Source organism: Vibrio sp. T9 (assembly GCF_003123985.1).
GTDB classification, from domain to species: Bacteria; Pseudomonadota; Gammaproteobacteria; order Enterobacterales; family Vibrionaceae; genus Vibrio; species Vibrio diabolicus.
This window is the reverse complement of record NZ_NIGY01000001.1, coordinates 343155-400825: the sequence shown is the minus strand read 5'-3', so window position 1 is coordinate 400825 and position 57671 is coordinate 343155. Positions and strand designations below refer to the sequence as shown.

Below are 57671 nucleotides of genomic sequence, written 5' to 3'. Positions count from 1 at the left end.
CTTTTTCGCCCTCACAATCGAATCTAGAGTACGAAAGCCAGCATAATCAAGGTGAATCACTTCCTCAGGCACACCGGCTTTAAGTAAGTCGCGTTTCATCGTCCACGGTTCGTTGTAGGAGCGATGGGCGTTATCGCCACTCAATAAAAACTGTTTTACTTTGCCTTGGTTGTAAAGCTCAATCGCCGCATTAATGCGATGAGTGTAGTAAGTGTTGAGGATCTTACCGATGTATTTACTGGTACCGAGAACCACAGCAACCTCATGTTGAGGTATTTGTTCGTATTCAGTGAAAATGCTTTCTTTGGCTTGTAAAACCACCCACCGGTCGATGGCAATAACAGAAACAAGCAGACTAAGTACAGAGATCGACAAAATCAAAGCAAGTCGCTTCCAGGAAAATTTCAGCTTCCACTTTGATCTTATGCGAGAAAACAACAAAACGTTTTATATCCTTAACTAAAAATGTAGTTCTCATCATATCTGATAGAAACAAAAAGAGAGAAGCCCATTTATGCCAAAATCTGGTTAGGATGATAAAAAATTAAAAGCCCCTACATGGTAGGGGCTAATTATTAAACGAAATGTCTCAAGCTTAAAACGCAGTGCGTTTGTAGCGACGGTAAACCGGCTGCCAGAACGATTGCTCAATCGCTACGTTTAATGCTTCATCAGTAATTTCTAATGCCACACCTTGTTCGATTGCCTTCTTACCAACAGCAAACGCGATTTTTTTCGATACCGAGTGAATCTCTTCCAACGGTGGAAGTAGTGCACCACGACCGTTGATTGCTAGAGGAGAGCATGTTGCGAGCGCACGGCTCGATTCCATTAGCATTTCGTCGGTGACACGTTTTGCGTTTACAGCAAGTACACCAAGGCCAATGCCTGGGAAGATGTAGCTGTTGTTACATTGTGCAATCGGGTAAGTGCGACCTTCATGAACCACAGGCTCAAATGGGCTACCTGTTGCAACCAGTGCTTCACCATTTGTCCAGCGAATGATGTCGTTAGGTGTTGCTTCTACGCGGCTTGTTGGGTTCGATAGTGGGAAGACAATCGGACGCTTACAGTGTTTATGCATTTCTTCGATGACTTCTTGGCTAAATAGGCCAGGAGCACCAGAAACACCAATCAGTACCGTTGGTTTGGCGTTACGCATAACGTCGAGGAGTGAGAAGCCATTTCCTTCATTTTCCCACTCTTTCGTATTGGTATGTTTCTGCACCAGGCGTTGTTGGAAATCAAGAAGGTTAGGCATACCTTCTTGTAACAGACCCCAACGGTCAACCATGTAAACTTGTGAGCGAGCTTGCTCGTCAGAAATCCCTTCCGATACCATTTGTGCGATGATCGCTTCTGCGATACCGCAACCAGCAGAGCCAGCGCCCAAGAAGGTGATACGCTGTTTAGACAGCTGAGTACCTGCTGCTTTACAGGCGGCAAGTAGAGAGCCCACAGTAACGGCCGCCGTGCCTTGAATATCATCATTGAAGCAGCACACGCGATCTTTGTAACGCTCAAGAAGAGGCATCGCATTTTTCTGAGCAAAGTCTTCGAACTGGATCAAGGCATCAGGCCAACGGCGCTGTACTGCTTGAATAAACTCTTCTACAAATGCATCGTATTCTGCACCCGTAATACGAGGGTGACGCCAACCCATGTACATCGGATCAGCTAAACGTTGCGGGTTATTGGTACCCACATCAAGCACGATTGGTAGCGTGTAAGCAGGGCTGATACCACCACACGCGGTATAAAGTGACAGTTTACCAATAGGAATACCCATGCCGCCGATACCTTGGTCACCCAAGCCAAGGATACGTTCACCATCTGTCACAACAATCACTTTAACGTTGTGGTTTGCTGCATTATTCAGCAAGTCGTCAATACGGTCACGGTTCGGATATGAAATGAATAGACCACGACCACGGCGGTAAATGTTAGAGAAGTTTTCACATGCTGCGCCGACAGTTGGCGTGTAGATGATAGGCATCATCTCAGAAATGTGGTTTTGCACTAGGCGGTAATACAGTGTTTCGTTGGTGTCTTGGATATTACGCAGATAAATGTGCTTATCCATATCGCTTTCGAAACTCTTGTATTGCTGGTAGGCACGTTCCACCTGCTCTTGGATTGTTTCGGTAGACTCTGGAAGCAAGCCTTCTAAGTTGAATGAACTACGTTCTTCAGCAGAGAATGCACTGCCTTTGTTCAAAAGAGGGGTTGCTAAAAGAGCCGGACCCGCATATGGAATATATAGTGGGCGTTTATCGTTGTTCATTGGGTGCCTTATGTAGGGTTGAAGGATGCGCACCAAATTTTAACGGGTTCACCATTTAGTTGTAAACATGCGTTGATGCACATCAATGTAATGTCGCAAAAAAACTCAGATACCGCCGAAAATATCGGCAATATTGGTTGTTTAGAGATACCTAAAGCAGGATTTTTTTACTTGGGTATAATGTTCTGCATCATCAAATCAAATCCAATTTCTATGTTTCAACTACCTATCGACAGCCTGCAAGCTGAGTTTGACCAACATGTGAACCAAAACCATCTCGTGGTGGAAGCCGAAACCGGGTCAGGTAAATCTACCCGTTTGCCTATGTGGGCGGCAAAACACGGACGCGTGCTGGTTATTGAACCACGTCGAATTGCTTGTACCTCGTTGGCTGAATATCTTGCGGAGCAATCTGGTGAGCCAATAGGTCGCAAAGTCGGTTACGCGATCAAGCTTCATGCCTACTTTGATGAAAAAACCGAAGTTGTATTTGTGACTCCGGGAGTCGCACTGCGTTGGTTTGCGGAAAACAAGCTAGCAGGCTTCGATATCGTGATAGTGGACGAATTTCACGAGCGACGCTGGGATATTGATCTATTAACCGCAATTTTGAAGCAAGAAAATCAACATCGGTTGATCGTCACTTCCGCTACGCTGGAGGGCGAAAAGCTAGCGCGTTACCTGAATGCGAAGCGTCTGCGATCTGAAGGGCGTTGCTTTCCAGTCACGGTGACACATCGTTCTTTAGACAGCCGTTATTTACCGAATAAGAAGGGATGTGAACAAGAGGTTTTCAGAGCGGTAAAAGAAGCATTGGAAGATGAAGATGGCGATATTCTTGTTTTCCTGCCTGGACGCAAAGAGATCACCCAATGTGCTCAGATGCTACAAAGTTGCGGCGAAGTCATGGTGGTCAAACTTCATGCCTCGGTTAGTGATGAAGAACGGCACCGCGCGTTAACTACGCAAAAACAACGAAAAGTCGTATTGGCAACCAATGTTGCGGAAACCTCCTTAACGATACCTAACATCCGAGTTGTCATTGATAGCGGCTTAGAGCGCAGAACTGTACAACGAAATGGACGTACAGCACTGACGCTAACCAACATTTCTAAGGCCAGTGCCGCGCAGCGAATGGGGCGAGCAGGTCGCGTTGCCGAAGGGGCTTGTATTCGTCTATATGGTGAGCACGCGCCTTTAGAGTTGGTGACACCTCCAGAATTACACAGAGAAGAGCTCGTCGAGCCCATGCTGGCAGCAGCTTGTTGTGGGTATCGTCTCTCAACACTCGATTTTCTCGACTCAATTCCCCCAAAGTCGCTAGAGGCATCTCATTCGACGTTGTTATCTATGGAAGCGATTGATGAGGATGGCAATGTCACGCAGCACGGGAGAAAAGTATATCCACTACCCATTGATGCACTGTTTGCCGATCTTGTTACCAGAATTCAAGCGAAGCCAGAGAAGGAAGCAATGATTGATTTGGCTGCCGCCTTATCTGTGCCTGCGCAGCTCTATCAGCGACAAAGTGGTGAAGTTGCTGAGCTTCTATCTCAAGAGGAACCATACGGATGTGATGCCTCTTTGCTTATCCGTTTGGTTCGGGGGGAACGACTTCCGGGCATTGTCATTGATGCCAGCGCACTCGAAGAGGCACAAGGTTTAGCGAAACAAATGCGAGAAGTATTTGAATTACCGGAACTTGACGTTGCCTCTCGATATAAACGTGAAGCGCTCTTTTTCTCCATCGCCTCATTACACCCTGAGCTTGTGTTTGTCCGACGAGCTCGTCGAAGAGATGCTCTAGGAAATGGCGTAGTCGAGATGCTGGTTGGGCGTAACAGCCGCTTTCCTGATAAAGAAGACGCGGCCATTGTGCTAGATAGCCATAGCGTGCCAGGACGAGGCGTTAAGCAAACACTAAACCTCGCATCGGTCATGATGCCTATCCCGCTGACGTTGTTACGCGAACTTGAACTAGGGGAGTGGCAACAAGGCGAGACGAATTATGAAGAGGAGACCCCAAGAGCAACGATGCATTTGGTCTACGCCGGGCGAACAATCTGTTCTGAACATCAAGCGTTACAAGGTGATGTTGCTGTTCAGTCTATTGTCGAAATGATAGAAGACGAGACACTGTTACCAGGTTTTGCTTCTCAAAGAAAACAACAAATCCAGCACTGGAAACTCTACAACGCATTGGGCCTTAATGTCGAAGGAGAAGAGGTTAACGACTTGGCCTCCTTGACATTTTCTAGCTGGTTAAAGGATCAGTTGGAAACATTAGGCGTTGAAAATGTCGATGATATGGCGTTGTTTGAACCGGAAGACTTTACATTTAACGGTGTTCCAGAATGGGAATACGACGATTTCACGGAGCAGTACCCTTTAGAACTTTCGCTGCCAGAACTCCAACTGGATGTTGAGTATTACGCGTCTCGCAAGCTGGTACAGGTCATTTATCGAGAGGGAAACCGTAAGGGAGACCCGAAGCGCTGGGAGCTGCCACGCTGGGCTGGTTGGAAGATACAGTATAAAAAGGCCAGTCGAGTGATTGATGTGAAGTAGGTAGGCGGATGACGTTGTGACAAGAATTGATATTTTCTTGGTGAATCTATAATGATTTCATATTGATAGCGTTACTTACGTGTTGTTTTTAGTTTCTTAATTGAAATATTAATCAATTGAATGCTTATATATGGCGAAGCTGTACATCAGTTGTTACAAAGCTGGTTTTAATATTTCCTTTTGCATGTAAATTAGGGCATAAAAGACGAATGTTTTATATCCCATTGCTATATCAAAACAGTTGAACGATATTTGGTATATCTCATTTTCGAGTGTTGGGGGCATAGAATGGATCAACAAGGAAAGACGTGCATTGAATTCGACTACACTAGCTTTTTAGGGGCGACAGGTAGTAAAAAATGGACCTTCTTAGAGGCATTTGCCACCATCGCGCCTATTTTCGGTTTGATGTGGAAACAGAACATTGCGGAATTGAGCAAGCCTGAAGATCGGTTGTGGGATGCCGCATTAAAATCGATGTCTTCTCGTAAAAGTGATGAATCCAATTTGGTCCGCTTAACCCAGTTAGCTAAACATGAAGGGATCAATGAATTGCGAGTCGTTATGCCATATTCGCTCGATGTTCAGCAAATCGAGTACATAGAATCTCGCAGTCAGTTGAAGGTGGACACGTCAGAACAAGATGTCCTTAACATCAAGTTTTAGGCTGAGCATTTCCACTTCATCAATGTACCACTTAACAATAGTGCAATGAAAAGCGACCTCAAAGTAGGTCGCTTTTTTATTTTGAGGTTTTTGTCACAGGTCTTGGAAGTGTGATGAATATAGAGTATTTGCACTTAAATTAACAAAAATGTAACGTTTGGAAATGCAATTGTCATAACTAGCTTCTAACTTTGTGTTTTTAGGACAAATTACCGACTAAGTGGTTGGTACTGTAAGTTCGAATTAACGTCCCTTATTGGCACACAAGGATGATTGAGTCACCACGTCATTTGGGCATAAAAACAAACACAATAAGAAAGGAAGTCAATATGTCTTTGTCTCGTCGAGACTTTATGAAAGCTGCCTCTTCAACGGCGATTGTTACCGGGTTGGTGGGCTGTGGTAGCGATGCTAGTGAATCTGTTGCGGTTACCTTTGAGCACGGGGTGGCGAGTGGAGATCCTACTCAAACACAAGTAATCATTTGGACTCGTGTTACGACCTCAGCAAGCTACGCAGATGTAAGCTGGCAAGTTTCATCTAACGAAAATTTTACTGATATCGTGCAAAGTGGCACTTTTGCCACAGACACGAGCCGAGATTTCACGGTAAAAGTTGATGTTCAAAACCTCAACGCAAATTCTCACTATTACTATCGATTCATGGTTGGAGATGTCACTAGCGAAGTCGGGCAAACTCAAACATTACCAGAGGGTGGTGTAGAAAAGGCATCCATGGCCGTTGTTTCTTGCGCAAACTATCCTGCTGGTTATTTCCATGTGTATCGAGAGATCTTAAATCAACATGAGCAAGAACCGTTTGATGTGGTACTTCATCTCGGTGATTACATTTATGAGTATGGGGCTGGTGGCTACGCTAGTGAAGATGCTGAGGCACTAGGGCGAGAGCCAAGCAAAGGCACTGAATGCATTACCTTAGATGATTACCGAAAACGGTATGCGCAATATCGCCAAGATGCTGATCTGCAAGCGTTACATGCGAGCCTACCAATGATTGCAGTCTGGGATGACCATGAGCTTGCAAATGATAGTTGGAAAAATGGTGCGGAAAACCATCAAGAAGAGGAAGGCAGCTTTAATGATCGTCGTGCAGCTGCGGCTGCCGCGTGGACAGAATGGTTGCCCGTTCGTGAAAACACTTTCTCAAACATGCTGATTTACCGTCAGTTTTCGTTTGGAAGTTTAGTCAATTTGATGATGCTCGACACGCGACTTGTGGGGCGTGATAAACCGTTGGATTACTTCTCGCTCAGCTCTCCAACGATGGAAGCGATTGGCGGTTTAGTTGCTCAGTCGCGCAGTGAAGACCGAGAGCTGTTAGGCGCTGACCAACTCGCTTGGCTGATGGATGCGTTCAGTACGCACGACGCAACTTGGAATGTGCTAGGGCAACAAGTGTTAATGTCTCGTATGGAGCTGCCAAGTTCGGTGATGACCGCTATGTTTCAATTGTTTACTGCCACTGAAGACCAAAAAACAGAGGCGTTATTAGCGGTAAACTCTGCGATTACGGGTTATCTCTCTGACCCAAGTTTAGATACCATTGCTTTGCCATATAACCTAGATGCATGGGATGGTTACTACGTTGAGCGAGAGAAAGTTTATCAACTGGCCAAAGCCAGCAGTGGTAACTTTGTCTGCTTGGCAGGAGATACGCACAACGCATGGGCAAGTGAGCTTAAAGACGTATCTAAGCATCCTATCGGGATAGAGTTTGCAACTAGCTCGGTGAGTTCCCCTGGGCTAGAGGCCTACCTAGCGTTAGATCCTGTTGCGATCGCTCAAATGGAATACACGTTGCCGCACTTAGTGTCAGAACTACAGTGGGCAGACATCAAACAGCGTGGCTTTATGCGCGTTACTTTTACGCCCGACAAGGCAGAGTCGACCTGGTATTTCGTATCAACGATTAAAGACAAAACATATCAGGTGACGACCAAGTCAGCCTCCACAACTGATGGTACTACGTTAAATATCGGCTAAACTGAGCCTAATACGAAAAAAGTCCGCAAGGCTATTGCGGACTTTTTATTGGAAAGCGTTTAGCTAATCTAGCGACAGTGCTAGTCAATCAATCCGTATTCTTTGCTCAGAACTTCGATGATTTCCGCTTTCGGATTCTCACTCAAATGAATCGGCTTTCCTGTAATCTTCTCGGCAATACCAATGTAGGTGCTCGAAATCGCCATCAAAGATTCGACGGGTAAAGCATTATCACGAGCGAGTGCTTCGCGCTCTGGCATACGTTCTTTGTTTAGCAAGATATCTGGGTCAGGGAAGTGGTTAAGTAGGAACTGGCGGAAACCTTCTTTTGAGTTCTCTACGATGTGACCTGCTTGGTACTCTTTAGCATCCCATATACGAGACGAGTCTGGTGTACCCACTTCATCCATGTAAATCAGCTTTTCATTACCAGCAGCATCATCAACATAACCAAATTCGAATTTGGTATCGACAAAGATTTGGTCGATTTCTTCTAACGCTTGGCTGATAACGTTAAAGCCTTCTTTCAGCAGTTTTTCGTAGAGTGCGATATCGTCAGCGCTTGAGAAGTTAAATGCTTCGTAGTTGTCTACGATATTTTGACGAGTAATATTAACGTCATCCGCTTCAGGCACACCGGGAATACCTTTTAGAATGCCTTTTGTGGATGGGGTCATGAGCAACTCTGGCAGTGCTTTGTCTTTTCCTAACCCTTCAGGAAGTTGGATTCCACAAAACTCGCGCTCGCCATTTGCGTAAGCGCGCCACATCGAACCCGTGATGTATTTGCGGCAGATGGCTTCGATTTTTACAGGTTTGGCTTTTTGTACAAGCCAAACAAAAGGGTGAGGAATGTCTAGAATGTGGCTATCTGCTAAGCCATTTTCTTTGAATAGTTTGAACCAGTGATTAGAAATCGCATTAAGCGCAGCCCCTTTACCCGGGACACCATTAAGACCACCTTCAGCATGCCAAATACAATCGAATGCAGAGATTCGGTCGCTAATCACCATGATAGCCAAAGGCGCATCTGGAGCGACATCGTATCCTTTTTCTTTGATCAGTCGGGCACTGTCTTCTTCAGTTAACCAGTAAACTGAACGAACTTTTCCGCTATGAACGGGGTTATGGGTGCGAATTGGCAGGTCGTCATTGACGGCAAGTACTTGAGTAGCAAGGCTCATTGCGACATTCCTATCATCTTAATCAAACGTCAGAAAGAGAAGATATTCAGCAAAATGTGGGCGCTGAATAAATCGAATGTGGGCATCATACCAGAACTATTTTAACTCGCCAGAGAAAAAGCAAACGTTTGCCTGTTTTCTTTAATACAAAAAAAAGCCCCCTTAAAAAGGAGGCGAGATGCAGGATGGATAACGTCGAACTTATTAGTGGTACTTATTAACTCTGCCTTCGACGAAAAAGACTTCACACTGATAGCGTTGCGCCATGTCGTGCAACATCGATTGATTCATAAGTGCAATTTTATTTGATGCGACAACAGCACTGGCATTACCTGATCGGATGGCTTTGATCACGATCTCGACTTCTGAAAGCTGTTGAGAAGGCTTCATTTGAATCACGTTTCTACAGCAAATATTAGAAGCAGTGAGTTGTTCAAAGTCAGGGCGAGGGCAGTCTGCTGTAAACAAAATCCATTGTTTCTGCTGCGATAAAACAGCCAGCTTAGATAGAAGCTGATCCGAAACGGCCATGGGCTGAGTTGCTTGTGCCAATACGTTGTAACGAGAGTATGTATGAGATTGACTTTGTAACTGCATCTTACTGTTCCTTTATACATGCTGTATGTGTATACAGTAGTTTGTTTTGACGACCTGATCAACCCGTTTCTCAAAAGTTATTTGCGTTTTTTTGAGAAGGAAACAAAAGGATTTTATTTTAAGTGTCTGAATTTATTTGGTTATTTTTCATTTCTGATATGTCTAACATCAATTTAAAAATGTGAGATGAGTAGAAAATTGGACGAGAGACATACAGGGGGTTACTACTGTATATACAGGTGTTTTTTCACGGGCAGTGGTTTGTATACAGTAGGAGAGGGGCTGATAACCGATGCGACATGCTATGTAGGATAGGAGGGAATACGAGATAGAGATTGGAAATAGGGCTTGGCCGATCAAAAAAGCGCCTTAAAAGGCGCTTTTGAAAATCAGTTCCGTTGATTCCGTCTTGCTTAGCTCGCTCGTTGCAAGCGTTCGCGCATTTGCAATTCGCCTTGGTTAAATAGGCGCACGTCGATTTTTGCCATGTCGTAACAAGCTTTACATGAGTAATGGTGCTTGCCATCTAAATAATCGTGACGAGTTACAAGACTAGGTTTTTTACACCAATCACAGGTGCCTTCTTCAGTGAACATTGATTTTCTCCCCACCTAGATTAATTTGAGTCGTTAGGTGTTATTTTGCGCTGAGCATTATGGCATAAAAGCGAGACTTAAGTTAAATGTCTGTTAATTTGTTTGAGAGGGAGATCGATTGCGGCGCTTGATTATATGGCTCTAGAAGCATGCTAGCCAAAGTTTCCTGACCTGTTTTTACTGTTTTGTAACATTTTGTGAGACAAGCTTAAAGGCATGATTGAGTCGCTTCATTTCTTCTTCACTGCCTCTTGTGTCCGGATGATAAAGCTTTGATAGCTGTCTATAGCGTAGCTTTATTGCTTGTAAATCAGGGATGTGTTGTGGTGTGTAGCCAAACATGGCGCATGCGACGCTTAGCTTATGGTTTTCTGCCTGGGTTTTGGATTTCTTAAATTCTTTGAATACTTTCTCTAGCTGGCGTTTCAGTTGCTTGTTCGTAAACTCTAGCTCTTTTATTTTTTCCGCCATTCGTTGATTTTGGCTTTCCTCTTTGTCTTCAAGCGCTTTTCTATTCTGCTTAAGTTTCTTGATTACGAGAAAACTTAAGCCGCTGATGATGAGTATCGCCGCTAACCAGATCAGCCATAAAAACTGCGAGTATTCTACGTTGGGTTTTGCAATTGTTGTGCTTTTCTCTTCTTGTGTTTGCTCCGCCTTTTTATCGAGCGACTTTATTTGCGAGACTTGTTTAGCTCGCAGTTGATTGAAGCGCTGCTCTAACAGTTGATTATAAGCCTGTTCTGCTGCTGGATTATGCTGAGAAGCCATTTGATACAAAGCTTCAGTCAATTGAGAAGCTGTGACCTTGTCTTGATTGTGCTCAATAAAGTTAGCGAGAAGAAAGCCACGATCGGTTGGGTCATTGAGTGCTATAGAGGTTAGCCAATATAACGCTTGTGTTTCATTTATTTCGCCATTTATCCCTTTAGCAAAGTCGTTCGCGAGCTGTTTTTGCGCAGGGAGGTAACCTTGGTTGGCGGATTGCTCTAGCCAGTAGCGCGTTTCTGGTGAGGCTTCAGCTTTGTTTGATGCCAATAATTGTTGTGAGTACTCGTATTGTTCTATGGGGTCATTTGGATCTTGAGAGGCAAGCGAGTAACCAGAAAAGCAGAGGCTAAATAAGCAGAGTAGGGCAGACGTTTTGACAGACATTGATATGTCAGGCCTAACGATTATTGTTAGGCCTGCTCCGGTAATTTTTTATTATTACCGCTATGGTGCAACCAAATTACTTCAGTGGCAAGATCTGGATTTCAACACGACGGTTGCACGCACGACCTTCAGAAGTTTGGTTTGAGCAAATTGGGTTACGTTCGCCGTAGCCGCGTGCAATTGCACGACCAGGTGCAACGTTTTGAGATACTAGGAATTGACGTACGGACTCTGCACGGCGCTCTGACAACGTTTGGTTGTATGACTCACTGCCTGTGCTATCCGTGTAACCGTCGATAACAAGGCTGGTATCTGGGTATTCAACCAAGATGCGAGCAACACCGCGTAGCGTATTATGAATGCTAGCATCAAGCTGGTAAGAGCTTGAAGAGAAGCCGATACCATTTTCCATACGCAGTAAAAGCTGGTTCTCACCAACACGCTGAACTTGTACACCAGAGTTTAGTAAAGCGCGACGCAATTCTGCTTCTTGTTGGTCAAAGTAGTAACCAACGCCAGCGCCAGTCGCCCCGCCAGCTGCCGCACCAATGAGCGCATGCTGACGGCGTTCTTTAGCGTCATCGCCCGTTGCTAGACCGATTGCTGCACCAGCGATAGCACCAATAAGCGCGCCTTGCGTGGTTGAGTTAGTTTCGTATTCACCCGTTGTTGCATTTTGGCGTTGAGTGGCTTGACAGCCAGTAAGAGCTAGCACTAGAGCTAGTGCAATAGGCATCTTTTTCAAGGGAAAATCTCCGTATAAAACTGAGGCGAAACCATGCCTCATAATGGGATGCGAATTATGAATAAGTAAGCATTGATATTTGTTATGAGAAAGTAAGATTGATAAGAGTTTCTGTAAGAAAATTCTTATCGTTACTATCACAACTTCAAAAAGTAGGTCCCAATAACATTGGAATATTGGAACCTACGTCAATCAATTGCTGCTCTGGTTATTTCGATGGATTGCCCAACATTTTACGCGCTTGCTCGCCGCCAACACCACGGTTAACGGAGACTCTTCTACCTTTTTTCAAGCCCACTTCGTAGTCTTCGGTTAGGTTTTTCATCGCTTCTTTCAGTTGCTTCTTGAAGGTTTCGCGGTCAATGTTTTGGAATTCTTTATCAATATAATCATTGATTTTGTTGGCCGACTCTTCGTCTGGAGAAATGACTGGAAGTTTCTCTATCGCGCCCTCTACCCAGCCAGATACAAAAGAGTTCACGCGGCGAGTCACTTCTTGAGAAGAGGTGCCCGTACCTGCGAAACTATTTCGGAATTGTCCGGTACTTTCGTTCATCTCGCGATAAATAATATCGAAAGCAAATGCAGCAAAAATCGCGCGATCTGCTTCACCGATAAACTCGACACGTTTGAGCCCTTTGTGATTCAACAACACCGCTTCAACACCGAATTTAGTGTTAATGCCGCGAATCACTCGCAATATGGTAGAACTGATATTCGCTGGTAGTAGGTGGGAAGACTGTGTTTTCCCCATTCTGATAAACTCAATATCGTCCTTATCCAGACCATATTTGAGCATGAGGCGATGTGCCATTTTGATAGCATTGGCAGCCTCATTAACATTAGCGGAATTGCCCAGTTCTAAGCACTTGGCGATTTTTTTCAGAGCTTTTTGTTTATCCATCGACAACCAGTAACGAAAGCAGAAAATTTATGAAGTCAGACATATTACCTTTTTTGACATAAAAACGAAATACAAGGTGGGAGTGAAGGTGGTTTATGGACATAAAAAGAAGCCCCGCGGAAGGCGAGGCTAGGCGTTTTAGTTCGTCATAATCAGTATGAAGTCGTACTTGTGTCTAAGAAGCCATTCTTCATTAAGATTAGTTGGAATTACAATCCGAGCTGGTTGAGTAAATCATCGGCTTCATCGTTTGAACTCGACGATTTAGATTCTTTCTCAGCCATATTTTTACGTGTTGCTTCTAAAATATCGTCTGGATTTTCGTCTTCTGCGATTTCAAACTCTTCTAGTTGGATGAACTCAGTTTTGTCCATCGCTAACTCCAGATAGAAAATGTTGTTATTTTCGGTGGAGAACGTCACTCGGCGAGCTTGAGGGCGGTCAAGGTTGGTATCAACTTGTAAGATGACTTGCTTATTCAGCGCCATCATTTTTGGCTGGTTTTGTGTGATGTTCGTTTGCAGCTCTTTACGAATTTTATTGGTGAAATCTCCAACCAGTTGGTTCATTAGTTCACCCAGAACATCTCCTACCTCGTCAGAAGTATGAGATATTGCCAGTTCTTCTTCTGGCATACCCATATTACGCATGTAGTTGGTGTAGATCTCTAATGCGGCTTTTGCCGTAAAATTAATTACGACCAGCCCGGTAAACCCGCCATCAAACAGAACAAAACAGCCAAAATCTGGCTTGAGGCTAGTCTTGTGGATTTTTTGCACCATTGCAGAGTAATTTACTTGAGAAGATGTCGCTGAAGTAAGGACGCCAGAAACAGACTGGCAAAGTTTGAGAAGAATATCTTCAGTGGTCACAATTTTATTTTTTTTCATTCTGAAAACTCATCTAGAAACGCGATTCGTTCCCCAATGTAAGGCATCAAGCGTGAAAAAATAAAGCATAAGTTTAATTATTGTATCGAGATTCTGATTTGCTCGTCTTTTTAAATGTTGTAAAGTGACGAAATTCAAAGAATATTACTTCACTTACTCTTTTGTGGTGTTTTGTTTCGCTGAACGCCAACTTGTATGAGAAGTGAGCAAATAATTACATAACCCGCAGCTGATCGGATTCAGCGTCGTAGGGGCAGGAAGCAAATGTTACCAAGATTACACTCGCAAACTGATGTCGATCCTCTTGTTCTTAGTTTTCTGAAAGAGCTTGAGCACGCTGGATTCACTGGTGATATCGAAAGCCAATATTCAAGCCGACTAGCGGTTGCCACTGACAACAGTGTTTACCAGCAACTTCCTCAGGCAGTCGTCCATCCTAAAACGACAGAAGATGTTTCTCTCCTCGGGAAACTGAGCAATAAAGAAAAGTACGAACGAATTACCTTTTCACCTCGTGGTGGCGGCACAGGGACCAATGGTCAGTCGCTAACCAAAGGTATTGTGGTGGATATGTCTCGCCACATGAACAAAGTACTTGAGGTTAATGAGAAAGAAGGCTGGGTTCGTGTACAAACTGGTGTAGTGAAAGACCAGTTAAATGATGCGGTTCGCCCTTACGGTTACTTCTTCTCTCCAGACTTATCTACCAGTAACCGTGCAACGATTGGCGGCATGGTCAACACCGATGCTTCTGGTCAAGGTTCTCTGAAATACGGAAAAACATCCGATCATGTTTTGTCGCTACAAGCGGTGTTTGCTGATGGCTCAGTTTTAGAATCAGATCTGTCCAACGGCTACCCCGAAGAAGGCGAGTTTGCTGCCAAGGCGCTACGAGTAACGGAATCCGTATGTCGTGAAAAACGCCAGCAGATCGTGGATAAATTTCCTCCTCTCAACCGCTTCCTAACGGGCTATGACTTAAAGAACGCGCTAGATGAAGACGATGATCGTTTCGAGATCACACGAGTGTTGTGTGGTGCGGAAGGTTCATTGGCATTTATTACCGAAGCGAAGCTAAATCTGACGCCAATTCCGAAAGCACGTACTTTGGTTAACGTTAAATACAACAGCTTTGACTCTGCGCTCCGTAATGCACCGTTGATGGTCGAAGCGAAAGCGCTATCTGTAGAAACCGTTGACTCGAAAGTGCTTAATCTCGCGAAGCAAGATATCGTCTGGCACACCGTGAGTGATTTGCTTACCGATGTTCCAAATAAAGAGATGCTTGGCATCAATATGGTGGAATATGCAGGTCAGGACGAAGAAGAAGTTGCAGCGCAGGTTGCAGCGCTGACCGCCAAGCTCGATACCATGCTGGAAACAGAAGAAGCGGGCATCATCGGTTACCAAGTCTGTAACGATGTAGCGAGTATCGGGCGTATTTACAACATGCGTAAAAAAGCGGTGGGTTTGTTAGGCGCAGCAAAAGGCCGCGCTAAACCGGTCGCATTCGCTGAAGATACCTGTGTGCCACCAGAAAACCTGGCGGACTTCATTGTAGAGTTTCGAGAACTGTTAGACAGCAAGTCTCTGAATTACGGCATGTTTGGTCACGTCGATGCCGGGGTGCTTCACGTACGTCCTGCGTTGGATTTGTGTGACCCGCACCAAGAAGCATTGATGCACGAAGTTTCTGATGAAGTGGTTAAGCTGGTGGCGAAATACGGCGGTTTGATGTGGGGTGAACACGGCAAAGGTTTCCGTTCAGAATATGGCCCTGATTTTTTCGGTGATGAGTTGTTTACTGAGCTGAGACGTGTGAAGGCGGCATTCGATCCACACAACAAAATGAACCCGGGCAAAATCTGTACGCCGCTTGATAGTGATGCAGAGCTAGTAAAAGTTACCGATACCAAACGTGGTTACTTCGATCGTCAGATTGACGTTCAAGTACGTGACAGCTTTAAGCAAGCGATGGAGTGTAACGGTAACGGTTTGTGTTTTAACTACGATACCAGCTCGCCAATGTGTCCATCGATGAAAGTAACAGCCGATCGTCGTCATTCACCGAAAGGTCGTGCGGGTTTGGTTCGCGAGTGGTTGCGTCAGCTCACTGAACAAGGCATTGATATTCTTGACTTAGAAAAGCAAACGCTAGAAAACAAAACATCAATCAAAACCATGATTGACCGCGTACGTCATTCTATCAATCGTCGTCACGAATACGATTTCTCCCACGAAGTGTATGAAGCGATGAATGGTTGTTTAGCGTGTAAAGCGTGTGCGAGCCAGTGTCCGATTAAAGTCGACGTTCCGAGTTTCCGCTCACGCTTTTTAAACATTTATCACTCTCGTTACCAACGTCCAGCAAAAGATTATCTGGTTGCGAACATAGAGACTATGCTGCCGATGATGGCGAAAGCGCCAGGTGTCGTAAACGGTGTTTTGAAGCAGTCGTGGGTCAAGAGCTTAACGGCTTCAACAGTTGGGTATGTCGATGCGCCGTTGTTATCAGTACCTACATTGAAACAACGAGTAGAGTCGCTGACAACGCCTTATGATCTGCAAGCGCTCAGCGGTTTGTCTTCGTCTGAAAAGAGCAAGCATGTTTTAATTGTTCAAGACCCATTCACTAGCTACTACGACGCCGATGTTGTAGAAGACTTCGTTAAATTATTGAAAAAGCTGGGTATGCATCCGGTGCTTCTGCCATTTAAGCCGAATGGTAAAGCACAACACATTAAAGGCTTTCTACGTCAGTTTAAGGATACAGCAGCCGATACAGCGAAGTTTTTGGCGATGGTAGCGGATCTGGATATTCCATTAGTTGGTGTCGACCCTGCATTGGTGCTGTGTTATCGAGATGAATACGCTGAAGTACTTGGCAGTAAGCGAGGTGATTTCGATGTACTAACGGCCCACGAATGGCTTTACCCAAGACTAGAAGCGTTTGAAAGCGGAGAGCATAACGCGCAGGAACCTTGGTATCTGTTTGCGCACTGTACTGAAAAAACCAAAATGCCGAATGCGGAAAAAGAGTGGGGCGCTATTTTTGCTCACTTTGGTGCGGTTTTAAATACGGTACCGGTTGGTTGTTGTGGTATGGCGGGTACGTTTGGTCACGAGGTCGATAAGTTGTCGATGTCGAAAGACATTTACAATTTAAGCTGGAAGCCAAGCTTAGATAAGTTAGATAACGAGAGATGTTTGATTACTGGCTACTCTTGCCGCAGCCAAGTGAAACGCTTTGAAGGAACAAAGCCCAAACATCCCGTTCAGGCGCTGTTAACTTTGATATAATCACATCAAATTAAGCCCAGTTTTACTGGGCTTTTTTAGAAGTCACATACAACAATTTCAAAGGATATGAATCTTGAGAAAACTTGAACTCAAAGTCCCACCTGTTGCGGTGTTTTTGTTGGTCATACTACTCATGTATGGACTGACAGTTCTGGTGCCGAGCCTGAATATTAGCGTGCCCTTTGTCGAGGTTGTGGTTGGCGGACTAACTTTGCTCTCTGGTTATATGGGCATTGCTGGTGTGTATGAATTCCATAAAGTAAAAACGACGGTTAACCCTGTAAAGCCTGACACGGCCTCTTCCGTGGTGAGAACTGGCGTATTTGCTTTTTCGCGCAACCCGATGTATATGGCGCTACTGCTTCTAATCATTGCAATTGGTTTGTGGTGGCAGCATTTGAGTGTGGTGCTTTGTGGCGTCGTATTTGTCAGTTATATGAATCGATTTCAAATCAAGCCAGAGGAACGTGTTCTAGAGCGATTGTTTGGTGAAGAGTATATGGATTACAAAAACCACGTCCGCCGCTGGATCTAAGCATTGCGTTTAGTTTTATTTGGATGAGACATAAAAAGAAAGCCCAACGATCGACGTTGGGCTTTCTTTTAGTAAACACGTTTTTTGAGCGCTTCTGATAGGGCAGTCGATTAGGCTGCCTTAACGAACTTTGCTAGGAATGCATCCTTACGTTCATTGAAACGGCGTACAAGATCGTCAACCGCTTCTTGGTCATATGGCTTCAAGCCGCTTGCAACCATGCGTTTGATGCCTTTGCCAACGACTTCACCGTCTTCTTTGAACGCAAAGTTTAAGGTGACTATCCCACGTTTGCCTTCCACGTCGAACGTTGCGCCAGTGAAATCCACTTCAGGATGCGTAAGGTCTAAGCGTGAAAATTCAACTTCCATGCTTTCATAAATAACCAATGGACGTTGGCAGTTGATCATCATTTGCTTCTCTTCCATAAGAGGAACCATGATGTGAGGGAAGTTCATGCCAGAGAATTGCACGTAATTTGTTACGACATGCTCAATAAATGCGGGATCGTGGTTAGTCTCACCTTCACGGGACATGTGTAAGTATTCTTTACCTGCCTCGTCAACAACGGCGCTTTCTTTTTCACACTTATTTTCAATATGAAGTGCTACACCATCGCTTACCATGCCAGAGAAGTTAAAACGCATCTTTTGGCTGATGCCTTCTTTACTAAGAAGCACTGCAAAAAGTAAGTCCCCAGGGACACAAAAGCGTTTGTTGTCTTCATCGTGGATTGGGTTGTAGTCACCTGCGACACGTTTTGCAAAGTGGCTTGCTTGTTCGCGAGTGAACTGAAACTGGTGATTAGTGTTTGAAAAATAAGGTGTTAGAAACATAATTTTTACGTAGTAACCAAAACTGTGTGGGATTATATGCGAATATCTGCGTAGCAATGGTCCATCCAGTGAAAACTTCACCGTATCCTAACAATAAGACACTATTTCGGCGGATAAATCGTTAAAAACGCATACTTTAGCAACGCTTTTATTTGTGAAAGCAATAAACAGCGACTTTATTACGTCGGCTATTTTTAAAAGTATAGCAATAACAATATGCAAGTGTTCATAAAGATCGCTGGGAATACGTTTAATGAGGAGATAAAAAAGCTCCACGCGAAACGTGGAGCCTTCAAATTATCATCCGGTTTTTAGATTAAGTGCTGGTAATGCTGGATTACTGAACACTTGGTAACAGACTCTCTGGCATGAGCGTGTTGTGAATAGCCAGCTTAAGCAGAGTATTGGCCTGTTCAATGTCCGGCGCAAAGTAACGATCTTTATCGTAGAACGATACTTTTTCACGCAACATTTGTTTGGCAATCTCGATACGCTCAGAGGACTTGTTTGGTGCTCTAAAGTCTAGGCCTTGTGCTGCTGATAGGTATTCGACCGCTAGAATACCGCGAGTGTTTTCTCCCATTTCTTTCAATCTGCGAGCCGCGAAGGTTGCCATTGAAACGTGATCTTCTTGGTTTGCTGATGTTGGCAAGCTGTCTACTGACGCTGGGTGAGCGAGCGTTTTGTTTTCGCTTGCTAGCGCAGCAGAGGTGACTTGGGCAATCATGAAACCAGAGTTCACACCACCATTATCGACTAAGAACGGTGGTAATTTTGATAATGCGCTATCGATAAGCAATGCCATACGACGTTCAGACAGGCTGCCGATCTCAGCAATCGCCAGTGCTAGGTTGTCAGCTGCCATTGCAACAGGCTCAGCGTGGAAGTTACCGCCAGAGATGATGTCGTCATCTTCAGCAAACACCAATGGGTTATCTGATACGGAGTTTGCTTCTACTTGCAATACTTCTGCAGCGTTGCGGATTTGCTGCAAACACGCCCCCATTACTTGAGGCTGACAGCGCAACGAATACGGGTCTTGCACTTTTTCACAGTTAGTATGCGAATCACCAATGTCACTTGATGTATCCAATAGATGACGGTAGGCCAGTGCTGCGTCCATTTGGCTGCGATGACCACGTACACGGTGAATGCGTGGATCGAATGGACGTCGGCTGCCGAGAGCGGCTTCGACAGACATTGCGCCACATACTGTAGCCGAAGCGAAAAGATCTTCCGCGATAAACAGACCTTCTAATGCGAACGCTGTTGATGCCTGGGTACCATTTAGCAGCGCTAAGCCTTCTTTCGGCGCCAGAGTTATGGGTTCTAGACCTGCGATTTTTAACGCTTCTTGCCCAGAAATGATGTTACCGTTGTGACGAGCTTGTCCTTCACCTAGTAATACTGTGCTCATGTGGGCCAGAGGAGCTAAGTCACCTGATGCGCCAACAGAGCCCTTTTTAGGTACACAAGGGTAAACTTGTGCGTTAACTAGGTCGGTCAGCATATTAATGACTTTTAGGCGAATACCAGAAAAACCACGAGACAGACTATTGATTTTCAATACCATCATCAGACGAACCGTTTCGTCTGACATAAACTCACCGATACCTGCCGCATGAGAAAGAACGATACTGCGTTGCAGAGTTTCTAAATCTTCTGGTGCTATTCGTGTGTTAGCCAATAGACCAAAACCAGTGTTAATTCCGTAAACCGTTCTATCTTCCGCGATGACACGATCCACGACTTGCGTGCTTTCTTCAATGGCCGGAATGGCTTCAGGATCCAAAGTAAGGTTGACTGGTGAACGGCTCACTTGGCGTAGTTCGTTTAAGCTAATATGACCTGGCTTTAGCGTTAAATTTAACATCTCTTTCATCCTTACTTGAGCTTCTTCAGTTCTTCGTTGAGCATTGGCAAATCTAGCCCTTGCTCTGCTGCACATTGTTTAGCAATATCGTATCCCGCATCAGCATGACGCATCACGCCTGTTGCTGGGTCGTTATGCAGCACGCGGGCAATACGTTTTGAGGCATCTTCACTGCCGTCACAGCAGATAACCATACCTGAGTGTTGCGAGAAGCCCATACCTACGCCACCACCGTGGTGCAGTGAAACCCAAGTTGCGCCGCCCGCCGTATTGAGTAGTGCGTTTAATAGTGGCCAGTCTGATACGGCGTCAGAACCGTCCATCATGCCTTCTGTTTCTCGGTTCGGGCTTGCAACGGAGCCAGAGTCTAAGTGGTCACGACCAATGACAACAGGCGCCTTAAGTTCGCCATTTTTCACCATTTCGTTGAATGCTTGACCAAGACGCTCACGATCTTTAAGACCAACCCAGCAAATACGCGCAGGTAAACCTTGGAACTGGATGCGCTCGCGAGCCATATCTAGCCAGTTATGTAAGTGCGGATTATCTGGAATTAGCTCTTTTACTTTTTGGTCGGTTTTATAAATGTCCTCAGGATCGCCAGAGAGAGCAGCCCAACGGAAAGGACCGATACCTTCGCAGAATAGTGGGCGAATGTAGGCTGGAACAAAGCCAGGGAAATCAAATGCGTTTTCTACGCCTTCTTCCAAGGCCATCTGGCGGATGTTGTTACCGTAGTCGAGTGTTGCGGCGCCGCGATTTTGCAGCTCTAACATCGCTTGAACTTGCACTGCCATGGATTTTTTCGCTGCTTTTACGACCATTGCTTCATCTTGCAAACGCATTTCTGCTGCGTGAGACATGCTCCAGCCTTGTGGTAAGTAGCCATTGAGCGGGTCGTGTGCAGATGTTTGGTCTGTTACTACATCAGGCGTGATATTACGTTCTACCAACTCAGAGAAAACGTCTGCTGCATTACCTAGTAGACCAACTGATACTGGTGTGTCTGACTCTTTGATGATAGCAAGCGCTTCATCTAAAGATGTCGCTTTCTTATCGACATAGCCTGTACGTAGGCGGTAATCGATACGCGATTCATCACACTCTACCGCAATCATGGAGAAGCCAGCCATCGTACCGGCTAGAGGCTGAGCACCACCCATACCACCAAGACCGCCAGTTAGAATCCATCGGCCTTTTGCTTCGCCGTCAAAGTGCTTTTTCGCAACAGATACGAATGTTTCGTATGTGCCTTGGACGATGCCTTGTGAGCCAATGTATATCCAGCTGCCAGCGGTCATTTGGCCGTACATCATCAAGCCTTGTTTATCGAGCTCGTTGAAGTGTTCCCAGTTTGCCCAATGCGGAACAAGGTTTGAGTTTGCAATTAGCACTCGTGGGGCATTTTTATGAGTAGGGAAAACACCAACAGGCTTGCCTGATTGAACTAAAAGCGTTTGGTCATCTTCGAGTCTTTCAAGTACTTCAACAATCTTGTCGTAACATTCCCAGTTTCGTGCTGCACGGCCAATGCCGCCATATACAACCAGCGAATGTGGATGTTCTGCAACATCAGGATCGAGGTTGTTCATCAGCATGCGAAGAGGGGCTTCGGTTAGCCAAGATTTTGCGCGCAGTTTATCTCCGTGAGGTGCACGAATTGTTCTGCTTGTATCAAGTCGTGGATCTTGTCCCTGGCGCTGTGTCATTTCAGACTCCTTTAGTTTCTCGTGATGACCAAGTACTTGCTTGGTCGTAATAATAAGTGGCATCTAGGATGCGTTATGGTTTGTGTTGCTTTTCCGCCATCGCGTTGGCGATATCCCAACACAAACGGGCAGCTAAGCGTGCAGTTTGACTATCGACGTCATAATTAGGGTTGTATTCGGCGATATCAGCCAGCATGAGCTTATTTTTGTAATGAAGAATTCGATCTAAAAATGGTGCAATTGTGTCGTAACTTACTCCTCGAGCCGCAGGGGCGCTGACCCCAGGTGCTGTTGCCGCAGGAAATACATCCAGATCAATGGTCAAATAGAGGTAATCACAGTCGTCAATAAAATGTTGAAGCTGAGTTAAGTGATAACTGTGGTTTAGGTAACAAAGCTGATTGTCTTCTACATACCAAACATTTAACGCATCTGCTTTTTCAAACAGCGCTTTAGTGTTGCTACTGCGGCTTACGCCAATGCAAGCGTAATGAAAGTCCCAATCATTGCGTTGGCAAAAATGATGAATTTGGTTGAAGGGAGTGCCAGAGCTTGGTTTGATGTCGGCGATGCTGCTCTCGAATGCGCGTAAATCGAAATGCGCATCGAAATTGATAATGCCGATTTTAGGCTTCTTCTCTGGATAGTGCGCTTTAAAATACTCCGCTAAGCCGGAAAACGAGGCCCACGCAATCTCATGCCCGCCACCTAACACGATGACAGGCGTATGAGGCAGTGCGCTTGAAATGGTTGCCGCACATAGAGATTGGCTCTCTTCCAGTAAGTCGTCTTCGCACACCACGGTGCCTAAGTCATATAGTGGGACGTCTTGGTGCCATGCTAAATTAGCGAGTGCTCGTCGGATTAAATCTGGCGCTTTTTTCGCACCAATGCGTCCTTTGTTTCTGGCTACGCCAGCGTCGGTAGCAAAACCCAGTAATGAGACGCCATGCGCAACGCCCCCCAACTCATCTGCTTTCTGGCGTTGAACCACGTGATGAATTCGCTGGCCAAGTTTGCCGTCCTCGGCATCATGACGGCCTTGCCAATGAAATAGGGGAGAGTGTAAGTCGAATTGAGACATATTATTGGCCTCCGTGTGAAATGTATTCACCATTTACTATACGACCTACCAGACGTTTTGCTCCGACTTGATAGCTTAAATCTGCAGGGCTTTCGATATCCCAGATAGAGAAGTCCGCATCAAACCCTACTTTGATGGTGCCACGTGAGTTTTGATAACCCAGAGCTTTGGCTGCATGTTGCGTTACACCACGCAGTGCTTCTTGCGGTGTAAGGCGAAATAGTGTGCACGCCATATTCAGCATGAGTGTGAGATCAGAAAACGGTGATGTACCTGGGTTGACGTCCGTAGCAATTGCCATCGGCACGTTATACTCTCTCAACAACTCAATCGGTGGTAACTGAGTTTCTCTTAGAAAATAAAAAGCGCCAGGCAGTAGAGTGGCGACAGTGTTTGAGCGAGCAAGTGCTTTAACACCTTGCTCATCTAAAAACTCGATGTGATCCGCTGACAAACCGTTGTATTGAGCAGTGAGGGCTGTACCACCGAGATTCGAAAGTTGCTCTGTATGCCCTTTAACCTTTAAGCCGTGGCGTTTTGCAGCTATAAACACTTTTTCTGTTTGTTCAAGATTGAAACCAATCGATTCACAAAAAACATCGACACTCGTGGCTAACTCTTCCTTTGCGACGACAGGGATTATGTCCTGACAAATGTGCTCAATATAGTCATCTGCACGGCCTTGGAACTCCGGCGGAATGGCGTGAGCGGCAAGAAGTGTAGTGGTGATTTTAACTTTGCGCTCTTGTTCAAGCATTTTGGCTGCACGGAGCATTTTTACTTCATCATTCAGTGTCAATCCGTAGCCTGATTTCACTTCGACAGAAGTGACGCCGCTCGCGAGTAGCCCGTCTAAACGTGGCAACGCTAACTCAACTAATTGCGCTTCGGTTGCTGAACGCGTCGCATGCACCGTTGAAAGTATCCCACCGCCTTGTTTGGAAATTTCTTGATATGGCACGCCGTTTAAGCGCATTTCAAATTCGTTGGCACGATTGCCCGCGTAAATAAGATGAGTGTGGCAGTCGATCAAACCTGGCAGAACTAACTTGCCTTGAAGGTCGATACTCTGAGCGTAATGTTGGGCAGACAGCAGAGACTCAGTTTGCGGTTCGTCTTCACCAATTGCACAGGTGCTGATCGCAACGATTTTTCCAGATTGAATGCCAATACGAGCAGGAGACGTTGGCAGATAACCGCGCTCTCCCGGTTGCATGGTGACCAGACGTGCGTTTTCAATCAGCAAATCCATGTTTGTGTCCCTGTGTTTATTTGTATCATTAAATGTATATACAAATAAATAGAGCAAAATAAGAATACTGACAAGATTGATGTTGCTAAAATGTGATCAAAACGTAGATCTATAGGACCAATCTTGTCATTAAATGAGCACTTTTGAGCTCAGCTTATATTTGTTACCAGGGTGATAAAGTAGGGCGGTACTGACTAACTTATCTTGGCTCCACGTTCTGCGATTCAAGAGAAGGCAAGGCTCATTGGCTTGCATTTTTAAGTCTTGCTTAATACGGCCGTCAGGCACAATTGCCTCTACGGTATGTTCAATAGCGCTGAGTGGGCAATTATCTGACAGGTATTGATTCGGAGTGATTTGTGTGAAGTCTTGATTTAAATAACTCGGGGCATATTGGCTGTTCACCCAGCGGAGTTCCAATTGAATAGGCGTTTGGTCTTCATAGTGAATGATTTCACTGTAAAACACCGTTGTGCCAAGCATGACGCCGAGTTTTGTCGCAATGCTGTCATCTGCTTTTATGGCAACTTGTTTGAGCACTTTACTGCTATATTGTCGCCCTCGGTCGCTGACTTCTTCGGCAATGTTTCGAATGTCTAACAGAGGAGATTCTGACTTTTCACCAGGATCACACACAAACGTACCTAAGCGTGGGCGACGTTGTAATCGGCCCTCATTAACTAAGTCCCGAATTGCTTTGTTCACTGTCATTCTACTGACACCAAATTGCTCGGTAAGCTCAATCTCTGTGGCGATACGATGACCAACTATCCACTCTCCAGAATCAATTTTATCGAGGATAAATTGTTTGATTTGAATGTAGAGTGGTGCAGACATAATGATTCCCTTTTATTTGACTATACAAATACTGCTTAATTTAGGTACAAATTGCAAACATTTCTCGACGAATGCACCACTTAGTGACAGAACAATCCTATTGTGGGGCTGAATGATTCTTGCTGCTGAGCATTATTTGGATTGATGATGGAATTCGAACATTTTCTTGTGGTTTATTGCTTGCAGAGTATAAAACAATTGTGTAAACAAACGATTATTAGAAGAAAAGTCGCTAAAAAGGAAAAACATGTTTAAAAAATTGAAAGCATCACTGGGGATTGGTTCTGCAAAAGTAGATACGATTTTAGACGAAATGAGCGTGTTTCAAGGAGCGACGCTGAAAGGGCATGTTCATATCAAAGGCGGAGACGTCGAACAACAAATTGATGCTATTACGATTAAATTGAACACAGAGATGAAAGTCGAAGTGGATGATAGCGTAAGTTACCAAACGTTCACTATTGATCAGCTGAAGGCGGTAGACCCCTTTGTGATTCAACCTAATGAAGAGAAGCAGGTTCCGTTTGAGCTAAAACTGCATGATGAAACGCCAATTACTGCGGTTAGCGCACTTAAGAATCAATGCCATGTTTGGGTTGAAACGACGTTAGATATTGATTTTGCGATTGACCCGCGTGACCGTGACTATATTGAAGTGAAACCACTACCAGTAGCATCTCGGGTTATTCAAGCGATCGAGCAAGCTGGTTTCACTATGGTTAAAGCCGATGTTGAAAAAGGCTTTTTGCGCGGTGGCTCGTTTGCTTCTCGCTCTGGAATTTATCAAGAGCTAGAGTTCCGAAATAACGGCTTTATCTCATCAAAAGAAATTGAGCTTTCTTTTATTCTGGAAGGGCAGGTCATGCATTGTTTGGCAGAGATTGACCGTTCGCTCAGCTTGGCTGGTGACCAATATCGCTCGTTTACGTTACCGATCAATGCAACTGATGCTCAAGTCGCTGCCGCGGTTGCACCAACGCTAAATCTATAGTTCTCATCAACTTGATGAGAATATGTACCGATATCCTATTGTGAAAGCGATATCGGTACTGTTATCCATGTTTCGTGCGTTCTCAACGGCTAAAAACTCAAGCGCGGAGTTTTCCATGAGATATCGATAGCCTAATACCAGTTCATTAGAGGCATCAGCAAACTCTGCGGGTCCTTCTGTTGAGCCTTGATACCAATGGTATTCAAACATCAGGTGGTGGTTATCTTCCAATGCATAACGGTACCCAGCTGCAACGGCAATCGTATTATGCCGATAGGGTAGATCCAGCAAGGCGCGATCATCTGAGCGAAAAGTCATGCCAACCATCGAGTAAAATGCATGGGCGTCACTCAAATAACTGTAATTTATTTGGAAGCCTTGCTCGAAATTACTGCCTTGAAAAGTCCCGTGAGCAACATCATTAAAATATAAGCTGCCACCAATAGATAGGCCGTGATGTTCATTCTGAAACACTTGATATTGCAAATAAGTAGATAAGTTGTTGGCAAGCGTTTGTCCTTCGAAGTCGTCTTCTAGCACATCATATTGCGGCATTGAAATGTGAAAACGATCTCTGTCTACTTTGTCTCGGCCATTCTGTCCGATACCGAAAAGGTTATGGAAGCTTTTCGTCAGTCCATCTAAATGGTTATCAGCGGCAAAAACCCACCGATAATTGAGTTCCCATTGCCAACTGCTATTGATTTGCCACTTGCTGCCAATTTCGATTTGGTTGTGGTAATAATCCAGTGCGTATTCATCAGTATGAGCCCAAACACTAGCCACGGTTCCTGAGCCATAGGTTTCGACAAAGTCAGAGGGAAGGCTATGTCCTGAGCGCAGTATATTGGTATGGCTAACCACTTGCATCGGAGATTGTGCGTAAGAACGTAGCGGCCCATACAGGTCATCTGATGCCATGGCTGGTACACAGCATATCGAAATGCTTAGAAGCCCCATAAAGCGCGATTTGAAATAGATCATGATGAACACCTACATGCAAACTACTCAATAAAACAACTATATACCTAAATTGCACTTTGAGGTGGAACTAGGTGTGCAGGGTCCTGTGTTGGTTAATATGTATCAGGAACTATTATACCAGTTGTGTATTCAAGTTCTATTGGGAGGGGGTAACTCCGTTTACAAGTGATGTGAGCCCTTAAGAAGAATCATCAGATTGTCGCGGCGAGGCCTGAGGTTAAGTTCTTATGATAAAACAAAATCGCGCTTTGCAATCTAAATGTGAGCTAGGTACAATCCCACTTTTGATAACGGTCCGGTATTCGTGTTACCGAGAGGCCTTTATTGACTCTCAACTATTTTCAACAAATAGCTTCTAATTTGAATAACATGTGTTGCTTGGTGTGCAACACCACTGTAAAGGACATAGCATGCCTATTATTACTCTTCCTGACGGCAGTCAGCGTCAATTTGACAACCCAGTTTCTACTATGGAAGTTGCGCAATCGATCGGTCCTGGTCTTGCAAAAGCAACGATCGCTGGTCGTGTAAACGGTAACCGCGTTGATGCGTGTGACCTAATTGAAGAAGACGCAAGCCTTGAAATCATCACAGTAAAAGATGAAGTAGACGGTTTAGAAATCGTTCGTCACTCTTGTGCTCACCTTCTTGGTCACGCTCTTAAGCAGCTTTACCCACAAGCTAAAATGGCGATTGGTCCAACCATCGACAACGGCTTCTACTACGATATCGATCTAGATGAGTCTCTAACGCAAGAAGATCTTGAAAAGATTGAAAAGCGTATGAAAGAGCTAGCGAAAACCAAGTACGAAGTTGTTAAGAAAAAAGTAAGCTGGCAGGAAGCGCGTGATACGTTTGAATCACGTGGCGAACCATACAAAGTGGAAATCCTAGACGAAAACGTATCTCGTGATGATCGTCCAGGTCTTTACCACCATGACGAATACATCGACATGTGTCGTGGTCCTCACGTTCCTAACATGAGCTTCTGTCAACACTTCACTCTATTGAATGTGGCAGGTGCTTACTGGCGTGGTAACAGCGACAATAAAATGCTTCAACGTATCTACGGTACGGCTTTCCACGATAAGAAAGCACTGAAAGCGCATCTAACTCGCCTAGAAGAAGCAGCGAAGCGTGACCACCGTAAGATTGGTAAGCAACTAGACCTATTCCACATGCAGCAAGAAGCACCGGGTATGGTGTTCTGGCATCACAATGGTTGGTCTATTTTCCGTGATCTGGAAGTATTCATCCGCGCTAAGCTAGATGAGTACGGTTACCAAGAAGTAAAAGGTCCGCTAATGATGGACCGTGTTCTTTGGGAACGCTCAGGTCACTGGGATAAATACGCTGATGCAATGTTCACAACTTCTTCTGAGAACCGTGAATACGCAATTAAGCCAATGAACTGTCCAGGTCACGTACAGATCTTCAACCAAGGTCTAAAATCGTACCGCGACCTACCGCTACGTATGGCAGAGTTCGGCTCATGTCACCGTAACGAACCATCTGGTGCACTGCACGGCATTATGCGTGTACGTGGCTTTACTCAGGATGATGCTCACATTTTCTGTACTGAGAGCCAAATCCAAGAAGAAGTAACAAACTGCATCAAGATGGTGTACGATACGTACCAAACATTTGGTTTCGACAACATCGTAGTGAAACTGTCTACTCGTCCAGAGAAACGTGTAGGTTCAGATGAAATCTGGGATCAATCTGAAGAAGCATTGAAGCAGTCTCTTGAATCGATGGATATCCCATACGAAATTCAAGAAGGTGAGGGTGCGTTCTACGGTCCTAAGATTGAATTCACACTATACGATTGTCTAGACCGCGCTTGGCAGTGTGGTACTGTCCAGCTAGACTTCAACCTACCAGGTCGCCTAGGCGCTACTTATGTAGGTGAAAATAACGAACGTCTTGTACCGGTAATGATTCACCGTGCGATTCTAGGTTCACTAGAGCGCTTCATTGGTATCCTTATCGAAGAATATGCTGGTTTCTTCCCAACTTGGTTGGCGCCAGAACAAGCAGTTCTTATGAACATTACTGATAAACAGTCAGGTTATGTTCAAGAAATAGTACAAAAACTACAAAAAAGTGGAATTAGAGCTAAAGCGGACTTGAGAAATGAGAAGATTGGCTTTAAAATCCGCGAACATACTTTGAAGCGTGTACCGTATATGCTTGTTGTTGGTGACCAAGAAATGGAAGCTGGCGAAATTGCAGTACGTACTCGTAAAGGTAAAGATCTTGGTAAATTTAAAGTGGATGATTTTATTGCATACATCCAAGACGAGATCTCTAGCCGTAAGCTCAATCTGGAGGAATAAGCTATTAAAGGCGGAAGACGTGGCCAACAGCCGGTAAAACAAAACCCGCACCGTATCAACGGTGAAATTCGTGGTATTCGTGAAGTTCGACTAACAGGCGCTGACGGTGAATCAGTTGGTGTTGTATCGATTCAAGAAGCCATTGCAGCTGCTGAAGAAGCTGGTATGGATCTCGTTGAGATCAGTCCTAACGCCGAGCCACCTGTTTGTCGTGTGATGGACTATGGTAAGTTCCTCTTCGAGAAGAGCAAAACTGCTAAAGAGCAGAAGAAGAAGCAAAAGCAGGTCCAGATCAAGGAAGTAAAATTCCGTCCTGGAACTGATATTGGAGACTATCAGGTAAAACTACGCAACCTGACGCGTTTCCTTGAAGAAGGCAACAAAGTGAAGGTAACAATTCGCTTCCGTGGCCGAGAGATGGCACACCAAGACATCGGTGTTGACGTTCTAAATCGTCTTAAGGAAGATACTGCAGAACTTGCTGTAGTTGAATCTTTCCCTAAGAAGATTGAAGGTCGCCAGATGATCATGGTGCTAGCCCCTAAAAAGAAGTAATTAACGGCTCATCAAGTAATTAAAACCTAGCCGCTTTCCTTTCGATAAAGGCATAACGGCTGGGTTTTGTTCGCCCTAATTACGTTGTTTATTAAACCTACTCAATGCGGAGTTATTCATCATGCCTAAGATGAAAACCAACAAAGGTGCTGCTAAGCGTTTTAAGAAAACTGCTGGTGGTATTAAGTACAAGCACGCTACAAAACGTCACATCCTGACTAAGCGTACTACTAAGAACAAGCGTCAACTACGTCCGAATGCAATCCTTCCAAAATGTGAAGTGGCTGCAGTAATCCGTATGTTGCCATACGCTTAATTCTTTTTAGTTATCAATCGTTTAGTTTAGGAGAAGCATAATGCCTCGCGTAAAACGTGGTGTACAAGCTCGTGCACGTCATAAGAAAGTTCTAAAACAAGCTAAAGGTTACTACGGTGCGCGTTCACGCGTTTACCGCGTAGCTTTCCAAGCAGTTACTAAAGCTGGTCAATACGCTTACCGTGACCGTCGCGCTAAGAAACGTCAATTCCGTCAACTATGGATTGCACGTATCAATGCGGCATCTCGTCAAAATGGTCTATCTTACAGCCGTTTCATCAACGGTCTTAAGAAAGCATCTATCGAGATCGACCGTAAGATCCTTGCGGACATCGCAGTATTCGACAAAGCTGCATTTGCAGTTCTAGTTGAAAAAGCGAAAGCTGCTCTTTAATTAGCAGTTTAGGATTAAGAGAAGGAGAGCATTAGCTCTCCTTTTTTATTGCTAAAATATATACCCAAATATTTTTCAGTTTTGCCATTCAGAATCTTGTCTATCAGTCTTCCCGATTTGATTAGTGATCACTGCTCTGTTGGTAATAAAATGGCTTGGGTATATATTTTACGTTTATAAGGGACTAAAAATGATCTACACAACGACAGAAAGCATTCCGGGCAAGCAGATCTCTGAAATAAGAGGGGTTGTAACTGGTAATGTTGTTCAATCAAAACACATCGGTCGTGACCTCATGGCGGGTATCAAAAGCATTGTTGGCGGTGAAATTCGCGGTTACACGGAAATGATGACCGACGCGCGTGATATAGCTATACAGCGCATGGTAGCAGACGCTGAATCTAAAGGTGCCGATGCAATTGTAGGGATTCGATTTACCACAAGCTCAATCGTAGATGGTTCTTCGGAAATTTTGGCATTTGGTACTGCAGTGAAACTGGCGGACTAGTCTACTTGAATAGCAGTGCAAAAATGCTAATAGAGAGTGGTGAATTATTATGCATTTACCGTTCTGTTCCTTTTAGGTTAATTATTCTAGATTTTTGCAGAGCGAATAGGTTTATATTCTCAACTCTACGTTACTATTAAAATTAATTGCGATGATTTAGAGTAATTGCTTCACTTTTATTTCGTTTATTATTTTGTATTCATAATGAAATTGAATTCATATTGAATTTTTCATTTATTGTGTGAATTCTCCTTTCAGTATATTAATTCATGTTTTTCTTATAAAAATATGAACTTATACCTTGCCAAGCGGTTCTAAATTGTTACAAATACTATACAGCTGTAACATTGCCAAAAGGAATTGTAGATGAGAGATCTGACTCCCGAATACTTGCTAGCCGCATTACGCCAAGCGATTAAAACAAAAGGGCTAACATATCGAGAGCTATCTGAGAAAATGGGCATGCCGCTGTCCACTTTTAAGAGACACTTAACAAGCACAAATCTCGCTTTGGATAAACTGCTTGAATATTGTAGAGCTGTTGATTGCACGTTAGATGAACTACAAAAGCTTGCGAATCAATTACAAGGCGAAGACGAGGATTACTTTAGCCGTACGCAAGATGAAGTTTTTTTTCAATTTCCCCATCTTTACGATTTTTATCGTGAACTGAGAATGCTGCGAGGCAAAGATGGATATTCCATTTTAAAGAAAAAGTATGATTTGTCTGAGCAGAGCATGTCTGATTACCTAAAAGCTTTGGAGTTATTGGATCTTGTTTACGTTGATGAAGATAAAAATATAACGTTGCACGGGCCGTTATATTACAGCTATGCAGAAAACTCCAAGCTCAATGATAAATATACGGAAATCATAAAAGAACAGACAACAACCCACGATAAATGCGTTCGTGTGGCTTTGGCACGCATGAAAATTACCGAAGAGCAGCTTTTGCAATTGGAAGATCAAGTCGCAAAAACGGTTATCGATTTTCATTCCAAAAATGTTGTGGCAGAGAACTTCAACGTCTCTGATTTTACTAATATTGTTCTACTTGCAGGGCCACATCAACCAGTCACATTCTCTGATGGAATTATCGAGACAGAAGGGCGATTTATTGACGATATTCGTTATGCCATTGCATCTGCAGGTGATAAACCAAGCCTCTCGATTTAGAAATTCAGTCTTTTACTTAAAGAGAATCGCTTTTCTCGCCATGTTATTGAGTTTTTCAGCTCTAATATTGAAAGGAAGCAGTAAAAGAAAAGCCCAAGACAGAACACACTTTGTAAATAGAGCATCCAGTTGCTGTTTTGAATCCAAACTTTAAGTGTTTTGGGCTTTTTTGAATAACATCATTTCAATATCACTCGTTGTCCAATTTTTAAAGTTCTGATTTTTGGGGTTGTGTCCCTGCACTCCACTCTAGATTTTCCTTACAATCAAATCATTCTCGCTGAACCAAGCATCTTGATGTTACTTGGTTATATATAAGTAATGCTTATTTTTCGGTTAGCTATAAATTCATACTTGCAATGTTTGTTTTTTGATCTATTATGACGAAGTGTCATTTATGACGGTTCGTCAAATTTAGTGGCGTTCCTGTATTCAAGAATCGTGTTACAATTATTGGGAGTGTGTTGGTATACGGATCAAAGGATTATGTTTAACTTTCGCTGTAAGAAAGATAGCAAGCAAGACGGATGTCGTACGTCTTCAGGGCTAACTAAAAAACAACAGGCGATTGCTGATCGTGAAATAGAGCTTATTCAATTGGCTAAGTCTCTGGTTCAAGAGCAAGGCTTTGCCAACTTAACGATGGACAAGCTCACAGCAGCAAGCCCTTACTCGAAGGGAACGATCTACAATCATTTTTGCAGCAAAGAAGATGTGATTCTTGCGCTTTGTATTCACTCGCTGAGAAGCGAAGCAATATTTTTCGAACGTACCGCTAAGTTCAATGGCAATACCAGAGAAAAAATCATTGCTATGCATGTAGGTTATCGTATTTACGCTCGTATGGAGCCTGTACTATCAACTTGTGCGATTGTTGCAAAGACGCCTTGGGTCCTCGAGAAAGCTTCGCCTAAGCGTGTGAATGAATTGAACAACTTAGAAGAACAAGTAATAGATGGTGCTGATGCGTTAGTGAATAATGCGGTGGAATGTGGAGACCTTAAGTTCTCTCCCGCAATTGGTTCTGATGCCATCGTATTTGCTAACTGGTCTATTGCCTTCGGTTCAAACGCTCTAGCGCAAAATGCATCGAACAGTCGATGTATTCAGCGAATTCAAGATCCATTCTCAGTACTGCATAACGCGAATATGTTACTTGATGGTTTAGGGTGGTCACCTTTATCGACAGAGTGGGATTACCGTAAAACGTGGCGTCGAGTGGAACAGGAATTGTTCAGCGAAGAGCTTGCTTATTTAGAGTCTGTGAATCGCTAATCGTTATAGAGGCCATCTAATATTTTAGTTGGCTTTTTTATTACACCATTGTGACGAATCGTCAAAAAATAGAGATTGGTACTCAAGTTACCGATCTCGAGAAGTATAGGAAGTTACTCAAAAACTAACTTATATAACCAAATAAATTCGATCTGATTTTTATATGTTGAAGTTATCTGGTTATCACAGCATTCGCTGTTTTTTTAGTTTTTAAATTTGACGAAACGTCACAAAAGGAGAGTGTGATGCCACATCACAACGTTCAACAACAAGCCCGAATTGGCTGGGTCAAGCTACCAACGAATTACAGTGTGTTGGTTGTGCTTGCTACCGTTTTATTGATTGTTATAGCAACTATTGGAGGAAAAAATCTTTACTTTAGAGGGGATTACGACATCTTTTTTGATGGAACAAATGAGCAGTTACTTGCGTTTGATGAAATTCAGACTACCTTTGCAAAATCTGACAGTCTTGCTTTGGTCATAGCGCCAAAAAGTGGCACTGTTTTTACTCCTAACACCTTATCTCTTATTCAGCAGATCACTGACGAGGCGTGGCAAGTCCCATACTCCACCCGTGTTGATTCCCTTGCCAACTACCAGCATACCGAAGCGTTTGAAGATGATCTTCTTGTCGAAGATTTACTGTATAGCGAATATGAATTGACGCCTCAGCGAATCGAGAAAGTCAAAAGTATTGCGTTGAGTGAGCCGGTTTTGAAAAGTTCACTGATTTCCGAAAAAGGGGATGTCACGGTCGTGAATATTACGGTCCAACTCCCTGAGGTCGATAAAACCGCTGAAGTACAAGAAGTGGTTGCCTACATAAACGGAATGATTGAGCGTTATCAGCAAGTGTACCCGGATACTGAGTTCCACAAAGCCGGTATTATTGCAATGAACTACGCGTTTATGACCGCAGCCCAAGATGACAGCGCGACGCTAGTGCCGACCATGCTACTAGTGATATTGGTTTTCCTGACTCTCATGTTGCGCTCATTGCTTAGCGTCATCGCGACACTCATCGTTATTATCGGCTCAGTTATGGTGACAATGGGATTATCAGGATGGGCTGGTATGTTCTTAAGCACGGCGACAGTTAATGTGCCTACCTTGGTGATGACGCTTGCCGTCGCCGACTGTGTACACATTATAGCGACGATGCGTCAGTCTATGCAAAACGGCTTTAGTAAAGCCCATTCTATTGAACGAAGTATTGCGCTCAATTTCATGCCCATCCTGATTACCTCCATTACCACCGCGATCGGCTTTTTAATGATGAATATGTCGGATTCTCCAATCCTGAGAGATTTCGGCAACCTATCAGCCCTTGGCGTCATGATTGCTTGTTTCCTTTCCATCACATTACTTCCGGCGTTACTTCATATCCTTCCTGTTAGGGTGAAGTCAGACACTGCTGATGAAAGAAAGCACTTTATGGATCACTTAGGGGATTTCGTGGTGTCAAAGCGACATGCGTTATTGCCGTTGTCGGTGCTTGTTATTGTCGCGAGTGCGAGTTTGATTCCGCTGAACAAAGTCAACGATGAATCCGTCGAGTACTTTGGTCATAGCAATGAATTTCGTCGAGCGGCTGATTTTATGGAAGAGCGAATCAGTGGCATGGCGAACATCAGTATCGCGATAAAAACTAACGAATCGCAGGGTATTGCGGATCCTAATTTTCTCAATACCGTGGGTAAATTTACTGACTGGCTAAGGTTGCAGCCAGAAACGGACCATGTTGCGACCTTGAGCGATGTTTATAAGCGTCTAAACAAGAACATGCATGGAGATGATCAGGCTTATTACTCGCTCCCTCAAGACAGAGAATTAGCGGCTCAATATCTGCTGCTTTATGAAATGTCACTACCGTATGGCTTAGATTTGAACAACCAAATCAATGTTGATAAGTCGTCGATCAAGATGGTTCTCACTGTGGAGAACTTGGGCAGCGTCGAGCTTGTTGATTTGGAAAATCGTATTTACCAATGGTTTAACGAAAACGCGCCTCAGTATGATGTTGTTGCTTCTAGTCCATCACTGATGTTTGCGCATATTGGCGAAACGAATATGGCTAGCATGCTGTCAACCTTGCCTATCACTCTGGTCTTAATTTCGGCATTACTGATCTTTGCCTTACGCTCGTTCAAGCTCGGTCTAATCAGCCTGGTCCCGAATATCGCCCCTGCGCTTATTGGTTTTGGTATTTGGGCGCTGGTTTCTGGTGAAATTAATTTGGGGTTGTCTGTTGTTGTGACGTTGACGCTTGGCGTTGTGGTTGATGATGCCGTTCATTTTCTCTCTAAATACCAACACGCTCGTAAAGATGGCCATAGCGCGGAACAAGCGGTTCGTTACGCTTTTCGCACCGTGGGGCGCGCGCTTTGGATTACGACTGTCGTGCTTGTTGCTGGTTTCTCCGTTCTGGCGATGTCGAGCTTCCGCTTAAATGCCGATATGGGGCAGTTGAGTGCCATTGTTATCTTCATTGCTCTTGTTGTGGATTTCATCTTTCTACCGACTCTACTGATGTTGTTTGACAAAGGCGTCTACGACGAGGTGGACCGCCGAAACAAGCTTAAATCAACTGACTCTCAAACCACGGCTGTTATTCAGTCATAACGAATCAAAGGATTGAACATGAATTTACTAAAAAATGCCTTAAAAGTATCTGCACTTTCTGTCTCGCTTTTTATGAGTCATGCGGTGTTAGCGGATGAAGCGAAAGGATTAGAAATTGCTCAAGAGCGCAAAGCCCGTGATGAAGGGTGGGGGGATTCTGTTGCTACCATGAAAATGATTCTGCGGAACGCACAAGGAGAAAGCAGCACACGTTTAATGCGCCTCCAATCACTCGAAGTTGAGGACGATGGTGACAAAGGACTCACAATATTTGATGAACCAAGAGATGTGAAAGGCACCGCGTTTCTCAACCACTCTCATACAGTGGGTGCCGATGACCAGTGGCTTTACCTTCCAGCATTGAAGCGTGTGAAACGTATTTCCTCGCGTAACAAATCAGGCCCTTTCATGGGCAGTGAATTTGCGTATGAGGATCTCAGTTCCTTTGAGATTGAAAAATACCGTTTCAACTACCTAAAAGATGACAGCATAAACGGGCAAGATGTTTTCGTCGTAGAGCAAATTCCGACCGATAAGAACTCAGGTTATACCAAGCAAACGGTGTGGTTAGATAAAGCGCATTACCGCCCACTGAAAGTTGAGTTTTACGATCGCAAAGGGTCGTTGTTAAAAACGCTTTCTTTTTCCGATTACAAGCAGTACCTCAACCAATATTGGCGAGCGCACACTATGGCGATGACAAATCATCAAACAGGAAAAAGCACTGAGCTAACAACAAGTGAAATGCGCTTTAACACTGGTCTCGAAGACAATGATTTTCATAAGAATGTGTTAAAACGAGTGAGGTAGTGGAGGAGAAATGAACCGATCAAATGTTGGGTTGTTGCTTAGCGCAGCAACCTCTTTTTACTCGATGCCTCTTGCCGCCGTTGAGCTTGCAGGACAAGTCAATATTGAGCATCGTCAGTTTTTTGATTCTGGCTCTCAGGGTCAGAGCAAAGCGCAAACGTCATTGGTTTTGCAGCCAGAATTTTACTGGGAGATGCAAAATGGTGATGCGAGCTTTACCCTCACACCTTTCTATCGTTTGGATAGTCTAGACGATGAGCGAAGTCACGGAGACATAAGAGAGGCGCTTTATCTGACTTATTGGGATGATTATGAGCTTCGAGTTGGGATTAGTAAGGTCTTTTGGGGAGTGACGGAATCCGCCCATTTGGTTGATGTAGTAAACCAGACAGACGCCATTGAAGCCGTCGATGGTGAAGATAAACTCGGTCAGCCAATGTTGCATTTCACCTCATTCAAAGACTGGGGCACCGTCCATGCAATGTTATTACCTTACTTTAGGGAACGAACGTTTGCGGGTACTGACGGTCGTTTACGAACCGAACCTGTTGTCTCAGATGATGCTATCTATGAATCAAGCAGAGAAGAAAAGCAGGTAGATGTGGCTTTTCGATATTCGAAAATGCTTGGCGATTGGGACGTAGGCCTGAGCTATTTATATGGAACAAACCGGGATCCTTACTTTCGTTTTGAGTACGGGGAATTAAAGCCTTACTACGCTCTGATGAGTCATGCCGGTCTCGATGTACAAGGAATCGTTGGCGATTGGTTATGGAAACTCGAAAGTGTTTATCGAGATAGTGCTGATAATCATGTTGGCCTTGTGACGGGATTTGAGTACACCTTCGTTGGCGCATTTGACACGGTTTGGGATGTGGGTGTGATTGGTGAATACCTCTATGACAGTCGTGGGAATAATGCACAAACTATCGGTCAAAATGATGTGTTTGCAGGCATTCGTTGGGCGCTCAACGACGAGGACGGAACGGAAGTATTGACGGGAATCACAAAGGATTTAGATAACGCCGATGTTTACAATGCCAAGTTAGAAGCCTCGAGCCGAATATCGAATAACTTTAAGTGGCAAATTGATGCTTGGTTGTTCAAAAATGAAACGCCAAACGATTTGCTCTATTTCGCCCGAGATGACGATTTTATCGAGCTATCTATTCAATACTATTTCTAAAACACAAAGGGCACAACTTAACGGCAGATTAATGAAAGATGACATTTTTGACGTTTTTGTGCTCTTTTTATTCAATAACCTCTTCTTTTCGTAATTCAGTTTGGCATTGGTGCCCGGTTTGGCTACTATGTACAGCTATCAAAAAACCAATCACTCCCTTATGGACACTACCAACAGGTAGATGAGGAAACGATGCAACATCTAGAAGAGATCATTGCTAGCGCGAGCACTGCAATTGAAGCTGCCGAATCGCTAGTCGCACTTGATGAAGTGCGTGTTCAGTATCTGGGTAAAAAAGGTGAGCTAACTGCTCAACTTCAAAGCCTAGGCAAACTACCACCAGAAGAACGCCGTGAAGCTGGTCAAGAGATCAACAAAGCGAAAGGCGTCGTTCAGCAAGCTATCGCAGCTCGTAAAGACGCACTACAACGTGCAGAGCTTGAAGCGAAACTAGCAGCAGAAACAATCGACGTAACACTACCAGGTCGTCGTATTGAGAACGGTGGTTTACACCCAGTAACTCGTACTGTAGAGCGTATTGAGAAGTTCTTTGGCGAACTTGGTTTTAACACCGAAGCTGGCCCAGAGATCGAAGATGCATTCCACAACTTTGATGCGCTAAATATTGCCGCTGACCACCCTGCTCGTACTGATCACGATACTTTCTTCTTCAACCCAGATTTAATGCTTCGTACTCACACGTCAGGCGTACAGATCCGTACGATGGAAAATGGCAAACCACCATTCCGTTTCATCGCACCAGGCCGTGTATACCGTAACGACTACGACCAAACACACACGCCAATGTTCCACCAGGTGGAAGGCATGCTGGTTGATGAGAACGTAAATTTTGCACAGTTGAAAGGCATCCTGCACGATTTCCTATGTAACTTCTTCGAAGAAGAAGTAGAAGTACGTTTCCGTCCATCTTACTTCCCATTCACTGAACCTTCAGCTGAAGTAGACGTGAAAGGCAAAAACGGTAAATGGTTAGAAGTACTAGGCTGCGGTATGGTTCACCCGAACGTACTACGTAGTGTAGGCATCGATCCTGAAAAATACTCTGGTTTCGCATTCGGTATGGGTGTTGAGCGTCTAACGATGCTTCGTTACGGCGTGAACGATCTACGTGCGTTCTTCGAAAACGATCTTCGTTTCCTAAAACAGTTCAAGTAATCCAGAGGGTTCATCAACATGAAATTCAGCGAATCATGGCTTCGTGAGTGGGTAAACCCAGCGGTTACTACTGACGAACTCACTCATCAAATTACAATGGCCGGCCTAGAGGTAGACGACGTTCTTCCTGTAGCGGGTTCTTTCACTGGCGTTAAAGTGGGTCACGTTGTTGAATGTGGTCAACACCCAGACGCAGACAAACTTCGCGTTACTAAAGTAGATGTAGGCGAAGAAGAGCTTCTAGACATCGTTTGTGGCGCACCTAACTGTCGCCAAGGTCTGAAAGTAGCGGTAGCAACAGTTGGTGCTGTTCTTCCAGGCGATTTCAAAATTAAAAAAGCGAAACTACGTGGCCAGCCATCTCACGGCATGCTTTGTTCGTTCACTGAACTAGGCATTGATGTTGAGTCAGACGGCATCATGGAACTAGCAGAAGACGCAGTAATCGGTACTGATTTCCGTGAATTCCTAGGTCTAGATGACGTAACGGTAGACGTAGATCTAACAGCAAACCGCGCTGACTGTTTCAGCATCCGTGGTTTAGCTCGTGAAGTTGGCGTACTAAACCGTGCTGACGTGACTGAGCCATCAGTAGAAGCAGTTGCGCCTTCAATCGACGATAAAGTGTCTATTGAAGTGAAAGCGCCAGCAGCGTGTCCACGTTACCTAGGTCGTGTAGTTAAGAACGTAAACGTTCAAGCTGAAACACCACTATGGATGCAAGAGAAACTGCGTCGTTGTGGTATTCGCTCGATCGACCCTGTAGTAGACATCACTAACTACGTGCTTCTAGAGCAAGGTCAACCAATGCACGCATTCGATCTATCGAAGATCGAAGGTGGCATCGTAGTTCGTATGGCTGAGCAAGGTGAGAAGCTAACACTTCTTGATGGCAGCGAAGCAGAACTAAACGCAGATACACTAGTAGTTGCTGACCACAACAAAGCACTTGCAATCGCAGGTATCTTTGGTGGTGAAGAGTCTGGTGTAACAACTGAGACTAAAGACGTTCTACTAGAGTGTGCATTCTTTGCACCTGACCACATCCGTGGCCGCGCTCGTAGCTACGGTCTGCACACTGATTCTTCAATGCGTTTCGAGCGTGGTGTGGATTACGCACTACAAGTGAGCGCAATGGAGCGTGCAACTCAGCTTCTAGTTGAGATCTGTGGTGGTGAAGTAGCACCTGTTGTTGCAGTAGAGTCTGAAGCAGACCTACCTAAGCCAAACAAAGTTGCTCTACGTCGTACTAAGCTAGACAACCTACTAGGTCACCACATCGCTGATGCTGACGTAGTAGAAATCCTAGAGCGCCTAGGTTTGACTGTTGAAGCTTCAGAAGAAGGTTGGGTGGCAGTAGCGCCAACATGGCGTTTCGATATCGCTATCGAACAAGACCTGATTGAAGAAGTTGGCCGTATCTACGGTTACGACAACATTCCTAACCAACACCCAGCCGCAGCACTTAAGATGCACAACCACGTTGAAGCGGATCTTCCACTGAAACGCGTTCGTGATCTTCTTGTTGACCGTGGTTACCACGAAGCAATTACATACAGCTTCGTTGAGCCTGAGCAACAAAAGCTAGTTGTACCTGGTGTTGAGCCTCTAGTGCTTCCAAACCCAATTTCAGCAGATATGTCAGCAATGCGTCTTGGTCTTATCCAAGGGCTGTTGAACACGGTTGTTCACAACCAGAAACGTCAACAGCCACGCGTTCGTCTATTCGAATACGGCCTACGTTTCATCCCATGTGAATCTGCAGAAAACGGCATGCGCCAAGAGCCTATGCTTGCAGGTGTTATTGCTGGTACTCGTGGTGAAGAGCACTGGGATATCGAAACTAACACCGTTGATTTCTTCGACCTTAAGGGCGATCTAGAAGCGATTCTAGAGCTATCTGCGAACGAAAAAGCGTACTCTTTCGCTGCACTGTCACCTGAAAGCAAAAAAGCTAACCCAGCACTGCACCCAGGTCAATCTGCGGCAATCATCGTAGATGGCAAAGAAGTGGGCGTGATCGGTACCGTTCACCCTGAGCTTGAGCGTAAGTTCGGTCTAAACGGTCGTACTATCGTATTCGAAATCGAATGGTCTGCAATCAACAGTAAAGTGATTCCAGAAGCGGTTCAGCTTTCTAAATTCCCATCAAACCGTCGTGACATCGCAGTAGTTGTGGACGAAGCGGTAGCATCTGGTGACATCGTTAATGCTTGTTTAGAGCAAGGTGGCGAGTTCCTTAAAGATGCGAAACTGTTCGACGTGTACGTAGGTAAAGGCGTTGAAGACGGTAAGAAGAGCTTAGCAATCGCTCTGACTCTACAATCAGTTGAGCGCACGCTTGAAGATGCAGACATCGCAGGTGCGGTAGACGCTATCGTTGCTCACGTTTCTGAGAAGTTTGGTGCGTCTCTACGTGACTAATCTCGCGTAACGTATCGTCTTAAGAAATGAAAACCCTGCCAGTTTGGCAGGGTTTTTTATTTTTAGGATTACCTTATCGTTGTTCAAGTTCCATACTGCTGGCATCACCCCTCATTACTTTAAAATACTAGACCAAACTAGGGATAACCCTTACCCGAGATTAGGAACGTATTGTTTTTTAGCTAATACACGCTAACGTTAGCTTATTGGCAGCTAGGCAGCGAGTGAGAGGGTATAGCTAAGCAGAAGTGGCAGCGTAAGAATACTGAAAAAGTTGCCAAATAGTACCATTGACGCCACTTTCATGGGCTCTATATTCAGCCTTTCCGCAAATAGGTAATTCATGACGGCTGGTGGCAGCATTGTGAAGAGTACCATCATTTGCAATTGCATCGTTGGAAGGGGAATTAACCAATAAATAAGTGCGAATGCAACCGCCCCAGTTGCAAGCGACTGCACGGTACACAATACACCAACCTTTAAACCGTCCACTCTTAAATGACACATTTGCGCCCCCAGGGATAAAAGCATCACGGGTACTGCCGCTTGCCCAAGTAGAGCAGTCGCTTCGTATAAAGGTGCCCATGCCCCCACATTTGACACGTTGAGAAACAGAGCCAACGACGCAGCTAAAAAGATTGGCATCTTGACTATTTGCTTAAAAGGGTTGCCATGACTAAGTAGCATTACACCTAAACTAATGTGCAAGCATGCTGATACGACAAATAGCAGTACTGCTGAGGATAGCGCAGTTTCTCCAAACGTATAGGTAAACAAAGGAATAGCAAGGTTTCCGCTATTGCGAAACATATGTGGTGGTGCCCAGGTTTTAAACGACAGTGACGTCAATCGACATACAGGGATCATGAGTAGTGCGGGAACCAAAACCGCGACAATTGCTGCAAAAAGGAGTGGTCCCTGATTCGAGTCTAACGGCATGCTAACGAGCGAAGAAAACACCAGCGCAGGTGTGAAAACCTCAATGTTAATGCGGTTGATTGGACGAAAGTCAGGCTTGATGTAACGACCTACCAAATAGCCGACGCCGACAAGAGCAAAAACAGGGAAAAGAATATTTATGATTTGATTAATCATGGTCGCCTAGATGAAGTGTAAGGAGCTAATGTGGAGATACACGAAGAAACACATTATCAACCTTTACATATTGCGTCATCGCTGAACAGTGAGAAGCGTGGGTTTAATCAAGCTTTCTAAGCACAGTTACAAAGCCAGGTGGTCATACCATTTAGTTCAATTGTTACGTATCGAGTTACATACAAATCACTGAATTTACGACAAGTTCTATGTCAAGTGTCTGTTAAATAACCAATCTCTGATATTTTTATTAAATAGTGATTAATGTTGATATTTTAACTACTTTTAGTTTTATCAGCTGGATGTTTTTCCTATTAAAGAGAAAACAAAAACAAAAATATCAAAATGTTGGCGTTTAACAATAATTTACATAGTGCTATTCCTTTTGTTCGCCAAGAAAAAAGTTGGCGAAAATCATAAGCTTGTCATACACTTCCTGATGTAACCCCGATATGTTGTTGAATTGGTAGGGTAAAACTGCTCTGGCGCTACACTAACGTAGCATTGTTTAACATAGCTTTGAGGAAAGTTTTATGGCGCTCACAAAAGCCGAACTGGCAGAAAACCTGTTTGATAAATTAGGATTTAGTAAGCGGGACGCCAAGGAAACGGTGGAAGTGTTCTTTGAAGAGATTCGTAAGGCACTGGAAAGTGGCGAACAGGTAAAACTGTCAGGTTTTGGTAACTTTGATCTTCGTGACAAGAATGAACGACCTGGTCGTAACCCGAAAACCGGTGAAGATATTCCAATTACTGCTCGACGTGTAGTGACTTTTCGCCCGGGTCAGAAGTTAAAAGCTCGTGTAGAAAACCTGAAGAAAGTACAGTAAGCCGAATAAATGGATCACGCTAAGGCGTGGTCTTTTTTTTGCGTAAAACTTGTGTCGCATATAAACGAAAACCACCGCAATGCGGTGGTTTTTCTGTTTTTGAGTATATCTTAATGATATGGATTACGCTGCTTCTAGGTGCGTTGTTAAGTATGGTTGCCATGCTTGTTGGTACAAGTTTTTAGACTGTGCACGCATGTTGCGAATAGAAGCGAGTTCTAGTTCGCTTAGTTCGCGTTTCTCCATCATCGCTTGGCGTTCTAGTTTCTGGATTTTTTCGTATAGGTCGTGTTCAGGACCGCTTTTCACATCTGCGATGGCTTTTAAGTGCAGTTGAACTTCGGCAACTAGATTTGTCTTTGGTAAACGAACGAGTAAGTTCAAGTCTCTATAGCCTGAAGGACTAGGTTTTTTGAAGCGATTTTTTACTTTAACAATTGTTGTTTCACGCTCTAAGGTTTCATAAATGGAGACTAAGCTCGCGACGTCTTCAGCAACAATCGTGGCACGGGCTAGGTCAGTAATGCGTTCGACTTTTCCATCTAACTCCAAAGCTATTTTTTCTTCTGCTCGTTGTTTGGACTTTACGCCTGCGAAGTATGGCTGAGCATCATTAAGAAGTGCGGTACTTTTACAGATAGTTTCAAGCTCAAATTGTGCTTGGTGAGCTTTGCTGTAAAGAATGTCGAAGTCAGTGTATGGCTGAGTTGGAGTTGCGTCGATTGACTGAATACCATACAAGCCGCTAAGGCTATGTTTAAAGAGTTTCGAACAAACTTCGTTTTGACTTGTTGAACGATTTTGATCGCCACTCGGCGCTGGGGTAATTGGAAGTGCGGCAAATGCCGGTGCACGGCTAAGTACCAAAAGCATCAATGCTGTAGTACGAAGAAATAAGCTCATTCACTCTCCTTAACTTGCTTGTACTTAGAAAATAGGGAACATAAAGGTCGCTAAGTTCGGCAAATCAGGTACTAACTTATTAATGGGGTCATTACGAAAGATTCCAAGGTTTCAGTTTTGTCTTGAAGTGGAATCGTGCGTTAGATCACCATTTCTCTTTTCTTTATTCTGTTTATCAGATAAAGGCGTGGTTCCTATAAGAACGTTTACATCCTATCACCGCTGTATTAACCAAAGATGAACGGCATAGACAAATTGAAAAAAATCGTTAGTCTTACTTCTCAAAATGAAAATCAGCCGACAAGTAGAAAGTAAAATGAGAGACCAAGAGTTTTGGCATAATAAATGGGCCAGTAATCAAATCGGATTTCACTTGGAAGATGTAAACCCGCTATTACCTGCATATTGGCAACACACAAACCCAAAGCGTGAAGACAAAGTGTTAGTGCCTTTGTGTGGAAAGTCAGAAGACTTGATTTGGTTGGCGATGAAGCATGATTCAGTTGAAGGTGTTGAGCTGAGCCATATCGCTGTTCGTGCCTTTTTTGCTGAACATTTTTATACGCCAACCGTGACGCCTGTTAATGGTATGCACGAGCTTTATCAATTTGATGAGCTCTCTATTTATACTGGGGACTTTTTCACTGCACCAGTATCTCAAGCCGATATCATTTATGATCGCGCCGCGTTGGTTGCTTTACCGCAAGATATGCGAGAGGAGTATGTAGAGCGTCTCAAGCAACTTTTGAATCCAGGCGGTCGTATTTTGCTTGTTACACTCAACTATCCTCAAGAAGAGATGGCAGGGCCTCCATTTAGCGTGCCAGTCGAAGAGATTGAGCAGTTATTTTCAGGTTACAAAGTTACCTGTTTGAACGTAGATGAAGCTGATGAAAACCATCCTAAAATTGCGAAAAAAGGCTTAAGTCGCTTCTCTGAAGAAGTGTACCTAATCGAGAGTGAATAGGTTTTTTTGGTTTGTAAAACGAAATAGCGCAGCAATTTGAGCTGCGCTATTTTTGTATAAGTGGTTCGTATTTAATAAGTGATATTCACTTTTGAAGCACTTTCAACAGCATCTTGAACGGCTTCTTCGGTGGTTTTTCGTCGCGTAAGGACAACACCTAAACGACGGCGACCATCGATTTCTGGCTTGCCGAATAGACGAACTTGCGTTTGAGGTTGAGCTAAGGCTTTGGTTAGGTTGTCAAAGCGAATGTTTGTGGAAGTCCCTTGACCAAGAATAACGGCCGACGCAGATGGACCATATTGTACGATATTATTAATCGGCATTCCGGTAAATGCACGTACGTGGAGAGCAAACTCTGACATTTCCTGAGAAATCATAGTGACCATGCCTGTATCGTGTGGGCGAGGAGAGACCTCATTGAAAATGACCTTATCGCCTTTAACAAATAACTCTACACCAAAGATGCCGTAGCCACCGAGTGCGTTGACTACTTTCTCAGCCGTGTATTCAGCTGCTTTTACTGCGTTTTCTGACATAGCTTGCGGTTGCCATGATTCGCGGTAGTCGCCATCTTCCTGACGATGGCCAATTGGAGCACAGAAATGCACACCGTCAACGGCTCTTACAGTCAATAAAGTGATTTCGTAATCGAAGTCGATAAAACCCTCCACGATCACGCGACCTGCCCCCGTACGTCCGCCTTCCTGTGCGTAATCCCATGCTTTTGCTACGTCGTCTTCGGTCTTGATGACACTTTGCCCTTTACCTGAAGAACTCATAACTGGCTTTACTACGCACGGGATGCCTACATGCTCAACCGCGGCTTTGAAGTCTTCAAAAGTATCTGCAAAACGATAAGGTGATGTCGTCAGTTCTAGTTCTTCTGCAGCCAAACGTCGGATACCTTCACGATTCATTGTTAGCTTGGTTGCCTTAGCGGTTGGAACAACATTCAGCCCTTTTTCTTCAAGCTCTACCAGTTTGTCGGTTGCGATAGCTTCGATTTCAGGTACGACGTAAGTAGGTTGTTCCTTCGTAATAACTTCTTCTAAGGCGCTTCCATCTAACATATCGATGACGTAACTACGGTGAGCAACTTGCATCGCTGGAGCATTAGCATAGCGATCACAAGCAATCACTTCTAAACCAAGTCTCTGACATTCAATTGCGACTTCTTTACCGAGTTCGCCAGAGCCTAAAAGTAATACACGGGTAGCATTTGCGCTGGTTGCAGTGCCAAACATAGTGTTCCCTTACAAAATAGAGTGGTGAGACAGAAATTGCAGGAGATCATACTGAAGTTTTATGACAAAGCAAACGTTTGCTTTTGGTTTTTAGGCAATAAAAAAGCTCTACATGCAGTAGAGCTTTTTATACTGAAATTGTCGCTTATACGTTGACAAAACTAAGTGGAATATCTGGATTCAACGCTTCTAACGTTGATTGCGTATCAGCCAAATGACTGATCTTGCCTTCTGAGTTTTCTACTAGAGCAGCGGCTTTGATATTGTCAAAGGTTTCACCCGCAAGTAGTACTTGGATCAGCGCAACTTGTAATGGCGGCAAGCTAGGGTTAAATGCTGCATTTTCCGCATAAGCACCTTGGAATATACGGCCGCTAGCCATTTCTAATGCTAAGCCACTCAGGTTGTTGGTATATGGTGAGTGGCTCATGTTCATCGCTTCAACAGCGCTTTGAATTAGAGTGTCTTCATCATCGCATGAGAACTGATGCTTTACTTCTGCCATTAAGCCAGATTCGATACCGAGATCGTTTGGTCCAAAGGCTTCCGGTAGGTATTCATGCAGCGATTTTTCTTCGCGTTCTGGGAGCTGGATTTTAAGCTCGTTTGCGGTAGATAACTCGTTCATGAACTGACGGCAGTGACCACATGGGCTGAAGTTAATAGTGATATCTTTAATACCACGTTCACCTTTCATCCAAGCATGGCTAATTGCAGACTGCTCAGCGTGAACTGTTTGACCTAACTGAACACCAAAGAATTCCATGTTGGCTCCGAAGTAAAGGCGACCTGAGAGACCACGAACGATAGCACCGACATAAAATTCAGAAAGAGGAGCATAGGAATATGCTGCGGCAAAAGGAAGTAGAGCAACACGAAGCTCTTTATCTGATAGACCGGTAGCTGAAAGCAACTGCTCAAACTGTTGAACTGAAAGCGTAGCATCAAAATCATCAGCTTGGATGATAGGAGCAAGTTGTTTGGAAAGTGCTTCTGGAGCGCCTGCTAGCGCCTGTTCAATGCGACTTTTCATGTTGAATCCTTGTTATTGCATGGACAGTTATTCTATGTGAAGGATAGAAATGTTCCGTGCGTTAGATCACGATAAATAATGCAATTGATAATTCTGTTACATAATTAGAGTGAGCTCACACATGTATTCGATTGCACTGACGTGAAGCGTTATCTCCGTCTCACAATTAACCATATCAGTATATATTCATATGACCAAGACGCTGGGATATGTTAATTGCGATGCCTACATGTCCACACAAGGTTATTCCTAGATATCTAAGCAACGTTGAGTCAGTAATATTGCACTGAATGTTGAAGTTATTAGTGTGTATCTCGTCAGAGTGCCTTAACGATCTTACTAGAACGGGTTGTTAGATGAGGTAATACAGAATTTTGGAAGGGATAAGGAAGAAACGGGAAGGCCACGGCCTGCCGGAAGGAGGGCAGACCGAGAGCGCTTAACTATTGATATAGCCAGACAGCCAAAGCAAAAAAGCTTGGAGCCAAAATAGAAGTGATGATGCCGCATAAAACCAATGCGAGTGATGAGAACGCGGCATCAATGGGCTGTTTCTCTGCACATGTCGCGGTGCCTAAGGCATGAGACACGGTACCCATTGTTAGGCCACGTGCAATCGGGTGTTTAATTCCAATTAAGTTGTAAATTGGGTACGCCAAAATCGCGCCCAATAAACCAACAATCAGAACCAAGATCGCCGCAACGGCAGCTTCACCACCGAGGTGACTCGAAATTTCCATTGCTATTGGCGTAGTGACGGATTTACCCACTAGACTTGCGATTAAACTGATATCTGCTTTGAAAGCGACTGCGATCAAGGTGGTTGTCATCATCGACATCACACTGCCTACTGTGCAAGCAAAAGTGATGATTCGCCAGTTTGCTTTAATCTGTGGTAGTTGTTCATATAGCGGGTAAGCCAGAGCAACTACGGCTGGTTGAAGTAAAAAACTGATCCCTTCGTTATCCGCATAATACGTTTCAAACGGTACATTTAAGTAAGTAAGCAAAGGAATGAGCACTGCAATACTGATCAGCAAAGGATTTGCGAGAGGATTATTCACTTTGATTGCGATTTGGCGCGCGACAAGAAAAACCGCAATGGTAACAGCTAACCACATATCAGTGCTTCTCCTTTAGCAAGTAGTCCAGCAGCCAAGCGAGGCTGACCAGTACAATGAGTGAGCCTCCAACTGCGCTAGCAATGATAGGGAGGGCATTAGCGAGTAGCATATCGAAATGTTGCATTAATCCCACGCTAATAGGAACGAACAACAAAATCATGTAGCGGATAAATAGCGTGGCGCCCGGTTTGACCCAATCGACCTTTACAAGCCCAAGAGTCATAGAGAAAAACAGTACGAGCATACCGATGACACTTCCTGGGACGGAAACGCCAGTGAACTTTTGAATGGTAATTCCGATGCCAAGTGCCCCCATGATGAGGAAGATTGAAATGAGCAGTTGGATCAGTTGTAAGAATCGTTCTTTAATCATTTTGACAGTATATAAACAACAAGCACACCATAAGGTGCGCTTGTATTAGGAGGAGTTAAGAAGCTAAGCTCTCTACATAACGGTACACGGATTTTAATATCGCAATCTTCTTTTCGTCACTTTCATGTTCGTGAACTAAGTTTTCTAAATTCAGCATGTACTCTTCAATTTGGCTTTCAAACACTTCTCGACAGTGTAATGCCCAGCGCCTCTGTTCTTGCTCGTCTAATGTGCCTGGGAAGTTACGCGCACGATAGCGGAACAATAGAGGTTTAATGCGCTTGTCATCAAATTCAATGTCCAATGCGGCAAGATTGTTCGGGTCGGTTTCTCGAATGATATCCATGGCTGCGCGATCGGCCGGAGAGAAGAATCCGTCGTAAAGTTGCGTATCGACGTCATCACTTTTATCGAATTTACGCTCGACTGAAAAGAGGCTAATCAGCTTTTCTCTAATTTCAGGATGTTGGCGCAACAAAGCGAGATTAGCGAGACATTGCTGGCGATCAATGCCAATAGACTCCGCATTTTCAGCCGTTAACGTTTTTGCAGGGGCGAGAATAGGGCATTTGTTTAAATGAACTAACTTAACAGGCACTGGTAGCAATTCACCAAGATCTTCTCGCTTAGTGTAGAGTCTTTCGTGTAGCTCTTCTGCGGATAGCTCTAGAATAGGTTGAGGATCTTTCGCTAAATCGATAGTGATAACGGCGTTATTATTGGTTGGATGCCAAGCAACAGGCACAATCCAGCTGGTGTATTGGCATTCGCGCCCTAGCATGCCTGAAACGTGCATCAAAGGCGTCATGTTGACGATGTCGACTAATTCATTGAGCTTACGCTTTTGGCGCATAGAAAAGAAGTAGTCAAACAATTTTGGTTGCGCTGCTTTGACTTTTTTCGCCATTTCGATAGTCGCAATCACGTCTGCCATCGCATCGTGCGCGTTACTATGTTCTATGCCGTTAGCAACAGACAAGTGCTCTAATTTAAAACTAGTGAAGCCATCTTCGTTTTCTGGCCATTCTACGCCTTCTGGGCGAAGGGCGTGGCACGCGCGTAATACATCGAGTAAATCCCAACGCGAGTTACCGTTTTGCCAACTCCATGCGTATGGATCGATAAAGTTGCGATAACAAGTATAACGGGTCACTTCGTCATCAAAGCGAATGCTGTTGTAGCCTAAACTGGTGGTATTTGGTTTCGCGAGTTCAGCGTGAATCTTAGCGATAAACTCAGGCTCAGAAAGGCCTTCTTGAACCGTTTTTTGCGGAGTAATACCAGTAATAAGCGCAGCTTCAGGAGACGGAAGATAATCAGCAGGTGGCTGGCAGTACATGACTAAAGGCTCGCCGATGATATTAAAGTTTTCATCTGTACGAACACCAGCGAACTGGCTTGGGCGATCTTTCGCGGGGTTGGTTCCCCATGTCTCATAATCAAAGAAGAAAAAAGTGGGCTGATTATCTTGGTGCATTCTGCTTACCGTTTACAAAACCGATAACAGTATTAGACCATTCAACGCCTTGACTAGCAACGAAAGATGCAAGTTGAATTTTTGAAAATGAAAAAGCCGATGGCGAACCATCGGCTTGATATTTTACGTTTTATCGCTTTGGAAGGAATTTGAGTTCTATGCTCGTGTTTCTTCCAATGCTGTTTCGCTTTCTGGTGACTTCAGCACTCGGCTAGCAATCGTACCCGCAGTCATTGATCCTGAAACGTTCAGTGCGGTACGTGCCATATCGATCAATGGTTCAATAGAGATAAGCAGCGCCGCGATGGTCACAGGCAAGCCCATTGCAGGAAGAACAATCAATGCTGCAAACGTCGCGCCGCCACCCACACCAGCGATACCAAATGAGCTGATGGTGATAATCGCAATCAATGACAGGATAAAGTGCAGATCCAGAGGGTTGATGCCCATTGTCGGAGCTACCATCACTGCCAGCATTGCAGGGTAGATACCTGCACATCCGTTTTGGCCAATAGTGGCACCAAACGATGCTGATAGGTTTGCAATCGCTGGTGGAACGTTAAGCTTCGTGATTTGCGCTTCTACGTTTAGTGGGATCGTTGCTGCTGAGCTACGAGATGTAAACGCGAAGGTCAGTACAGGCCAGATTTTCTTAAAGTATTCCGCAGGGCTAACGCCGACAAAAGAGACTAATACGCCGTGAACAACAAACATCAGAGCGATAGCAACATAAGACGCCACAATAAAGCCAAGTAGGCTTAGGATGTCGCCTGCGCTTGATGTCGCTACCACTTTTGCCATCAGTGCTGCGATGCCGTATGGCGTTAACGCCATGATCATCTTCACTAATCGCATAACGATTGATTGAGCTGCTTCTACGAAAGTACGAATCGGTGATTCTAACTCTGCTTTTTCCATCATCACTTTACGAGCGGCGATACCGGTTAATACACCGAAGATAACGACAGCGATAATTGAGGTCGAGCGAGCACCTGTTAGATCAGCAAATGGGTTGGTTGGAATGAAGCTAACTAGCATTTGAGGAATAGTCAGGTCACTTACTGTACCAGCACGGCTTTCTAAAACGGCGATACGAGCGGTTTCACGCGCGCCTTCAGTTAAACCCTCTGCTGAAAGGCCAAATGTCGTTGTCACCAAGATACCGATAAGTGCAGCAATTGCAGTCGTTACTAGAAGAACAGAGATGGTCAGGCCAGAAATTTTACCTAATGATCCACCTTTCTCCAATTTAACAACTGCAGAGATCATCGATACCAATACTAGTGGCATGATGACCATTTTCAGTAGACCAACGTAGCCACTGCCTACAATACCGACCCATTCAAGTGTTTGAGCAATAGCACTGTTGCCCTCACCGTGAATGAGTTGCAAAGCAAGACCAAAAAGAGAACCAGTAACAAGACCGATTAAAACGAGACGAGAGAGTGTGTGTTTCTTTTGTTGTTGGTTAAATAGAAAGAACAATATGCCAACAAAGACGGCTAGAGAGGCTATCACTGCAAAATTCATAATCTGACCTTATCAACCTGCCGAAATGGCGGTTGTTTTTTATACGGGGTTTTATACGGATTTGTTTATGGGGCGTAAGATAACGCTCGCGATATAACTTTAAAAATGACAAACGGGTATTAGCTAGATCTAAAATGAATATAAAAACGAGATCTAAGTCGCGTGAGAGTGTGAATTAGCACGTTAAATGTACAAAATGGTTATTCGTAGTGATGCAGTAAGTCACGCATTTCTTGCCTTTGTAAGTAAACCACCGAGTCTTCTTGATAACTGAAAAGTTGATAAATCATCGCTTTGGCGACATCTTCCGCTCGAATAGGTAAAAAGTTGGACAGTTTGCCAAGCATGAATGGGCGAATTACCTTAAACAGAGTTTGCACTAACTTCTCGTCCGTTCTTGGGCTTTGACGTTGACCAACAAGCGGGCCTGGGCGAACAAACACGATTTCCTCAAAACCCATAGCTTCGATTCTTTGTTCCATTTGTCCTTTACAGGCTAAGTAATGGGATGGTGATTTACTATTTGCACCAAGGCTAGAAACAACCGCAAGGCGTTTGACTCCGATCGTTTTCATCTGTTGGGCGACTTTACACACCAGATCAACATCTACCCTACGTAAATTATCCTTACTGCCTGCTTGCTTAAGAGTTGTGCCTAAACAGATAAAGCCGATGGTCGGTGTTGGTTGGTTATCATCCCATTGGTGGATAGAGAGGTCGGCATCAATGAGAGGAACAAGCTTATTGTCCGCATCTAGGACGCCATCGAGTGGGCGGCGAGAAAGATAATATAAGGTACCAACACCTGATTGATTTATGAGGTTTGTAATGACTTTTGAACCGACTAAGCCAGTCGCCCCAGCGATGATGGCGCAGGTGTTGTTATCCATGTCCTTTCTCCTATATGGGAATATAGCCTAAGCTATTGTAGCGGATTTCAAGGAGTTACTTATAATCGAATGCTCGAAAGGTGAGACGCTCTGCGAACTCAGTAGACTTTCCTAACAGAAATCTGATTAGCGCTGCCCCAAGCGGATGCAAGGGTATACAATAGTGGACGCTCAAAACTGGGGCTGAGCAAGATTTCTTAATCAATGGAACACCTCTCACCCAGACAACATCAAAGGAACGTAAAAAATGGATGACTCTTTTGCAGCGGAGATACAAGCGCGCATAGATAACAAAACCAAACCTGTTGGTTCTTTAGGCTTATTGGAAAAGGTGGCACTACAGCTAGCTCTTATTCAAAGTCAGGATAAACCTCAGCCAGTTGATTCCATCGCTATCTGTAAACCGAGCATGCTGGTATTTGCTGGAGATCACGGCGTTGCAGAGGAGGGCGTAAGCATTGCGCCAAGCGAAGTCACTCAGCAAATGGTGGCTAACTTTCTCGCCGGCGGCGCTGCCATCAACTGTTTTTGCGACATCAATGGCATCCAACTCAAAGTAATAGATTGCGGCATGTTGGCACCTATTGATGTGCTGGTTCCAGAATTTAAGTCTCATCCAAACTTGGTTGAACAACGATTGGGTAACGGTACGGCTAATTTTTCTAAACAATCAGCGATGTCCCCAGAACAAGTGGCGCTAGGTTTAGAGTATGGTGCGAAGATTGCTGAGCAAACCATTTTGTCTGGCTCAAATCTATTGATGTTCGGTGAGATGGGCATTGGTAACACCAGTTCGGCTTCCGCACTGTTATCGGCGCTGAGTTCATTAGATATTGATTATTGTGTTGGCGTTGGCACCGGAATCAATCAAAGGCAGTTGAGCCGTAAATATAAACTAGTGGCACAGGGCGTGAACCGATGTCGAACTCTGGATACCAAAGCGATTCTCGCACAGGTTGGAGGCTTTGAAATCGTACAAATGGTAGGCGCTTTTTTAGAAGCCAAGCGGCTTAAAACCCCAGTTTTAGTGGATGGATTTATCGTATCGGTTGCTGCGTATATTGCAACGTTGCTAGACGAAGAAGCACGCGAATACATGTTGTTTGCCCACCGCTCCGAAGAAAATGGACATAAGTTTGTATTAGAGTACCTAAAAGCAGAACCTCTACTCGATCTTGGTTTACGATTAGGGGAGGGAACCGGAGCCGCTCTTGCCTTACCCTTGTTAAAAGCTGCTGCCCAGTTTTACAACAAGATGGCGAGCTTTGAGAGTGCAGGAGTTACAGTATAGTGTCAGTCCCTGATAATTCTGAGAACGTCACGCCGTCATCGTTAAGATACCAGTGGGAGTTGTTTCTATTAGCTATCAGTTTTTTTAGTCGCTTACCCGTACCCCAAGCGTTGCCATACAGTGAAGAACGCATGAATCAGGCCGGACGTTATTTCGCGTTAGTTGGTCTCGTACTTGGAGCGCTTTGTGCTCTGGTATTTTCGCTCACCTCAATTCTTTTCCCAGAATCGGTTGCCATAGTATTAACAATGGTGTTTAGCTTATTGTTAACAGGGGCATTTCACGAAGACGGCTTGACTGATATGGCGGATGGCATTGGCGGTGGCATGACTGTCGAGCGACGCCTCTCTATTATGAAGGACAGCCGCATTGGCACTTATGGTGCAGCCACTCTCATTATGGCGTTATTGGCTAAGTATGTTTTTTGGAGTGAACTGGCTAACTTGCCGCAGTTTTGGTTGGTCATTGTCGTCGCTTATACCGCAAGCCGAGCACTAGCCGCGACGCTTATTTATGACATGCCTTATGTCAGTGACAGTGATACGTCGAAAAGTAAACCGCTGGCAAATAGCCAGTCTTCTTTAGAAGTCTCCATTTTGTTGTTTACTGGTGGCATAACATTGCTTGTGCTTGGTATCACGCAGGCGATCTTTATATCGCTTGTTATCGTGGTATTTCGTTTGATGTTCAAACGTTGGTTAACCAAGCGAATTGGCGGCTTTACGGGGGATTGTCTTGGCGCAGCGCAGCAGCTATCGGAACTGCTTGTTTATCTCACTATGATTGGGTTTTATCACATCTCATGAAGCAATTGATACTCGGTGGCGCGCGCTCTGGGAAGTCGCATTTGGCGGAAAAAACAGCCAAGCAATTATCGACCACTTCTCAACACTCATTACATTATGTTGCAACCGCGCTGCCATTTGACCAAGAAATGCGAGAGCGAATAGCGCATCATCAAAAGCAACGAGGGGACGAGTGGCAAGAGCATGAATGCCCCCTTCATTTATCTGAGTTACTGACAAATTTCGCTAACACCGATGTTGTACTGGTCGATTGTTTAACCTTGTGGCTCAATAATTGGATATTTGAGTTAGGTGATGAATGTTCCAATGAGAAGCTAGAAGCAGAAATTGAAAAGCTTATACAGGTGGTACGTGGTTCAGATGCGACGTTAATATTCGTCTCTAACGAGGTTGGAATGGGCATTGTGCCTTTGGGGGCGGTTAGTCGTTACTTTGTGGATAATGCAGGACGGATGAATCAAAAACTAGCCAGTGTTTGTCATCGCGTTACCTTTGTCGCTGCTGGCTTGCCGTTGGTTCTTAAAGAGTAGGATGGAAGAAATGAAAACACTCAATATCTATCTTGTGCGTCATGGAAAAGTAGATGCTCCACCAGGACTCCATGGCCAAACGGATGTGAAAGTTACGCCTGCTGACCAAGAAAGCATTGCTCGGGCTTGGGTTGAGAGTGGACGAGGTGTGGGTGGAGTGATTTGTTCTCCGCTTTCACGTTGTCAAGAACTGGCAAACATCATTGCTGAACAGCAATTATTACCAGTAATGACGGATGAATCTTTACAAGAAATGGCGTTTGGTGATTTTGATGGTGTGCCTTTTGATATGCTTACTGAACAGTGGAAAAAGCTAGATGCTTTTTGGCAATCGCCAGCACAACACACGTTGCCGAATGCTGAGAGCTTAAGCACATTTTCTGAGCGCATATGTCGCGTTTGGTCTCAAATCATCAACGATATCAATGACAATCTACTTATCGTCACGCATGGTGGCGTCATTCGTATGATTCTTGCTCATGTATTGGAGTTAGATTGGCGTAACCCCAAGTGGTATTCGACGTTGTCGATAGGAAACGCTTCTGTCACGCATATAACAATGACCATCGATGAGCAAATTTACGCCTCGGTGCGTTCGATTGGCGTACCTCTTTTAACTCGTTAATTTATAAAAATTAAAATGCCCAAAGCGATACTGCTTGTGGGCATAGTCACGGAAGATGTCAGTGGAAGCCCATCTGCTAGGTGCAGGAAGCGAAAATTGACTCAGTTACATAAAAAGGAAATATAGAAATGACAACGCCGAGTTGGGATTTGTCCATCGTTTATAACGACCTTTCTGACCCACGAATTCAAGACGATATTGCTCTTGTGGAACAATGTATTGATCTTTTGAATAAACAATCAGCAGATTGTTGCAACGTAGAGATCATGCAAAATGCGATTTTGACCAATGAAGCCGCGAGTCGTTTAGCGGGTACAGTTGCAAATTTTGCGAGTTGTTATGCTTCTGTTGATGCAACAAACGCCGAAGCGAAATCGTTACTTGGTAAAATGACCCGCATCTTTTCGGAGCTTTCCCAAGCGTTCAGTCCCTTTGATTTGACATTAACTCATGCCGACGAAGAGTTTATCTTGCGCGTGTTAGACCATGAGAATCCTGATATCAGTGGGCAAGCTTTTTCTATCTTGAATTCTAGAAAGTTGGCGGATACTCGTCTTAGCAACGCAGAAGAACAGTTACTGGCTGCGATGAGTGTGGATGGCAAATCGGCTTGGGGTAACCTATACGATAACCTGACTGGCTCATTGAAAGTGAAGCTTGAGTACACAGATGGTAATAGTGAAGAGCTTGGGTTTTCTCAAGCGGCAAGCATTCTTTATGGTTCTGAATTCGAGCGTCAAGAAGCCGCGTGGCGAGGCGTACAAGATGCAATGCAAACGCACCAAGAATCATTCGCTGCGATTTTGAATGCGTTAGCAGGATGGCGCTTAACTGAAAACAAAAAGCGTTCTACGAAGCGTGAAGTTCACTTCCTAGAGCCGAGTTTGCATGGTAGCCGAATCCAAGCTGAAACTTTAAATGCGATGATGACAGTAGCCAAAGACAGTCGAGCTATTGGTCAGAAAGCGGGTTTATTGATGGCGAAAGTACATGGTCTGGATGAGATGAAACCTTGGAATCATCTGGCGGCTATGCCTGCTTTGAGCGGTGAAGCGAAGGTCTACGACTTTGATGAAGCGATTGATGTTATTTGTGAAGCATTTGAAACAGTAAACCCTGAGATGTCGGAGTTTGTCCGTTTGATGGTACAAAACGGATGGATTGATGCCGCGCC

50 protein-coding genes (2 of these 50 cut by a window edge) are annotated in these 57671 nt (G+C 44.4%); 25 read left to right on the top strand and 25 right to left on the bottom strand.

What is annotated here, in order from left to right; translation table 11 throughout:
* Both CBX98_RS01780 and CBX98_RS01775 read right to left on the bottom strand, forming a co-directional pair.
* On the bottom strand, nt 1-441 hold the 5' portion of the coding sequence (locus tag CBX98_RS01780) for an ElyC/SanA/YdcF family protein (protein WP_031780501.1). Its footprint begins 294 nt before the window's first position; the window shows 441 of its 735 coding nt (coding positions 1-441); the start codon lies at nt 439-441; its stop codon lies off the left edge, out of view.
* A 154-nt stretch (nt 442-595) separates the two neighbouring features.
* The gene (locus CBX98_RS01775) at nt 596-2284 is read right to left on the bottom strand and encodes an NAD-dependent malic enzyme (RefSeq protein ID WP_005395857.1); all 1689 of its coding nucleotides are present in this window, start codon (nt 2282-2284) and stop codon (nt 596-598) included.
* A 213-nt stretch (nt 2285-2497) separates the two neighbouring features.
* Between CBX98_RS01775 and CBX98_RS01770 the strand changes: the two genes are divergently transcribed.
* The 3 genes from CBX98_RS01770 (at nt 2498) to CBX98_RS01760 (ending at nt 7521) form a co-directional block, all read left to right on the top strand.
* A complete protein-coding gene (locus CBX98_RS01770; RefSeq protein ID WP_109168639.1) occupies nt 2498-4852 on the top strand; it encodes a helicase-related protein in 2355 nt (784 codons plus the stop codon).
* A gap of 288 nt (nt 4853-5140) precedes the next feature.
* Nucleotides 5141-5518, top strand: a complete 378-nt coding sequence (locus tag CBX98_RS01765; RefSeq protein ID WP_005377965.1) for a hypothetical protein — start codon at nt 5141-5143, stop codon at nt 5516-5518.
* Nucleotides 5519-5847: 329 nt separating this feature from the next.
* Complete coding sequence (locus CBX98_RS01760) at nt 5848-7521, top strand: alkaline phosphatase D family protein (protein WP_109168454.1); 1674 nt, start codon at nt 5848-5850, stop codon at nt 7519-7521.
* 80 nt (nt 7522-7601) lie between these two features.
* On the opposite strand, the gene CBX98_RS01755 is transcribed toward CBX98_RS01760, so the two are convergent.
* The 7 genes from CBX98_RS01755 to CBX98_RS01725 form a co-directional block, all read right to left on the bottom strand.
* A complete protein-coding gene (locus CBX98_RS01755) occupies nt 7602-8705 on the bottom strand; it encodes a phosphoribosylaminoimidazolesuccinocarboxamide synthase (protein ID WP_109168453.1) in 1104 nt (367 codons plus the stop codon).
* A gap of 204 nt (nt 8706-8909) precedes the next feature.
* Entirely contained in the window at nt 8910-9302 is a 393-nt protein-coding gene (locus tag CBX98_RS01750; protein WP_109168452.1) for a SulA-like leucine-rich domain-containing protein, read from the bottom strand.
* Nucleotides 9303-9715: 413 nt separating this feature from the next.
* Complete coding sequence (locus tag CBX98_RS01745; protein WP_005377960.1) at nt 9716-9898, bottom strand: hypothetical protein; 183 nt, start codon at nt 9896-9898, stop codon at nt 9716-9718.
* A gap of 177 nt (nt 9899-10075) precedes the next feature.
* Nucleotides 10076-11053: a J domain-containing protein gene (locus tag CBX98_RS01740; RefSeq protein ID WP_109168451.1), complete on the bottom strand. Its 978-nt coding sequence runs from the start codon at nt 11051-11053 to the stop codon at nt 10076-10078.
* Nucleotides 11054-11129: 76 nt separating this feature from the next.
* A complete protein-coding gene (locus CBX98_RS01735; protein WP_005377956.1) occupies nt 11130-11789 on the bottom strand; it encodes an OmpA family protein in 660 nt (219 codons plus the stop codon).
* A 217-nt stretch (nt 11790-12006) separates the two neighbouring features.
* Nucleotides 12007-12702 (bottom strand): DUF2786 domain-containing protein, encoded by a 696-nt coding sequence (locus CBX98_RS01730; protein WP_005395879.1) that lies wholly within the window; start codon nt 12700-12702, stop codon nt 12007-12009.
* A gap of 209 nt (nt 12703-12911) precedes the next feature.
* The gene (locus CBX98_RS01725) at nt 12912-13592 is read right to left on the bottom strand and encodes a DUF3334 family protein (RefSeq protein ID WP_109168450.1); all 681 of its coding nucleotides are present in this window, start codon (nt 13590-13592) and stop codon (nt 12912-12914) included.
* A 264-nt stretch (nt 13593-13856) separates the two neighbouring features.
* On the opposite strand from CBX98_RS01725, the gene CBX98_RS01720 reads away from it, so the two are divergent.
* Together CBX98_RS01720 and CBX98_RS01715 are read left to right on the top strand one after the other, a co-directional pair.
* Nucleotides 13857-16892: an FAD-binding and (Fe-S)-binding domain-containing protein gene (locus tag CBX98_RS01720; protein WP_109168449.1), complete on the top strand. Its 3036-nt coding sequence runs from the start codon at nt 13857-13859 to the stop codon at nt 16890-16892.
* Between the two features lie 73 nt (nt 16893-16965).
* Entirely contained in the window at nt 16966-17427 is a 462-nt protein-coding gene (locus CBX98_RS01715; RefSeq protein WP_109168448.1) for an isoprenylcysteine carboxylmethyltransferase family protein, read from the top strand.
* Nucleotides 17428-17537: 110 nt separating this feature from the next.
* On the opposite strand, the gene CBX98_RS01710 is transcribed toward CBX98_RS01715, so the two are convergent.
* The 6 genes from CBX98_RS01710 to hutC form a co-directional block, all read right to left on the bottom strand.
* Nucleotides 17538-18263, bottom strand: coding sequence for a DUF3581 domain-containing protein (locus CBX98_RS01710; RefSeq protein WP_109168447.1), 726 nt, complete (start codon nt 18261-18263; stop codon nt 17538-17540).
* A gap of 337 nt (nt 18264-18600) precedes the next feature.
* Nucleotides 18601-20136, bottom strand: a complete 1536-nt coding sequence (hutH, locus tag CBX98_RS01705; protein ID WP_012841910.1) for a histidine ammonia-lyase — start codon at nt 20134-20136, stop codon at nt 18601-18603.
* An 11-nt stretch (nt 20137-20147) separates the two neighbouring features.
* Nucleotides 20148-21845 carry a urocanate hydratase gene (gene hutU / locus CBX98_RS01700; protein WP_005395885.1) on the bottom strand — a complete coding sequence of 566 codons (1698 nt, stop codon included), beginning with the start codon at nt 21843-21845 and terminating at the stop codon, nt 20148-20150.
* Nucleotides 21846-21918: 73 nt separating this feature from the next.
* Nucleotides 21919-22929, bottom strand: coding sequence for a formimidoylglutamase (gene hutG / locus CBX98_RS01695; RefSeq protein ID WP_047008649.1), 1011 nt, complete (start codon nt 22927-22929; stop codon nt 21919-21921).
* Between the two features lies 1 nt (nt 22930).
* Nucleotides 22931-24181, bottom strand: a complete 1251-nt coding sequence (hutI, locus tag CBX98_RS01690; RefSeq protein ID WP_109168446.1) for an imidazolonepropionase — start codon at nt 24179-24181, stop codon at nt 22931-22933.
* A gap of 129 nt (nt 24182-24310) precedes the next feature.
* The gene (gene hutC, locus CBX98_RS01685; RefSeq protein ID WP_005395889.1) at nt 24311-25018 is read right to left on the bottom strand and encodes a histidine utilization repressor; all 708 of its coding nucleotides are present in this window, start codon (nt 25016-25018) and stop codon (nt 24311-24313) included.
* A gap of 247 nt (nt 25019-25265) precedes the next feature.
* On the opposite strand from hutC, the gene CBX98_RS01680 reads away from it, so the two are divergent.
* Nucleotides 25266-26009: a sporulation protein gene (locus tag CBX98_RS01680; RefSeq protein WP_005385491.1), complete on the top strand. Its 744-nt coding sequence runs from the start codon at nt 25266-25268 to the stop codon at nt 26007-26009.
* 6 nt (nt 26010-26015) lie between these two features.
* Here the strand turns inward: CBX98_RS01680 and CBX98_RS01675 are convergent, their stop codons facing one another.
* On the bottom strand, nt 26016-26993 hold the full coding sequence (locus CBX98_RS01675) for a DUF3187 family protein (RefSeq protein ID WP_074191167.1): 978 nt from the start codon (nt 26991-26993) through the stop codon (nt 26016-26018).
* A 410-nt stretch (nt 26994-27403) separates the two neighbouring features.
* On the opposite strand from CBX98_RS01675, the gene thrS reads away from it, so the two are divergent.
* From thrS to pheT, 12 genes are all read left to right on the top strand, one after another.
* Complete coding sequence (gene thrS / locus CBX98_RS01670) at nt 27404-29332, top strand: threonine--tRNA ligase (protein ID WP_109168445.1); 1929 nt, start codon at nt 27404-27406, stop codon at nt 29330-29332.
* Between the two features lie 3 nt (nt 29333-29335).
* Nucleotides 29336-29887, top strand: a complete 552-nt coding sequence (gene infC / locus CBX98_RS01665; RefSeq protein WP_074191168.1) for a translation initiation factor IF-3 — start codon at nt 29336-29338, stop codon at nt 29885-29887.
* 121 nt (nt 29888-30008) lie between these two features.
* Complete coding sequence (gene rpmI, locus CBX98_RS01660) at nt 30009-30203, top strand: 50S ribosomal protein L35 (protein ID WP_005377932.1); 195 nt, start codon at nt 30009-30011, stop codon at nt 30201-30203.
* Nucleotides 30204-30243: 40 nt separating this feature from the next.
* Nucleotides 30244-30597, top strand: coding sequence for a 50S ribosomal protein L20 (rplT, locus tag CBX98_RS01655; RefSeq protein WP_004727974.1), 354 nt, complete (start codon nt 30244-30246; stop codon nt 30595-30597).
* Between the two features lie 190 nt (nt 30598-30787).
* Nucleotides 30788-31105: a heavy metal-binding domain-containing protein gene (locus CBX98_RS01650; RefSeq protein WP_005377919.1), complete on the top strand. Its 318-nt coding sequence runs from the start codon at nt 30788-30790 to the stop codon at nt 31103-31105.
* Between the two features lie 366 nt (nt 31106-31471).
* The gene (locus tag CBX98_RS01645; protein WP_006741660.1) at nt 31472-32281 is read left to right on the top strand and encodes a helix-turn-helix domain-containing protein; all 810 of its coding nucleotides are present in this window, start codon (nt 31472-31474) and stop codon (nt 32279-32281) included.
* 486 nt (nt 32282-32767) lie between these two features.
* Nucleotides 32768-33556, top strand: a complete 789-nt coding sequence (locus tag CBX98_RS01640; RefSeq protein ID WP_005395898.1) for a TetR/AcrR family transcriptional regulator — start codon at nt 32768-32770, stop codon at nt 33554-33556.
* 245 nt (nt 33557-33801) lie between these two features.
* On the top strand, nt 33802-36180 hold the full coding sequence (locus CBX98_RS01635; RefSeq protein WP_109168444.1) for an MMPL family transporter: 2379 nt from the start codon (nt 33802-33804) through the stop codon (nt 36178-36180).
* An 18-nt stretch (nt 36181-36198) separates the two neighbouring features.
* The gene (locus CBX98_RS01630) at nt 36199-36990 is read left to right on the top strand and encodes an outer membrane lipoprotein-sorting protein (RefSeq protein ID WP_048626274.1); all 792 of its coding nucleotides are present in this window, start codon (nt 36199-36201) and stop codon (nt 36988-36990) included.
* 10 nt (nt 36991-37000) lie between these two features.
* Complete coding sequence (locus CBX98_RS01625) at nt 37001-38176, top strand: hypothetical protein (RefSeq protein WP_109168443.1); 1176 nt, start codon at nt 37001-37003, stop codon at nt 38174-38176.
* 192 nt (nt 38177-38368) lie between these two features.
* Complete coding sequence (gene pheS / locus CBX98_RS01620; protein WP_005385470.1) at nt 38369-39352, top strand: phenylalanine--tRNA ligase subunit alpha; 984 nt, start codon at nt 38369-38371, stop codon at nt 39350-39352.
* A gap of 18 nt (nt 39353-39370) precedes the next feature.
* On the top strand, nt 39371-41776 hold the full coding sequence (gene pheT / locus CBX98_RS01615) for a phenylalanine--tRNA ligase subunit beta (RefSeq protein ID WP_109168442.1): 2406 nt from the start codon (nt 39371-39373) through the stop codon (nt 41774-41776).
* Nucleotides 41777-41989: 213 nt separating this feature from the next.
* Here pheT and CBX98_RS01610 read toward each other — a convergent pair whose 3' ends face one another.
* Entirely contained in the window at nt 41990-42871 is an 882-nt protein-coding gene (locus tag CBX98_RS01610) for an AEC family transporter (protein WP_005395910.1), read from the bottom strand.
* 533 nt (nt 42872-43404) lie between these two features.
* Between CBX98_RS01610 and ihfA the strand changes: the two genes are divergently transcribed.
* Nucleotides 43405-43701 carry an integration host factor subunit alpha gene (gene ihfA, locus CBX98_RS01605; RefSeq protein ID WP_005377899.1) on the top strand — a complete coding sequence of 99 codons (297 nt, stop codon included), beginning with the start codon at nt 43405-43407 and terminating at the stop codon, nt 43699-43701.
* Between the two features lie 123 nt (nt 43702-43824).
* On the opposite strand, the gene CBX98_RS01600 is transcribed toward ihfA, so the two are convergent.
* Nucleotides 43825-44604, bottom strand: a complete 780-nt coding sequence (locus CBX98_RS01600) for a RelA/SpoT domain-containing protein (protein WP_109168441.1) — start codon at nt 44602-44604, stop codon at nt 43825-43827.
* A gap of 316 nt (nt 44605-44920) precedes the next feature.
* Between CBX98_RS01600 and CBX98_RS01595 the strand changes: the two genes are divergently transcribed.
* On the top strand, nt 44921-45571 hold the full coding sequence (locus CBX98_RS01595; RefSeq protein ID WP_046874957.1) for a thiopurine S-methyltransferase: 651 nt from the start codon (nt 44921-44923) through the stop codon (nt 45569-45571).
* Between the two features lie 71 nt (nt 45572-45642).
* Here the strand turns inward: CBX98_RS01595 and purT are convergent, their stop codons facing one another.
* The 7 genes from purT to CBX98_RS01560 all read right to left on the bottom strand — a co-directional run bounded on the left by purT (nt 45643) and on the right by CBX98_RS01560 (nt 53245).
* A complete protein-coding gene (purT, locus tag CBX98_RS01590) occupies nt 45643-46818 on the bottom strand; it encodes a formate-dependent phosphoribosylglycinamide formyltransferase (protein WP_006741653.1) in 1176 nt (391 codons plus the stop codon).
* A gap of 145 nt (nt 46819-46963) precedes the next feature.
* Complete coding sequence (cdd, locus tag CBX98_RS01585) at nt 46964-47851, bottom strand: cytidine deaminase (protein ID WP_109168440.1); 888 nt, start codon at nt 47849-47851, stop codon at nt 46964-46966.
* A 443-nt stretch (nt 47852-48294) separates the two neighbouring features.
* A complete protein-coding gene (locus CBX98_RS01580; RefSeq protein ID WP_053807266.1) occupies nt 48295-48972 on the bottom strand; it encodes an LrgB family protein in 678 nt (225 codons plus the stop codon).
* 1 nt (nt 48973) lies between these two features.
* Nucleotides 48974-49348 (bottom strand): CidA/LrgA family protein, encoded by a 375-nt coding sequence (locus tag CBX98_RS01575; protein WP_005397786.1) that lies wholly within the window; start codon nt 49346-49348, stop codon nt 48974-48976.
* A gap of 55 nt (nt 49349-49403) precedes the next feature.
* Nucleotides 49404-50825 (bottom strand): exodeoxyribonuclease I, encoded by a 1422-nt coding sequence (gene sbcB, locus CBX98_RS01570; RefSeq protein ID WP_005397785.1) that lies wholly within the window; start codon nt 50823-50825, stop codon nt 49404-49406.
* 156 nt (nt 50826-50981) lie between these two features.
* On the bottom strand, nt 50982-52355 hold the full coding sequence (locus tag CBX98_RS01565; RefSeq protein ID WP_109168439.1) for an L-cystine transporter: 1374 nt from the start codon (nt 52353-52355) through the stop codon (nt 50982-50984).
* 200 nt (nt 52356-52555) lie between these two features.
* Nucleotides 52556-53245: an NAD(P)H-binding protein gene (locus CBX98_RS01560; RefSeq protein WP_005397784.1), complete on the bottom strand. Its 690-nt coding sequence runs from the start codon at nt 53243-53245 to the stop codon at nt 52556-52558.
* A gap of 247 nt (nt 53246-53492) precedes the next feature.
* Here CBX98_RS01560 and cobT point away from each other — a divergent pair, with 247 nt between their 5' ends.
* From cobT to CBX98_RS01535, 5 genes are all read left to right on the top strand, one after another.
* Complete coding sequence (gene cobT, locus CBX98_RS01555) at nt 53493-54536, top strand: nicotinate-nucleotide--dimethylbenzimidazole phosphoribosyltransferase (RefSeq protein WP_109168438.1); 1044 nt, start codon at nt 53493-53495, stop codon at nt 54534-54536.
* Entirely contained in the window at nt 54536-55342 is an 807-nt protein-coding gene (locus tag CBX98_RS01550; RefSeq protein WP_109168437.1) for an adenosylcobinamide-GDP ribazoletransferase, read from the top strand. The genes cobT and CBX98_RS01550 overlap by 1 nt, the downstream gene beginning before the upstream one ends.
* Nucleotides 55339-55872 (top strand): bifunctional adenosylcobinamide kinase/adenosylcobinamide-phosphate guanylyltransferase, encoded by a 534-nt coding sequence (gene cobU / locus CBX98_RS01545; RefSeq protein WP_109168436.1) that lies wholly within the window; start codon nt 55339-55341, stop codon nt 55870-55872. Before CBX98_RS01550 ends, cobU begins: the two co-directional genes overlap by 4 nt.
* 10 nt (nt 55873-55882) lie before the next feature.
* Nucleotides 55883-56497: an alpha-ribazole phosphatase family protein gene (gene cobC, locus CBX98_RS01540; RefSeq protein WP_109168638.1), complete on the top strand. Its 615-nt coding sequence runs from the start codon at nt 55883-55885 to the stop codon at nt 56495-56497.
* A 128-nt stretch (nt 56498-56625) separates the two neighbouring features.
* On the top strand, nt 56626-57671 hold the 5' portion of the coding sequence (locus CBX98_RS01535) for a M3 family oligoendopeptidase (protein ID WP_109168435.1). The gene runs 751 nt beyond the window's last position; 1046 of the gene's 1797 nt are visible here — the first part of the coding sequence; it begins with the start codon at nt 56626-56628; its stop codon lies off the right edge, out of view.

Bases quoted from the DNA above. Each gene is read 5' to 3' on its own strand.
- CBX98_RS01775 (WP_005395857.1), bottom strand. From the start codon at position 2,284: ATGAACAACGATAAACGCCCACTATATATTCCATATGCGGGTCCGGCT.
- CBX98_RS01770 (WP_109168639.1), top strand. From the start codon at position 2,498: ATGTTTCAACTACCTATCGACAGCCTGCAAGCTGAGTTTGACCAACAT.
- CBX98_RS01765 (WP_005377965.1), top strand. From the start codon at position 5,141: ATGGATCAACAAGGAAAGACGTGCATTGAATTCGACTACACTAGCTTT.
- CBX98_RS01760 (WP_109168454.1), top strand. From the start codon at position 5,848: ATGTCTTTGTCTCGTCGAGACTTTATGAAAGCTGCCTCTTCAACGGCG.
- CBX98_RS01755 (WP_109168453.1), bottom strand. From the start codon at position 8,705: ATGAGCCTTGCTACTCAAGTACTTGCCGTCAATGACGACCTGCCAATT.
- CBX98_RS01750 (WP_109168452.1), bottom strand. From the start codon at position 9,302: ATGCAGTTACAAAGTCAATCTCATACATACTCTCGTTACAACGTATTG.
- CBX98_RS01745 (WP_005377960.1), bottom strand. From the start codon at position 9,898: ATGTTCACTGAAGAAGGCACCTGTGATTGGTGTAAAAAACCTAGTCTT.
- CBX98_RS01740 (WP_109168451.1), bottom strand. From the start codon at position 11,053: ATGTCTGTCAAAACGTCTGCCCTACTCTGCTTATTTAGCCTCTGCTTT.
- CBX98_RS01735 (WP_005377956.1), bottom strand. From the start codon at position 11,789: ATGCCTATTGCACTAGCTCTAGTGCTAGCTCTTACTGGCTGTCAAGCC.
- CBX98_RS01730 (WP_005395879.1), bottom strand. From the start codon at position 12,702: ATGGATAAACAAAAAGCTCTGAAAAAAATCGCCAAGTGCTTAGAACTG.
- CBX98_RS01725 (WP_109168450.1), bottom strand. From the start codon at position 13,592: ATGAAAAAAAATAAAATTGTGACCACTGAAGATATTCTTCTCAAACTT.
- CBX98_RS01720 (WP_109168449.1), top strand. From the start codon at position 13,857: ATGTTACCAAGATTACACTCGCAAACTGATGTCGATCCTCTTGTTCTT.
- CBX98_RS01710 (WP_109168447.1), bottom strand. From the start codon at position 18,263: ATGTTTCTAACACCTTATTTTTCAAACACTAATCACCAGTTTCAGTTC.
- hutH (WP_012841910.1), bottom strand. From the start codon at position 20,136: ATGTTAAATTTAACGCTAAAGCCAGGTCATATTAGCTTAAACGAACTA.
- hutU (WP_005395885.1), bottom strand. From the start codon at position 21,845: ATGACACAGCGCCAGGGACAAGATCCACGACTTGATACAAGCAGAACA.
- hutG (WP_047008649.1), bottom strand. From the start codon at position 22,929: ATGTCTCAATTCGACTTACACTCTCCCCTATTTCATTGGCAAGGCCGT.
- hutI (WP_109168446.1), bottom strand. From the start codon at position 24,181: ATGGATTTGCTGATTGAAAACGCACGTCTGGTCACCATGCAACCGGGA.
- hutC (WP_005395889.1), bottom strand. From the start codon at position 25,018: ATGTCTGCACCACTCTACATTCAAATCAAACAATTTATCCTCGATAAA.
- CBX98_RS01680 (WP_005385491.1), top strand. From the start codon at position 25,266: ATGTTTAAAAAATTGAAAGCATCACTGGGGATTGGTTCTGCAAAAGTA.
- CBX98_RS01675 (WP_074191167.1), bottom strand. From the start codon at position 26,993: ATGATCTATTTCAAATCGCGCTTTATGGGGCTTCTAAGCATTTCGATA.
- thrS (WP_109168445.1), top strand. From the start codon at position 27,404: ATGCCTATTATTACTCTTCCTGACGGCAGTCAGCGTCAATTTGACAAC.
- rpmI (WP_005377932.1), top strand. From the start codon at position 30,009: ATGCCTAAGATGAAAACCAACAAAGGTGCTGCTAAGCGTTTTAAGAAA.
- rplT (WP_004727974.1), top strand. From the start codon at position 30,244: ATGCCTCGCGTAAAACGTGGTGTACAAGCTCGTGCACGTCATAAGAAA.
- CBX98_RS01650 (WP_005377919.1), top strand. From the start codon at position 30,788: ATGATCTACACAACGACAGAAAGCATTCCGGGCAAGCAGATCTCTGAA.
- CBX98_RS01645 (WP_006741660.1), top strand. From the start codon at position 31,472: ATGAGAGATCTGACTCCCGAATACTTGCTAGCCGCATTACGCCAAGCG.
- CBX98_RS01640 (WP_005395898.1), top strand. From the start codon at position 32,768: ATGTTTAACTTTCGCTGTAAGAAAGATAGCAAGCAAGACGGATGTCGT.
- CBX98_RS01635 (WP_109168444.1), top strand. From the start codon at position 33,802: ATGCCACATCACAACGTTCAACAACAAGCCCGAATTGGCTGGGTCAAG.
- CBX98_RS01630 (WP_048626274.1), top strand. From the start codon at position 36,199: ATGAATTTACTAAAAAATGCCTTAAAAGTATCTGCACTTTCTGTCTCG.
- CBX98_RS01625 (WP_109168443.1), top strand. From the start codon at position 37,001: ATGAACCGATCAAATGTTGGGTTGTTGCTTAGCGCAGCAACCTCTTTT.
- pheS (WP_005385470.1), top strand. From the start codon at position 38,369: ATGCAACATCTAGAAGAGATCATTGCTAGCGCGAGCACTGCAATTGAA.
- pheT (WP_109168442.1), top strand. From the start codon at position 39,371: ATGAAATTCAGCGAATCATGGCTTCGTGAGTGGGTAAACCCAGCGGTT.
- CBX98_RS01610 (WP_005395910.1), bottom strand. From the start codon at position 42,871: ATGATTAATCAAATCATAAATATTCTTTTCCCTGTTTTTGCTCTTGTC.
- ihfA (WP_005377899.1), top strand. From the start codon at position 43,405: ATGGCGCTCACAAAAGCCGAACTGGCAGAAAACCTGTTTGATAAATTA.
- CBX98_RS01600 (WP_109168441.1), bottom strand. From the start codon at position 44,604: ATGAGCTTATTTCTTCGTACTACAGCATTGATGCTTTTGGTACTTAGC.
- CBX98_RS01595 (WP_046874957.1), top strand. From the start codon at position 44,921: ATGAGAGACCAAGAGTTTTGGCATAATAAATGGGCCAGTAATCAAATC.
- purT (WP_006741653.1), bottom strand. From the start codon at position 46,818: ATGTTTGGCACTGCAACCAGCGCAAATGCTACCCGTGTATTACTTTTA.
- cdd (WP_109168440.1), bottom strand. From the start codon at position 47,851: ATGAAAAGTCGCATTGAACAGGCGCTAGCAGGCGCTCCAGAAGCACTT.
- CBX98_RS01580 (WP_053807266.1), bottom strand. From the start codon at position 48,972: ATGTGGTTAGCTGTTACCATTGCGGTTTTTCTTGTCGCGCGCCAAATC.
- CBX98_RS01575 (WP_005397786.1), bottom strand. From the start codon at position 49,348: ATGATTAAAGAACGATTCTTACAACTGATCCAACTGCTCATTTCAATC.
- sbcB (WP_005397785.1), bottom strand. From the start codon at position 50,825: ATGCACCAAGATAATCAGCCCACTTTTTTCTTCTTTGATTATGAGACA.
- CBX98_RS01565 (WP_109168439.1), bottom strand. From the start codon at position 52,355: ATGAATTTTGCAGTGATAGCCTCTCTAGCCGTCTTTGTTGGCATATTG.
- CBX98_RS01560 (WP_005397784.1), bottom strand. From the start codon at position 53,245: ATGGATAACAACACCTGCGCCATCATCGCTGGGGCGACTGGCTTAGTC.
- cobT (WP_109168438.1), top strand. From the start codon at position 53,493: ATGGATGACTCTTTTGCAGCGGAGATACAAGCGCGCATAGATAACAAA.
- cobU (WP_109168436.1), top strand. From the start codon at position 55,339: ATGAAGCAATTGATACTCGGTGGCGCGCGCTCTGGGAAGTCGCATTTG.
- cobC (WP_109168638.1), top strand. From the start codon at position 55,883: ATGAAAACACTCAATATCTATCTTGTGCGTCATGGAAAAGTAGATGCT.